Consider the following 57,671-nt stretch of genomic DNA (forward strand, 5'->3'; position numbering starts at 1 on the left):
CATAACCCGGATGCTGTTGCCATTATCATAGCCGCAGGAGAAGCCAAGGCTGGAATAGTGAAGCAATCATTGGAATTATCAATGACCAATGTGTACCCTGCCACTGTATTGCAGAAATTAAAAAACGGAAGATTTTTTATCACTAAAGGGGCTGCATCAAAATTAACAGACAGTACAGACCAATATTACTTTACTGGTGAATGGAACGATACAAAAACAGAACGTGCGGTTTTAGACCTATGCAAGAAACTACAGCGGTATGGTCATAGAATCACTCTTGAGGATCTCAAAGAGGACAAATACACCAGTCAAATCCCTGGACTTAACGAGCATACTGTAAAAAATGTAATTAAAAGTATTAGTGAGAAAATAGACAGGGGAATGAGTGAGGAGAAAAATGAAGTATTCCTTCATACAGGACCTCATCATGATGATATTTCTTTGGGAATATTGCCTCAAATTACCAAACAGCTACACGAAAACAGCAATGAAGCCCATTTTGCAGTCCTCACCTCTGGATTCACCGCTGTAACAAATACTTTTGTAATAGAGACACTTAGGAGCACCAAAAAATTTCTGGACAATGGAAGGATTCAAATGGTTAAATTTGAAGATTTCTATTCCTCAGGCTACAAGTTAAAGATGGACAAAGATGTGTATCATTATTTAACAAATGTCGCTTCTGACAATGCTGAAGAAAGGCTGAGAGGACTTTGCCATAGGTTGGTCAGAGCCATCGTCTTCACCTTCGGTATCAAGTCTACCTTACAGCTTAGGGAGCAAATTAATGAAATCATCACCGTTCTTAAGAATTCTTATGATGGTGAAAAAAACCCTAAGAACATTCAAACTTTGAAAGGAATGATCAGGGAGTTTGAAGAAGAATTGGTATGGGCCCATTTCGGTGTACAGGTAAAAAATGTCCACCACCTCAGACTAGGATTCTACACAGGTGATATTTTCACAGAGCAGCCGGACAAGAAAAGGGACGTAGAACCTATACTAAATATGCTAAGAGAAATTAAGCCTACGAAACTTAGTTTGACATTAGACCCTGAAGGCAGTGGCCCTGATACGCATTATAAAGTATTACAAGCAACAGCAGAAGCTATAAGGCAGTGGAGCTTGGAAGAAGACTTGAGTAATTTCAAGGTAATAGGCTACAGAAATGTATGGTTTAAATTTGATGCTGCTGAATCAAATGTAATTGTACCTGTTTCTTTAGGAGACATGTCAGTAATGGAAGATTCGTTCTCAAACTGTTACATGAGCCAGGTAAATGCTTCATTCCCAAGCTACGCCCATAATGGGAAATTTAGTACGCTAGCCAAAAATACTTGGGTAGACCAGCTTAGTGATGTTCAACTTCTACTAGGTAAAAATTATTTCTACCAGCATCAATCTGCCAAAGTAAGATCAAGCCATGGCCTGATCTTTTTCAGAGAAATGGAAGTTGAAGATTTCTTGATTGAGGCAAGAGAGTTAGAGAAGTCTACGGAAGGTATGCTTTAATTAAATAAATATTTATCAAGTACACCTGTGATAAATTCATCACAGGTGTGCTTGATATTTCAATATGCCTCAGGCAGGCTGATCGCCTGAAAAGTCCTATCCAAGTATTTGGACAGGATACATTAAAATTAATCAGGGTAAACCTGGGATTTGGGAGTAAAATGAAAGGTAACAATATGGTTCTTGGATTGGATATAGGGGGTACAAAAATTAGTTCAGGATTATTTAGCAATGGAGGCTTAATAGAAAGCTTAGAAGTAAAAACGCCTGCAAATGCTCCTAAAGAGGAAATCTTGGAAACCATTTCTCAACAGATTGCTGCATACAAACATTTCGACCTAAAAGCCATTGGAATAGGTATCCCCGGATTGGTTGATCCCATTCATGGAATAATATATAATTTAGCCAATATCCCTTCTTTCGACTATGTTAACCTTAAGGAATATTTAGAGGAAAGATTCGGAATTCCCGTTGCCATTAATAATGATGCCAATTGCTTTGCCTTGGGAGAGTATAAATTCGGAGAAGCCAAAATACACAAACATGTTATTGGTATCACGCTCGGAACTGGTATCGGAACTGGAATAATTGCCAATGGTCACCTGTACACAGGAAGGCTATGCGGGGCTGGAGAATGGGGAGCAATACCATACCTCGACGGTACCTTTGAAGACTATTGTGGAAGTAAATTTTTTAAAGAAAGGTATAAAATAAGTGCTAAAAAACTCTCCATAAAAGCAAGCGCTGGGGACGATGAGGCCATTGCTATCTTTTACGAATTCGGAAAACATATCGGGGCTCTAATTTACCGTTTATTATTAACTTTTGCACCCGAGGCCATTGTGATTGGGGGCTCTATTAGAAAAGCCTTCCCCTACTTTGAAAAAGGGGTTCAGGAAGTCATCGGTGCATTTCCTTACCTACCTATTTCTGGAAACTTAAAAATCTATGTTTCCTCAACAAATGATTCAGCTATTTTAGGTGCCATATCCCTTGTAGAGGAGAATAAGTACCTGATCAACAGCGAAGAAAATTTAAATATTCCAAATCCACTGGTTTAAAAAAGGCTAAAGCTAGGCTGATATAAAAGAATTATTTCCTGGTAACCTTTATCCAAATACCCTTCAATCTGCTTTCTTAGAGGGAATTGCAAATCCCCATTGATTGGAAGGTGTTGATCAACCTACACTTGGAAAACATATCAATTAAAATCCATAGGTGGCTTTTATCCTCCTATTGGGCCTTTCGATGTTGAGCTTTATTCATTTTTTGAATATATTTAAAAACACAACTGTAACAAATATGTCAAAAGGCAAAAACCCATATATTCTAACTTTTCTATTCCTAGTATTAACCACCCCCCTTTTTGCGCAAATATCCACTACTGAAAAGGATTTTTTTGCTAGGGACAAAATGATTGAACATCTTTTTTCCATTACAGATGTCATGGTCACAGACGTCACAAGCCCTCCTGGAGCTGCCAGGTTTTATGGCTATTCTCTTCTGGCAGCCTATCTTGTGTACCATGATACTGAAAATCTTAACAATGCCACGCTAATCAAACACCTCCAAAGCCCAATTGCTAACCTAGAACCTACTTTAAAACTTGAAAAAGAAAATATAAATTTAGCCTTTGCGAGCACTTATGCGATGCTAGAGGTAGGCAAAAACATAATGCCTTCTGGAAAAAAACTAACTAGTGCTCAAGAAACCCTGATAAGTCAATATTCGAAAGAAAAGCTTATTAAAAAGAAAGAGATAAAACGGAGCATCATTTATGCCGAAAATATTGCGACAGTAGTATTGAATTATGCTAAAGAGGACGGTTACCTACAACTTAGTACTCTCAAGCGCTACAGCCCTACTAAAGGACAAGGCAAGTGGTATCCAACCCCTCCCGCTTACTTGGCGGCTATAGATCCGGACTGGCGTACAATCCGCCCTTTCTTTTTGGAAAACCTACCTTCTTTCAGCCCACCGGCACCTGCTGAATATTCAGAAGACAAAAACAGTTCTTTTTTTACCCAATTGACGGAAGTTTATGAAGTCACTACACAATTGACCGAGGAACAAAAACTTATCGCAAATTTTTGGGACTGCAACCCTTTTAATGTCTCTTATAGTGGACACATGGCCATAGGGCTTAAGAAAATTTCACCAGGGGGTCATTGGATGGGAATTACTGGGATAGCAAGTCAGAAAGCAGGACTGGGCTTTGAGGAAAGCCTATACATCCACACCCTGGTAGCCATGGGACTACATGATGCCTTTATCAGCTGCTGGGACGAGAAGTATAGGAGTGACCGCATAAGACCCCTAACAGCTATCAACCAGCTCATAGACGATACATGGCGCCCTATACTTCAAACACCTCCTTTTCCTGAATATACAAGTGGACATAGTGTGATATCAAAAACCTCTGCCGTTTTGCTGACTTCCTATTTTGGGGAAAATTTTAAATTCATAGATACTTCAGAGGTGTTCTTTGGCCTTCCGGAGCGAGCATTCGATTCTTTTCTCGAGGCATCAAGTGAGGCGGCAATATCAAGATTATATGGCGGCATACATTTCAGAGATGCCATAGAGGTAGGGATGCAACAAGGCGAAAAAATCGCCAATTATATTTTGGAAAGAACAAATACGCATCAAAACCACCTAATTGGAACTTCCTCAAAGACTGTAAAATAGCCTATTCCTGGATGATTTCTTTTATCTTAAAATGATCAAAATTGACCTCAAATCCTGCTCCTTTAGGCGAAGCAGCCATAAAGCCAACTTGTAGGGAAGGTGAAGGTGTGAAATATGCTTGTCTTAATAACTGAAAGGAGGAACCATCCAAACTGTAACTCACCTCTACATAATCTTTGCCACGTTTGGCTTTGATATAAAAGGTCTCAGGCATCCCCTCAATTGCTGCGACGGACCAGTCGGAACAATCTCTTGTTACGACGGCACTTGCATTCTGGACGCCCTCTACATATTCAACCCCTGCTTTAATCCAGTTCTCTTTGTCTAGAAAAAGCATAAGCCCCGCCTGATCATACAAGTCTGTATATTTCCCTGAAAATTGTAGTAAAAATTCAAAATCTCCAGATTGGACAGTATGTAAAAAATGGCCGCTTTCACTAATAAAACCATAATGGGTCTTTCTCCAGAAATCTGTTTCTGCATCTGTCTTTAAGTGCAGCTTCCCACTGTCTTCTGACCAGACATGAGGTGGGTTCATCCAATTGAATTCGCGTCCTTCAATATTTACCATAAATGATGTGGCTTTTTGTTTAATTGTTTGCTTTATTTAATAAATAGCTGCTATCCTCTCAATTTATTAAAAAGAGGCAATGCCTCGCTTTAATTTTCATCCCTTCCATTTGAAACCTCAAATTATTCATTAATAATCAATCCTTCCCATTTTTGGCTATAATTAATTGGGAAAGCAAATGAATTACAAACAATTTACCCTAACTGAAGATGGCTGTGGAAGGTTCCCCATCTTTTTCTTCGGAACATCCGCAATAAAATGGCATGATTTTAGCAAAATCATTTATTAAACTTAACAGCAAAACCATGAATTTAAGCCAGTCATTAATATCAAGCATACCAACCCATCTCTTATTTGGGAAAAAAAGAGATGACGTAGATAAAGGTACTAATCGATCTACACCAGGAACTTCTGGTGATGGCCCTCGCCCACCGAGAAAAGATGAATACCCTGACGATGAGGACGATAGAATTAAAAAAGAGGAAAACACTGAGGAATAGGTCAAAAAAGAGCACAAGAGCTTAGTAATACTTCAGCTTTTGTGCTCTTTTTTTCTATCTATATAAATACCTAAGGACGATTCTTAAATCCGGATGGATTAAACCCTATTTCCCAAGCTTCCCCAGAGAAATTACTGGAATATGTTGGAGACTTTACCAGTATAGGTAAAATTAGAATTTAATTAACGTCAATCACCATCTTACCTAAAGAAACCACTATTTTCAAAAGGCGGTCATTGATTCCTTTTCTAGCAGATGCGAATGAATCTTTATTGTAACAATCTGTATAGTCACTTAGGTGCAAAAAGAGTTTAGTTCCCCCTTCTGTAAGCTCAGCGCTAATCTTAAGACCACTGCTGTAATCCAACTGAACCATGTCCATTTGTCTTAATTCTGGCTCGCTTTTTCGTCCTGTAAGCTTGTTGAAAAACAGTTGTTTTTTATAGTCAGAAACACTTACCAACTCCTCATGCATGGCATCGGATGGTGGTTTGTTTCGGAACCTGTCAAAGATTTTTTTATTTTCTCCTTCTGAGGTGATATTGAAGGTTTTCTCTCCATATAATTTATACCTGATCTGTAAATCAACATGGAAATCGTAAAGGCCTTTTTCTTTACCTTTCAAATCTTTCACCAACTCTTCAAGCAATGAAAGCTGCAATTGAATGTTTTTTTCTTTCTCAAGATCAAGGATAACATGATTTCGCTCATCAAAAGCCAAGTAAGCTTCAAATCCTTCTTCCATGCTTAGAATTCTTTCTTTCAAGTCTTCATAACCAGCATGCGATTCCTTATAGGCACCATTGTTTTTTGTAACTATTTTGTCAATTTGCTGTGAGAGGACCACACCTTTAATCACCAATTTGGTCTTTTCTTCGTCCATCGATGGGAAGGAATTCCCTGCCAAGAACGTGTGGGTGAAAATCGCAGCTTGTTGATGTGCATTAAAGACCAAAAATCTACCTTCAGCATTTGGGTAGCCGATTACTGTTCTGCTAAGATCTGGGTCGAAACCTAGGACATAATCATAATCTTGCCCCTTGATTTTATCTAATGCCGGTAATAAAAACTTATAATTAAGATTTTCAATAGGGCTATCGTCAGGAGTATAGAACAAGGTTTCAACTTCACTTTCTGAGACAAATTTTAACCCTTTTGCAGTCTCTGGCAAATAGATTAACCCCTTGGGCGTAATATTTACTTCTACAGGCTGGTCGTTTTCCATTTGTATACTTATTTCAATTTTGTAAGATGTACCTAATTTGTATAAACTATTGATATGCTAGCCCGGAGAATTTTATTTATCACTCAAAATCCCAGGCGGAAGGAATAAGTATCAAAATTATGTTTTAATACACGACAAAGCAAGAAAGCAACCCAACGTTTCTAAAATATTCTTATTTAGCACAGTTTATTTTTCGGTATTTTAAAGAATCTTTTAAATAAATCTCCAAATTATCCATAATCAACTCCCCTTAAAAAAATCAAATTTTTAAACACCTTCCTCCAGTATGCTTTGTTCTAAAAATTCCATTATCAAATAATTAATACCTCAGGAAACATTCATCTAATATCAAAATGTTGAAGGATTTATTGTTAAATAAGAAGGTTAATCCTCTCTTCAATAAATACATTGTTTCGAATGGATTCGCTATGTATTAAGCAGCAGAAAATGCTAAAGTGCATGCTTTACCAGTCTATCATAAATGGGTTGGCACTCACGCAATAATGGAAGTAATTGCTTAGGAAAGACCATTTCTTTCTTTTCATACCGCTGAAATCCAGTCGAAAGATGGACATTATTGTACCAGTATTTTGCCCAAACTCCATCTTCGGGTATTGGGCCTTTATCCCAATTCAGCATATCTTCCTTAAAAGGGAGACTTAAAAAATCACATAATTTCCGTAACTGACCTTCAGGATTAAGTAAAACCTTTTTGGCATCAATTACCACAAAAGGCAATTGCATGGTTTGTAAATATTCCATCAACTTCCATTGCATGGCATAGCCTACATCATCCATGCCTGGCTGGCCAATAACTTTAGAAAATGACAGCAGCATTTCTTCAGGATTCCTAGTCAATATAATGTTGGCTCCAGCCGTCATGAATTGCCAGTCAAGCTGTATTAAATGGTGACTCATGTTCTTAAAGAAAGCAACAGGTTTTTGCTGTGGCCCTATCATTCCTTCAACGACCTTCTTTCCATCTGTTTCCATTTTTGAGAGAATTTCTTCAGCACCTGGGTGAAATGGCTTGGCAGAGGAATGGCTAAGATAATGTCCATACAGCGGTTCATCGACTACAAAAGTATCGCTTCGCTGGGCAAAACTGTACATTAAAGCGGTGGATATATTTCGGGGTCCTGACCACAGAAAAATCTTTTTATTATTCTCTTTTGCCATCACTATTGTAATTGTTGCGCCACAAGGTTTTCGTACAATTGACGTAAATTGGCAGTAACAGGCCCACAACCTCCACCTGAACCTATAGGTTTCCCATCTATTTTGACCACTGGCGTGAGCCCACCAAAAGTCCCGGTTACAAAGGCTTCATCGGCACCATAAACATCAAATAAGGAGAAGTTTTTTTGATGGCAAACTATTCCATTTTGAGCACAAACTTTTATCACATTTCCTCGGGTAATTCCATTCATACAGTAGGCCCCTGTTGAAGTCCATACTTCATCCCCTTTAACCATAAAAAAGTTCGTTGCATTGCAGGTAGAGACAAATCCATTGATATCCAGCATAAGTGCTTCATCGGCACCTGCCTCAATGGCCTGAATCAACGCTTGCACCTCATGAAGCTTACTGTGGCAATTTAGCCTTGGATCAAGGTAATCTGGAGATCCTCTTCGAATGGCACTAGTGTAAAGACTAATCCCTTGATCTTTGCTTTCTCCGTCTGCTTGTTTGTATTCTGCAATGATCACAAGATTTGGTCCTGAAATGGTGAGTCTTGGGTCTTGAGAAGGTGTTTTCTTAATACCCCTGGTAATCATGACCCGAACATGAATATGGTCTTTCATGCCGTTAATTTCAAGGGTATTGTAAACATTGGCTATCAGCTCATCGCGAGAAAATGGAAGCTTAATTCCTATTACTTTTGCAGATTGCCACAGTCGGTCCAGGTGCTGATCTATAAATATCAGTTTTCCGTTGTGTACCCTGAAAGCCTCCCAAACACCATCGCCAACTAAATAGCCACTATCAAAGACGGATAATTTCGCTTCCTCCCGAACAAAAAAAACACCATTGATGAAGATTTTGACAGTTTCATTCCTGGCATCATGTAATGCCTGATGTGTTCCTTTTACCATTGGGCGTATTTTAGATTGACCGGTTTATCTTGAGTACTTATTGACAACAACAAAGACCGCTAGTTATTTAATGACAAGTTTTTCTATGCTATCCAACTCAGGGTTGCCTCCTCTATTACCACAACCTGCTGCAAGGTATAGGGCGTCTTTGATAAACACAGCAGGAAATCCATGCCTCCCTCTGTTTAAGTGATTCAGTAAACTCCACCCCTTTACCGGATGGTAGTATTCTACCTCACTGTGAGCTTTTACTTGAACATCACTTTCACCTCCTATGACCAAGAAACCTCCTTTGTATGGAACAGTGGTGCTGCCTGCCCTTTCAGTAGGTAGAGGATGTTCTGATAATGTATTCCAGGAATCCGTCTTAAAATCATAAACATCCAATTCTGGATAGGTCAACTCAAAACCGTGTCCTTCTTTGGCAAAAGAACGCCTGCCCCCAACTGCATACAACTTATCATCGACCACTACAGCTTGAAAATGATCCCTCAGCCTAGGCATAGAAGCCAGTGTTTTCCATTCACCTGTCAAAGGATCATACTCATCTAAATAATCCCTATTGTCTGCCCAATGTCCATCTTGAGCACCTCCCAAGAGGTAAAATTTATCGTTGTGAACTACCAACCCAGCAGCCCCTCTTCTTCTATCCTCTGGGATTTCATGGCTTTGCGTCCAGGAATCTCTTAAAGGATTGTATATATAAACATTTGAAACAGGGATTTCGTGAGGATACCCTCCGGTGAATGCTCCTATCACATAAATATTATTTTTATAGGTTACGGCTTGAAAATGGTGCATTTCAAAAGGGGCATTTCCTAATTTTGTCCAGTTTCCACTGACAGGATCAAATACTTCAACAGGCTTTTCGCCCCTACCACCCATTAAATAAAATTTACCGTTGACAGCTGCACCGGAACATTCATGTCGGTTTGTACAACTCGTCTGAGGAGCTAGCGTTTCCCAGGTTTGGGCTTGGATACCAGCCCCAAAAATGGCTAGTACGAATGTTAAAAATATCTTTGCCATAACTGTTTTATTCAGGTTTAAAGGTTTGTTTTCATGAATTTATTCGGTACCTAAAATTACAAATTTAAATTAGCCTATTGTAATTCTATAAAAAATAATCCTGAGGACTAAGAAAAAGAGCTGTCGTGATCACACAAAGCAAACAATCAACACAATTAACAAATTTGTACAACCTTATATATTGTTAAAAAACAGGTTAACAAGTGTTAATTACTGTTTTCATTGAATTTACAGCACTATATTCATCAGATCTTTCCCTGATAACCTAAAGTTAGTCATGTCTATAATTTACCTTGTCTCCATGCTTTTCACATCAAACCCATCCATTTCCGAAAAGGCACAAAATGAATATTTTGAACTTCGGGGCAAGCTATTAGACGCAAGTACCATGCTACCCATAGCAAATGCACACCTATATTGGTCTGAAAACAAAACGATAAGTAATGAAAAAGGTGCGTTTTCAATTTGGGTAAAAAAAGGAACACTTATCCAGATTTCACATATTGGATACAATAAAAAAACCTTCCTAAGCGAAAGTGATACAGACCAAATGGTAACGATCACACTTATACCTTCATCTGTTGAACTGGAGGAAGTGGTGGTTAGTACTTTACCAGATGAGCAAACCTTTAAACAGCAAATTATCTCAGCCACCCCTGCTAACCACCTACAGCAGGAGCTACTAAAGAGCAACCTGAATTTTATAAAGAATATTCATCATTTGGGCTATCAATACGACATGAATAGCTATGACAAACTCCTGTCTAGCTTGAGCGATAATGGCTCAGCTGTACTATTTTCCAGCAACCCTTCAATGGGTATACTTGGATTAATCAGGAAGTTGAAAAAAAGGCGTAGTCTTCCCGCAAAAGGGAAGGTTTTAAATGCGAACCCACTTCCTTTGTATCCTTATATGCGTAAAAAAGGGTCAATTCAAAAGTACTTCGAATGATCAATTATTTACTTTAACAAATACTCTCTGAACTGAAGGTAATCGTTTTCCATGGTATCCACTTGCTTGTTTCCTTGCATAAAAGCAGCTAGCCTTTCCGGCAGTACTAATTTCTCTCCAAGCACTTCTTCCACTGTACTTCTAAATTTACCTGGATGGGCTGTTTCCAAAAATATGCCTTGGTAGGCCGAAGGATCCTCTTCCATAAAAGCTTTTAAACCCAGATAAGCCACAGCCCCATGGGGGTCCATTGTATATCCTGTTTCTTTTTTAACTGCTATCATCGCATCCTTTGTGCTTTCATCTGAATAGTAACAGCCTTTTACTTTTTCTTTAAGTTTCTCTTCATCCCCCCCGAACAAAGCTAGCAATCGGAAAAAATTACTTGGATTCCCAACGTCCATGCTATTACTTATGGTTTGCTTAGAAGGTTTCGCTAGGAATGCGGATCCATTTAAAAAGTCAGGAACCACTTTATTGACATTGGTGGCAGCGATGAACATGTCAATTGGTAGGCCCATTCTTTCTGCCAGAATACCTGCAGCAAGGTTACCAAAGTTCCCACTAGGAACAGCGAATGCCAATTTTTTATTTACTTTTGGCAGTCTAGAATAAGCGTAAAAATAATACAAACACTGGGGAATCCATCGCGCAATATTAATTGAATTGGCTGAAGTAAGTAACAATTTACTGTTTAATTCAGGATCCAAAAATGCTTCTTTCACCAATTTCTGGCAATCATCAAATACACCATTTATCTCTATGGCCTGAATATTTTCACCAAGGGTAGTAAACTGTTTCTCTTGAAGTTCGCTTACTTTTCCAGATGGATATAAGATTACAACTTCCACACCTTCTACACCCAAAAAGCCATTCGCTACTGCACTTCCAGTATCTCCCGAGGTTGCAACCAAAACCTTAATCCCATGTTTATCTTGAAGCATGCTCATCAGTTTGGAACAGAACCTCGCCCCAAAATCTTTAAAAGCCAATGTAGGACCATGAAATAGCTCAAGAGCAAAAACATCCTTTTCTACAGGCACCAGCGGCGCATCAAAATCCAAGGTATGGTCTACAAGGGTTTTGATTTGCTCAGGAGATAAATCTTCTGAGAACAAAGCACCTATTACCTTATAACCAATTTTCTTAAATGTAAGCGTGTGTAAAGTAGTATAAAATTCCTCAGGGAAAACCGGGATTTTTTCAGGCATGTAAAGCCCTTGATCAGGTGCAAGCCCCTTTATAACGGCCTCTTTTAAACCTACTTTATGATTCGGATTGTTGGTACTGTAGTATTTCATTAGAAAGTGACAGATTTGTCAGCGAATTAAATTTCTTCTTCAATGATGTATGCTCCTCGGGTGTTTATGGCCGATACATATAAATCTATAGGCAATTGGATCTTATCAAATACCTGTTGGGAAATTCTACTTACTTCCCAAGCGATCTCCTCAGTAGGAGACAATATGAACATGGTTGGTCCAGAACCTGAGATACCACAACCTAGAGCCCCTGCAGGTACAATACCTGCTTTTACTTCATCATATCCTGGGATCAAAATAGACCTTGAAGGTTCCGCAATTACATCATTTAGAGACCGACTGATTAAAGCCATGTCCTCTTGAAACAAACCTGCTACCAAACCGGCAATGTTTCCTGATTGTGTGGTGGCATCCTGTAAAGTCACATTTCTTCTCAATACACTTCTGGAGTCTGAAGTATTCAATTCCAAATGAGGGTGAACCAAGGTACAATACAGTCCCCTTGGCACGTGCAATGGAATTACGTCTAAAGGTTGGTATTCACGAATCAATACAAATCCTCCAAGCAATGAAGGGGAGATATTGTCTGCATGACCCGCACCACAAGCAATTCTTTCAGATTCAATTCCAAAGGGAAGCAAATCCTTTTTTTCGTATGGATTACCCAACAGGGCATTTGTCGCCATAAGGGCAGCCACTGCACTTGCAGCGCTTGATCCCATACCACTCCCTAAAGGAAGACCTTTGTATAGCTCTATCTCCAAGCCTCCAGTATAACCAAGATCGTCTACCATAGCTTTAACAGCTACGCTACACGTGTTTTTGTCAGTCTCATAGGGCAACTTTCCTTTGTCTCCTTCAATTTTCACTACCCTAACTCCCGGCGTTTCGGAAAGGGATACACTTACTTTGTCCCCTAAGTCTTCTATCGCAAAACCCAAAATATCAAAGCCACATGAAACATTGGCTACAGTGGCGGGCGCAAATGCGGTAACTTTTTGCTTCTCCATATTACCTTGAATAATTTCCTAACCTGATTATGTCTGCGAATACTCCTGCAGCAGTCACATCCGCTCCAGCTCCCGGACCTCTTATGATCATAGGGAACTCATGGTACCTTTCGGTAGTAAACAAAATCATATTATCACTCCCTTCTAAAGAATAAAACGGATGCTTTTTGTCCACAGATTTTAATCCTACAGTGGCTTTGCCATTTTCTAAAACAGCCATAAACCTAAGCGTTTCTTCCCTTTCGTTGGCTTCATCTACCAAGCCTTTAAAATAAGCGTCGTGTTCTTTTAACTTTTCAAGAAATGCATCTACTGAGTCTATGTCTTTGCAGTCATCAGGAACCATAGTTTGAATAGAGACATCTTCAAAGTGCAAATCCTGCTCTGCCTCCCTACCTAAAATTAAGATTTTTCTAGCGACATCCATTCCACTTAGGTCATCCCTTGGGTCCGGTTCTGTAAATCCTTTCTCTTTTGCTTGCTCTACTACTTTACTGAAGGGTATGCCTTTACTCAATTCACTGAATATAAAATTCATAGAACCACTCAATACTCCTTCTACTTTTAACACCTTGTCACCACTCAAAATCAAATCCTGTAGTGTGCTTATCACAGGCAAACCTGCCGCTACATTGGTTTCGTAGAGGAATTTAATATTTCTTTGACCTGAAAGTTTTTTCAAAGATTTATAATTTTCCAAAGAGCTTGAATTGGCCTTCTTATTAGGGGTTACAATCGCCACTTTAGATGAAAGTATTCTCTCATAAGTATCTGCAACTTCCTGACTTGCTGTACAATCTACCAATACTGAATTGGAGAAATTCATACTGTTCATCGTATTTAAAAATACGCTGAGATCCATAGGCAAATCTGATTTAGATGGCACAGGAACAGAAGAAAGGTCGAACCCATCCTCATCAAATGCCATGTAGCGAGAATTCGCAAGGCCATGAATTTTGATATCCAGCATATAATCCTCCTGCAACTTATTCAACTGGTTTTGAATCATTGAAACCAAAGTTTTACCAATCAGGCCAACTCCAATAAGGAATACGTGCAACACTTTGTTATCAGAAAGGAAAAACGCTTCATGCAGAGCATTCAATCCCTTTTGAAGGTCTGACTGTTTGATAACAGCAGATATATTCAATTCTGAGCTGCCCTGAGCAACTGCAGATACATTTATATTGTTTCTGCCAAGCGCCTGGAAGAGCCTTCCACTTGCTCCGGGATGATGCTTCATATTTTCACCCACAACAGCGATAACAGACATGTTGGGCATAACCTGAATCTTGTCCATCTCCCCAGCAAGAATTTCATAATGAAATTCATCTTCCAGCGCCTCACGGGCAAGGGTAGCATTTTCACTTTTGATGGCAATACAGATACTATGTTCGGAAGATGCTTGGCTTATGAGTACCACATTGACATCTGCTTTCGCTAGGGTGCCAAATACCCTGCTGCTCACTCCTACTACTTCCACTAAACCAGAACCCTGAACGTTTAAAAGGGTAATGTGATTTAAAGAGGATATGCCTTTAATTAATTTATTGTTCTCTGGCTTCTCACAAATGAGGGTTCCTTCCTCTTCAGGTTTAAAAGTATTTTTTATATAAACAGGAATCTTCCGCTTCATAGCCGGTTGCATGGTAGCTGGAAAAACTACCTTGGCACCAAAATGAGACAGCTCCATCGCCTCATTATAACTTAATTGAGGGATAGTGATCGCAGAATAGACCAACCTAGGATCTGCCGTCATCACTCCGGTCACATCTGTCCATATCTCCAGGCTATCTGCTTTCAAAGCAGCAGCAAAAATGGCGGCAGTGTAATCAGATCCACTTCTTCCTATAGTAGTTGTTTCTCCCTTCTCGGTAGAGGCTACAAAACCAGTAATGACAAGAACCCCTGCATTTTTGGAATAATAATCACTGATCAATTGATTTGTTGTTGGGAAGTTGACTTTGGCATTGCCAAAGCGATCGTTTGTTCGGACAAGGTCTCTGGCATCTACGAAATGGGTATCCATTTCATTTTCTCGCATCCCTTCCGCCATAATGTAAGTGGAAATTCGTTCACCAAAACTCACCACATAATCAGAAGTTCTAGGCGAAAATTCTTTTATTAAAAAAATGCCATGATACAAATCCTCAAGCTCATTGAATCTGACCTTAACATAAGTCAAAACAGAGGATTGCTTTCTTACGGGGATTAGTTGTTTTACAAGCTGGAGATGGCGCTTTTCCATGGAGAGTAAAAGTGCTTGGTATTCCATATCGTTTTGCTTGGCGAGATGGGCACATTTTAACAAATCCTCGGTTACTCCACCAAATGCTGAAAACACTACTGCTATTCGATCTGTTAAGGATGCTTTCTTGACAATGGAAAGAACATTATTAATTCTTTCCAAATCAGCGATGGATGAACCTCCAAATTTTAATATTTTCATTGCTATTCTTTATCAGTTAATAAGGTTAACAAAAGGCGGTAAAAGACCTTTTGAGTCAGGGGCTATATGTAGGAAAGCACGGGATTACCCCGTAATACCTGTAATTGTGGTGGTATTGCCACTAAAAAATAGACTGCAGTTGAATGTCCGAAAAGATTCGGTTATTGAAATTTCTAGAATTTTTTTTACTGCGAAAACCATGATTGATCGTTTGAAGGGACAATTCTAATGACAAATTTTATATATCACAAGTTTTTTAGATTAGAAATCCCTTATTACCTTAAGATTAAAAAACTGAATGCCTGCCAAACAAGTTCCTTATCACTTTTCAAAGGTAACCTAATGCGAAATTTGGCTACTGTTATAAAGAGGTATATCTAATTTTTGCGGCCTTGATAAAAGAACTTCCTTAAAATGAACACAGCTTCCTTTTCGTTTATAGCTAAACCAATCATAGCTCCTACTCTAGGATGTCCGCACAAGGTTGGCCATTGTGTTTAATGCTACTTTTTAAGTGAAATTTTAAACGGCTCAAAGCCGTAAAACACCGTTTTTTATTAATTAATCCACAAAGCAAGTCAAGTAAACTTCAATTGAACTTTTCAAAAACAGGTTGGAGTTTAAGCCAACCTGTTTTGAAAACTGCTATCGCAAAAATTAAAATTGCTCTATCGTCCCGCCAATATTTTCTTTTACGTCTATAATATTAGGATTACCCTTATACCTCACTCTTCCTCTCGTCGCTGCAGTTCCTTTAAGTGATTCTAAAACTTCAAAACTTCCACTTGCATTGGTATTGGTTCTGATTTCAACATTTTTCACCACCAAGCCTTCTCCATCAATTTCCGCATTGGTAAATGCATTGTAATCCAGGTGGTCAGCAGATCCTTTAATAAACATCTTCGCATTGGTTTCTGCTGCTAACACTAATCTCTCAGCCTTCACTTCTACTTCCAGGTATGCATTGCTAGCAACTTTCAAATCAATGGTCTTGTTTTCAATTAGATCCTTAACAAAAACTTTAGCACCGGAAGAAACTTCAATTTCGTTTAATTGGACATAAGTAATGACTGCTTTAATAGAACTAGACTTAGGGTTATTTCCTGACACCTCAATTTCTAATTCTCTTTTGTTAATTTTGGTTGATAACTGACTGATATCAATTCCAGAGGCAGTAATGGTGATTTCGTGATTTTCTCCTTTTATAAGTTCTACCTCTATGTCATCACTCACAGCTATTTGATCAAAAGCATTTAATGCTCTTGTTTCGGTAGTGGTTTGTGCTTTAACAGCAACAACCAATAGCAACATGAATAGGGTTAAAATAGTGTTTTTCATAATTCTAAATGATTAATAATTCACTTCACGCCACCGTACAATTTGAATGTCATGTTCCTTAAGGCTGCATTGGTGGCAGCATAATGCATTGCCTCAGCTATTTCATCTGTTTTGACCCAATCACCAAAGTCAGCATCCGGCATAGACGCTCTGTTTGGAGGAGTATCGATGATACTGGGAACAAATACGTGAGACCTTACTTTTAGGTTCACTGTTTCACTGGCAATAAATTCAGCAAGGTCTATCACCATGCTTTTACTCAAAGCATATGCCAACACATTTTTCCCTTCATTAGGATCCAAAGCTGGTTTCGCACCTACGAAGAGGAAAGTACCATTATTCGCTTTTCTCATTAAGGGTATAAAGTGTTTTACCATATTGAAAGCACTGAAAAAATTCAACCGAATCATTTTTTCTATGTCTTTGCTAGATGTGTCGTCAATACCTCCCATTGCAAAGCCACCTACCAATAAAGCCATGCATTCAAGGCTCCCATATTGTATTTGGTATTCCTTACTAAAATCCATTACAGATTGCTCGTCTGTAACATCGAATTGGTAGACATCATCAGCTTCTTCCACTTCATGATCACTTCCCGGAGAAATAACGGCAATCACCTTGAAACCTTCCCTCTTAAATTTACTAACAACTGCACTTCCCAAATTCCCTGCACTTCCTGTGATGATAATATTTCTATTCATGCTATTATTTTGTTTGGTTATTATGCGGTATTTTTGTCAGCTGAACAGACAAAACATAAAAGTAAGCTTTATTTTTAAAATAGTAATGGAAACGCGGAAAAGCAATATTGAGGTTAATGAGCGAAGAAAACGAATAGTCTTTGTCTTAAAGGTGCTTGCCTATTTTACTTTTCTTGTGCTTCAAGAAACCATAGAGCCAGATAAAAACATATTATTTTCTAAGCTATACAACATCGTAGATGCATTGGCATTCCTTCTTTCAGGAAATATCCTGGTTTCTCTCGGAAGAATATTTTTAGTCAGGTTTTATTTGAGAAAAAAGAAAATCAACTCTCTCCACAGTAATTTTGTATTGGGGATCAATAGAATTGCGAGTTTATTGAATGTGATTATTTTTTTAATCGCTATAATGGTTTTCTTCGACATTGACCCAAAAGAATTTCTTTCCAGTATAACTATTGTAGCTGCTGCCATTGCACTCCTGTCCAGAGATTACATCATCAATATGCTCAATGGACTGATCATTATGTTTTCAGATCAAATTACGCTTGGTGATTATATTAAAGTTGCAGAGCATCAAGGGAAAATACAGGATATCACTTTACTTAACATCGTACTTTTAAATGATGACTATGACCTGGTGATGGTTCCCAACAGTCTGATTCTCACCGCCAATGTGGTAAATTACAGTCGGCAAAACATTAGAAAACTTACTTTTGACTTTGAAACCACCAATCACTCACGATTAAATGTGGATGAAATGGAGAATAAATTAAGGAAAATTATCGCACCTTATAAAGAGGAAGTCCACAGTGATAGCCTTTCTTTAAAAGCCCTTGATATTCGAAAAGACCTAGTACGGATGAAACTTCAAGTTCAACTTAACAGCCAATCACGAGCGTCCGAAAAGAAAATTCAACGAATAATTAACCAATCAATAATTAACCTTACAGGTGAAGAAAACAAATGAAAACTTCTTTTCGAAAGTTTACCAAGTAGTAAAACTCATTCCCGATGGCAGAGTAACTACCTATGGGGCCATTGCTTCTTACCTGGGAAGCAAAGGAAGCGCGAGAATGGTTGGCTGGGCAATGAATGCTGCACATGGGTTGGAAGATGTTCCAGCACATAGAGTTGTCAATCGAATGGGACAACTAACGGGTAAGAATCATTTCCCAACACCTGATTTAATGCAACAGCTTCTTGAAAAAGAAGGGGTGAGTGTCATAGACGATTCAATCAGAGATTTTGACAAAATATTCTGGGATCCAGAAGTAACATTGGACCTTTAAAAGCACTGAAAAATAACGTATCCCCTCCTTATTTTGAACATAATCAACCCGCTCATGCCAAACAACCGCTATAAATACAGATATTGATTCAATTAAATTCATTTTTCATAATTTTTTAGCCTAAAAATTATGAAAAGGTTAATAAATAATTAATTAACCCGCTTAAAACAAAATCGATAAGAATTAAATTAGGAAATTAAAGTCCTTTATTTTAGATTTGAACTTCATTTTTAAGAAGACAAAATTTAATCAACTACTATTGTGGCACGATATTGGTTAATTGATGCCTAACCTTTGGAATGATTTAAACAAAATCACTAATATGCCCTCCACTATTACCGAGCGAAAACAAGTCGTCAAATCAATCAATACGAAAGAGAAATATCTCAAGATCTTTCCTGTAGCGATGTTTGATGAATCTCAACAAATGATCAAAAGAATTTTTGATGTAACGCTGAGCTTAGGTCTTACGGTATTCGTTTTCTCATGGCTATTCCCTTTAATTGGCATCATAATAAAATTAACGTCAACGGGACCAGTATTTTTCCAACAACTTAGGCATGGTAAAGACAATGTACCTTTTTTTTGTTACAAGTTTCGGACCATGTATATCAATGATCAGGCAGACACCAAACAAGCCACTAAAGATGATCCAAGAATTACCTGGATTGGAAAATTCTTGAGAAAATCTAGTATGGATGAATTGCCTCAGTTTTTGAACGTTATTAAAGGTGAAATGTCAATTGTTGGTCCCCGACCGCATGCAATGCCAATGAACTATAAATTCTCTGCTGAAATTGACAACTTTATGTTTAGGCACACCGTCAAACCCGGAATTACAGGCTTGGCCCAAGCCAAGGGTTTTAGAGGCGAGACCAAAGACTTTTACGACATCTATTCAAGATGCAAACTAGATATCTTCTATGTAAACAACTGGTCCCCTATGCTAGACATTAAAATCATAGTATGGACAGTTTTTTCCATGCTATTGGATAAAGGCAAAGCTTATTAACAACCCCCGGCAATTCAACATAGAATGGGCTAAGAGACACCTCAGTATACAATTTCTTAAGTATTGCTTAACCAGAATTCCTTAATTGGTTACGTTGAAGAAACAAAGGGGCTATATTCAGTATTCTGTAATTTTTTCCTTACCAACCATAATCCGAAGAACATTAGCAAACCATTCAGTATCAGCAACTCAAAGCCGAATTTATATCCCCAGAACCATGTCTCTGAATTCGATGAAACGAAAAAAGTGATCAATGGTGCCAATACAGCTAAAAGTGGGACCCACTTGTCCTTGATTTTATGTTTGGTAAATAACCCAAAGGAATAGAGTCCAAGTAATGGGCCGTACGTGTATCCAGCAATAAGAAACACAGCATTAATTACACTCTGATCGTTTAACCATCGAAAGGTAAGGATGACTAGAAAAATCAAAAAGGTAAAGCCAAGATGAACCATTTTTCGGGTGGAAAGTGCCTTTACTTTATCTGGGTTTTTATCAATTTTCAAAAAATCATAACAAAAAGAAGTAGTTAAAGCAGTGAGGGTGGAATCAGCGCTACTGTAAGCTGCCGCCGTAATTCCCAAAACAAAAACAATTCCAGTAAAAGTGGAAAAATAAGAGGTTGCCAATAATGGGTATAAATCATCAGAACGTTCAGGAAGGGCAATTTGATTTGTTTCAGCATACATGTATAGTAGAACGCCCAAGGCTAAGAAAATTAAATTGACGGTTACCAGGATATTGGTAAACCAAAACATGTTTTTCTGTGCATCTTTTAGATTTCTACAAGTCAGGTTTTTCTGCATCATGTCCTGATCCAACCCCGTCATTACAATGACTATAAACATCCCTGAGAAAAATTGTTTAAAAAAATTAGTTCCACTCTTCCAATCCCAATTGAATATTTTTGAATAGGGTTGATCGGAGACTTTGACCATTAAATCCCCAATCCCTGAGATGCCAAGTTCTCTGGAAACCAGAAAGATGCTGACAAATACTGCTAAAAGCATAAAAAACGTTTGCAAAGTATCCGTCCAAACGACTGTCTTAATACCTCCTCTGAAAGTGTAAAGCCAAATTAAAGAAACAGTGATCAAGACGGAAACCCAGAAAGGAACTCCCCATTTGTCAAACAAGATTACTTGTAACACACCGGCCACTAAAAACACCCTTATTGAAGATCCCAGTACCCGAGAAAGTATAAAAAAAAAGGCTCCAGTCTTATACGACCAAAACCCAAACCTTCCTTCCAGATAAGAATAAATTGACACCAAATTTAGCCTATAATAGAGCGGGAGTAAAACCTTTGCAATCACAGCATAACCTACTGTGTAACCCAGTACCAATTGAAAATAATAGAAACTACTGTTACCTACTTCACCAGGGACTGAAATAAAAGTCACCCCCGAAAGGGATGCTCCAATCATCCCGAATGCCACTAAAAACCAAGGAGATTGCCTATCCCCTGTGAAAAACGTATCAGATTTTAAATTTCTTGAAGTAAACCATGAAATTAGGAACAACAATAAAAAATAAGATGTTATGACAATTAATACAAGATTTGAGTTCATAATGCTTTTGGCTAAAGGGCATTAAAATTGGGATAAATTATTAACTTTGCAAAATGAAACCTTTAGAACATTTATTTGAATCCGAAGAAGAATTATTAGTAGAAGAACTGGTTGACCAGGAAGAGCATGATTTGGTGGTTTTTAATGACGACGTCAACACGTTTGATCATGTATCCAAGGTTTTAATTAAGGTTTGCAAACATTCTCAAGAACAAGCAGAACAATGCACGATGATCATTCATTATAAAGGCAAGTGCTCTGTAAAAAAGGGCAGTGTTAGTAAACTTAAACCTATGTGTGAGTCCATACTCGATGCTGGCATACAGGCTTCAATTTTATAAAAAAAACCTTAATTGAATTTCCCTTCCAAATTAATCGAAGATGCTGTATCGGAGATAAGCCGACTTCCAGGTATAGGAAAAAAAACAGCATTAAGACTTACTTTGCATCTGCTCAAACAAAAAGAGCCAGTAACAATAGCGCTTACAGATGCACTTATAAACCTTCGGAAAAACATTCAATATTGTGTGATATGTCATAATATTTCAGACAAACCAGTTTGCAGTATTTGTGAAAGTCATAAACGAGATAGAAGTGTTATTTGCGTTGTCGAGGACCTCCCTGATGTATTGGCAATAGAAAACACCAATCAGTATTCAGGGCTTTACCATGTATTGGGAGGCGTGATATCCCCTATTCAAGGAATTGGACCGGACGAATTAAAAATAGAAACTTTGTTTAATCGGATAAATTCTCCTTCCAATGAGGTAGAGGTAAAAGAAATCATACTAGCCTTACCAGCCACTATGGAAGGTGACACTACGTCCTTTTTTATCACTAGAAAATTGAAAGACAAGGGATTAAACATTAGTTCAATTGCCCGGGGAATACCCGTAGGAAGTGAATTGGAATATACTGATGAGATTACACTTGGAAGAAGTATTTTAACACGCATAAAATATTCTGCGGAATAATTTGATGAATTAAAATACCTACCTATATTTGCACTCCGTTTTGGGGGATTAGCTCAGTTGGCTAGAGCGCTACACTGGCAGTGTAGAGGTCATCGGTTCGAATCCGTTATCCTCCACAATAGGTTTACGACCTCAGTTGTGAACCTATTTTTTTTTATTTTTGGAACTTTTTCAAGCCTTATATAATTATTACAAGATATTCCACCATATTTACGTATGGATACAAACGCATCAATTTTGTTGTTATCAGCTATTTGATGTAGTACTCTTTTTAAATCTAAAATATTTCTCATTCCAATGGTAATATTTTTTGAGACTCCTGTTTTTTATTGGAAATTTAAATGAAAGATCATGCCTTCTTATCTTAAATACCAGTTCATTCTAATTATAGTTTTCTTTTGCACCACGCTTGCCTTACGTGCGCAAGATGAAATCCACCAGCTAATTGGAAACATCACAGCAAGCTCTATAGCTCCCCAATCTGATATAAACAATGCAATCGATGGGTTACAAAACACCTCATGGGTGTCTAACAATCCTTTACCAACAAATTATTATAGAAATGCTTACCAGAATTTATTACTTCAGCCAAGCCGTATTGAACTAAGTAATATTTACCCAGAGGCCACCAACTCCTACTCACCTACCATCACATTACCTGCCGAAGCCTTTATTAATTTTTCCTCTCCTGAAGACATTTATTTGCTAGGACTAAAAATCAATGGGCTTCAGGAAAAAGTTACTATATCTTTTTACGATAGTTTGGGAATCGTGAGTAGCGAAGAATTTTTACCTTCTCAGAATTACAACAATATTCGGTTTGTGGTTGACCTGGTTAATATTGAGAAAATAAAACTCAGCAGCATTACTGCTTTTACCCTAGTGAATATTGCCATATTAGAGGACCTACCCAAGGAATTTATCACTCTCGACTTAGGTGACAACTTCGCGGTGAGTGAACTTAGAACCAAACATTGGGCTGGAAACAATAACGCTATTGCTACACAGCTACTTGCTGGAAACCATCCAGACAGTCTCAATTTTCTAGCAGCCCTTCAACCAAATGAGATTGCCTTTATCAGTACCTCCTTCGTTGAGCCTATTGTAGCCAGGTATTTTCGAATTGAACATACGGTAATTCCTCAGGATTACAAAAAAGTAACTGTATTTGAGATGGAAGCCTATGGAGACAGTATCGCAGCACCAGACCCGGTAATCCCTGAACCAGCACCAACTTCCTGGGATCCAGATGCAGGATTGTATCCTGCCTTGTCTAAAGCGGCAACAGTAAATGCAAGTTCATCAGCCAGCAATTCTCAAAATAGGCCTGAGGCAATAATGGACGAAAACAATGCTACCGCTTGGCTTTCTTCCAATCCCCTTCCAGATGCTTATGTGAGTAATGCCCGCCAAAATATTTTACTTAATGAAAGCGGTATAGCCAACAATGGGGCAAACATGGTCAACGCTACTGATGGCAATCTAGGCAACAGTACACCTTCTCTTACATTAGTAAATGGAGAGGCAACCTTCACACTAAATTTAACCCCAATCTCGGTACATAGATTAGGGTTACGATTGGTCAACAATCATCCTGAGCTGGTAAACATTCTGGTAACCAACCTGCAGGGCGACACCTTAAGAACAACCTATACCAACACTACAGTAGGCCATGTGAGGTTCCCAATAGAGATGGAAGAAGTAAGCTACGTTTCCTTAACTTCAAGTGCACCTTTTGCCATTCAGGAAATCGCTGCTTATTCAGCCCCATTGTCAGAATTTGTGACCTTAGATCTGAATGAGGTCAAGCCAGTTTCACGAATAGCTGCAAAGCAATGGAATGGCAACAATACTGCCATATCTTCTAAACTATGGGTTGGACCAACGCTTGATAGCTTGTCCTTGCTAGCAGAGCTTAATCCCAATTCATTGGACATTCATAATATAGAACTTCCAGAAGGAAACCGAACCAGGTTCATTCGCTTAGAACAGCAATTGGTAGACATTAATTATAAAAAAGCCACTGTTCAAGAGTTAACTGTATATGACGAATTCGGAAGCTATGGCCCACCCCCTGCGCCAAAACCCCAATCGTCAAGTTTTGGGAAGCTCTTTGGCGTAAATACGGTATGGGCTTGGGGAACTAAGAAGGTTCCCAACTTACAGGGTCCAGATGAAGGGGCTCAGAAATTTATCCGTGCCGCCAACCAAGCACGAAATTACCATAACATTCATTGGGACACTGCTGATCCTGACATTACACCCACTTATGGAGGAGAAAACCCAGTAGTATTGCGCCCTTGGACACAATGGACGAGGGAATACAAAGACTGGATGGACAAAGGATTTGAAGTGGATGCCACTTTTACTTTTGATAGGTTTTTAGAATCTGTCTGGGACCAACCCTTTGCTTCAGGTTATGGACTTGGACATGCTTTTGCCAGCACATTTGGACCAAGTCACGAAAACCTTATCCGTACAGTGGAAGTAGGGAATGAGCCTTGGGATTACAGTGACTCCACTTACCGTAAAATTTTGGAAGGAACAGCGCAGGGATTAAAGACTGCAGATCCTATGATAAAAGTATTGCCGGCTGCTCTTCAGGCCTCACACCCTACAACCAATGAGGGACAGAAGAATTACATGGGCAGCAAGTTGAATGAAGCAGCGGCACCCTACCTTGATGGTGTCAATTTACACCTCTACAGTTATTATAGAAATACTGAAGGAGAAAGAATAGCTGTTCATCCAGAACATCCAGCATCAGAGATGAGGGCCTTGTTTTCAGGGTTGCGCTTTAGAGATGCCAATATGCCTGGCAAAGAAGTGCATGTAACTGAATGGGGATGGGACGCCTCAAGTAAAAATGAAACCGCTATAAATTCAGAAGCAGTAAGTCCTATATCACAAGCTGTTTATGCTTTACGTGGCTTGTTCTGGTTAAGCAGAATGGGAGTAGACAAAGCCCATTGGTACTTTTTCTCCAATGTGGACACCCTTGCAGGTATAGATCCTATAAACTATCAGCGATCTGGATTGACCGAATCAGGACACTTTGGTTTCCGGGAAAAGCGGGCATTTACAGCAGCTGAAGCGATGCAAAACAGGATGGGTAATCTTTATTTTGAGGACGTGATCAAAGAAGATGAACAGGCATATATTTATCAATTGCGAAATGAAGAAGGTGAATTGACACATCTTGTAGCTTGGAGGCCTGTCTCAGGAGATGATTCTTTGGCGGTTAATTATCAGCTTCCAGTTGATTTTCCAGCCCAGGATGCCTGGTATTTATCGGGCATTTCTCCAAATGGAGAAAATGTAACACTTTCCTATGCCAATGGAAAACTTACTTTACCCCTTTCATCTAAACCTTTATTGATACAATTGGGGGATTCCCTTCAAAATGGGGCAACCATTCCTATGGAAGGGAACTTAAAAGTTATAGAGAATGATGCCAAATTTGAATTAAGGCTAACCACAAATATCCCTTTAAAAAGCCCTGAGGAAATTACACTTATAAATGAACAAACACCCCTAATGGATCCTTCCATCAAATGGACTCAGGCGTCAGCACTACTATGGGAAGCCGATTTATCCACCCTTGACCCTGGAACTTACCATACGCGAGCTGAATTAGGTGCCAATAAAGTACAGACAAATAGGGTGTCGATGGACATCCCTGATAGATTTATGCTGTCACCAAATCCAACACAGGGTAAAAGTACCTTAAGGTTAATTCAAGAATTTACAGAAGTCACAAAATTAACTATCATCCGATTAGACGGCTTGCCAATTAGAAGCTTTATTCTACCTGCATATTCTTCTACCGAAGACCTGGATTTAAGTGGATTAAAGAATGGTACTTATTTAATTCGATTAGAAAACTCGAACTTCAAAGGGCAACAAAAATTCATTAAGCAATAAGCGTATAACACTATTTCGGAACTTCGAACCCTATTGGACAGCAGTTAAGGCGAAATAAATAGGATTGATTGTAATGGGGCCGATAGTAAAAATAGCTAAAGCAAAAAAGGGCTGGTCAGTTTTTAAACTCCCAGCCCTTTTAATGTACAACTGTATCATCTGCCCACAAATAGGGGAAAATGAACCTTTACATCACCTTATGTTTCTCGAAAGGAACAGTTCTGTCAAATATATAACGGTAAGTATGGTGTGTCTTAAAGATCGTTGCGTTTAACTGCTCACAGACCCGCATCATCTTAGGATTGAAGTCCCCTACCCAGTTCATTTCTATGGTCTTATAAGGCAGTTTTTTCTCCGCTATATTGTCTCTATAATCAGTAGCCATAGCACTTTCCACTCCTTTACCTTGAAACTCTGGCACTACACCAAACACCAAGCCCAACATTTTATTAGGTGGATTGAAAGTCTTGTGCCAAAGGAATTTTAGTTTACCTATCAAATCCATCTTACCATTGACATATTTAAAAAGCTGGTTGATTTCAGGGATACTAATAAAGAAACAAATCGGTTCTCCTTTATAAAACCCAAAATAGATGAGATAAGGATCAATGATTGGCTTCATTTTAGTAAGCATTAATTTCGCTTCTCTAACGGAAATTGTTTTCCCCAAATGTCCCGCCCAAGCTTTGTTATAAACAGTCATAAAGTATTCGGGAAATTTCTCCCATAGCTCATCACCTTTTAGACACCTGAATTCAAAGTCCTTGTTTTGTAGTATTTTCAATGACCGTTCCCTGATTCTTGGGTCCACAACCACCCCTCTTACGTTTCTACTATAGGTGAATTGTTTGAAATAAATTTGAAAGCCATAGGCTTCAAAAAGCGCTTGATAATAAGCGAAATTCCAATACATGTTGTAATTGGCCGGATAAAACCCATCTACCAATAAACCCCACCATTTGTCTCTTTCACCAAAATTGACCGGTCCATCCATTGCTTCCATGCCCTGAGCTTCCAGCCATTCTCGCGCTACATCAAATAACTTAAAAGCTGCTTTTTGGTCATTGATACATTCAAAAAAACCCATCCCTCCGGTTGGGATTTTTTCTTTCCATTTGGGATTGATAAAGGCAGCATTTCTGCCAATGGTTTTTCCCTGATCATCTATCAATAACCAACGAATGGCTTTCCCACCACTTTTATACAGTTTATTGGTCTCAGGATGAAAAAGATCCTCTATATCTTTGTCCAGGGGTCTGATCCAGTTTTTCTCATGCTGGTAGAGCCTCACTGCCATTTGAAAAAATTCTTTTTGGTGTGCTGAGGTGGTGACTTCCTGTAAATACATGGGTATAAAATCTGCTGTTTTTTATAAATAAATAGAATGGTATTAAAACATTAAGCTCTAAATGACTTCTCCGTAAAGGTCAAACTCTGTCGCTTCAGTAATCCTCACATTTACAAAGTCTCCTAGTCTGCAGTAATGCTTACTTGCATCTATTAACACTTCATTATCCACTTCTACAGAATCATAAGCTGTACGTCCTACAAACTTGCCATTTTCTTTCTTATCAATTAGCACCTTGTATTCCTTCCCTATTTTCTCTTGGTTGAGTTCAAAAGAAATCTGTTCTTGTATCTCCATCAAGCGATTGGCTCTCTCCTGCTTTACTTCTTGAGGAACACTGTCCTCCAATCCGTAGGCATGGGTATCCTCTTCATGAGAATAGGTAAAAACACCTAAACGTTCAAAACGCATGCGCTCTACGAAATCCACCATTTCTTCAAACTCCGCTTCTCCTTCGCCAGGATGCCCAGTAATAAGCGTTGTCCTTATCGCAATGTCAGGAATTTTGTTTCTGATTTCGTTGATAAGAGCCTCTTGTTTTTCACGGGTGGTGCCTCTTTTCATGGTTTTCAATACCTCTGAAGAACCGTGTTGCAAAGGAATATCCAGGTAATTGCAAATATTATCCCTTTCCGCCATCACTTCCAGCACATCCATTGGAAACCCTGTAGGATAAGCATAATGCAACCTTATCCACTCTAAACCCTCTACATCAGAAAGTGCGCGCAAAAGATCTGCAAGTCTTCTTTTTTTGTAAAGATCCAAACCATAATAGGTAGAATCCTGTGCAATCAATAGTATTTCTTTGGTTCCTCCAGCCACTTTGTGCTTGGCCTCTTTCACCAATTCCTCTATTGGACGGGAAACGTGTCCGCCTCTCATTAGCGGAATGGCGCAAAAAGCACAAGGTCTATCGCAACCTTCTGAGATCTTCATGTAGGCATAATGGGAGGCATGGCTTAATAGACGTTCACCTACCAGCTCATGTTTGTAATCCGCCTTAAATTTCTTCAATAGCGCGGGAAGCTCTCTAGTCCCAAAAAAGGCATCCACCTGAGGAATTTCAACTTCCAAATCATCCTTATACCTTTGGGAAAGGCATCCTGTGACATAAACTTTGTCCACCAAGCCTTGGTCCTTTGCGGTAGCATACTCTAAAATGGTATTGATAGATTCCTGCTTGGCATTGTCTATAAAGCCACAAGTATTGATAATTACTATATTATTGTCCTCAGCATTTGATTCATGCCGGGCATCAATACCATTTCCTTTTAGTTGGCTAAGCAACACTTCAGAATCCACAAGGTTTTTGGAACAACCCATGGTGATGATATTGACTTTATCTTTTTTTAAGGTTCGTGCTTTCATATCTTCCTGCAAAAGTACAAAATTACGCTGACAACCATTCTATACATCTCGCCTTTAGCGCAATGTTATTGAATTATTAAAGACTGAAATATTATGTAAAGAATCCTTAACCTCTTTTCGGCTCAATTAAAACGGGAATAACCTACATTTGAATAAGTAATACAGCGACAATTTTTTTATTACTCCTTGTATTTTTTGAAAAGGCCACGATCCATATCGAGGCCTTTTTCTTTTTGTGCCTATTGGTCGGCCAAGAAAACCAATTTACTAAAACCCGGATACCTTCCAGGTTTTGAAGATAACAAGAGACTGATGTTAAAATAAGTCGAATGTTACCTGGAAGGTTTTATTTCGACAAGAACCAATTGTTTAAAGAAAGAGGATGGGGATTTTTGGTACAATCCATCCAAGATATTGATTTAAATGCCCGATATTTACTGGATTACTATTAATCGAATACAATGGCTGGACAGGTAGAAAGAAAACAAACATTAAGGGAAGAGTTTGCCAACACGGTCACCCATCTAATTGGCATACTGTTTAGCATAGTTGCCCTATCTCTTTTGGTCGTTTTTTCTGTTTTAAATGGCACTGCCTTGCATGTAGTAAGTTGCTGCATCTTTGGCGCCACCATGTTATTGCTTTATACCTCCTCTACCCTCTATCATGCCATACAATCAAACGAACTAAAACCCCTATTGCGTAGCATTGATCATATAAGTATTTACTTTTTGATTTCCGGTACCTATACGCCTTTTCTATTAATAGGCTTGGGTGGCACCTTGGGATGGGTCTATTTCGGAATCGTTTGGACCATCACTCTATTGGGTTTGGTTTTTAAAATATTCTTTATCGGCAGGTTTGAAAAATTATCGCTTATTCTGTACCTGGGAATGGGTTGGATGGCCCTTCTACTTATTAAGCCATTGGTGGCCAACCTGAGCGCGGAAATCATTTACCTGATTGCAGCAGGGGGTTTGGCCTATACCATAGGCACTGTTTTTTATGCCAATAAAAAAATGCTTTACGCCCATGCGATTTGGCATGTTTTTGTCCTAGCTGGGACGGTTTTACATTTTATTGCCATACTGTTTTTGATAACCTAAATGCCTTCAGCAGCCAACTAAACCCTCCCAATTTCAAGACAATTACTGGGCAAAAGTAATCACTTCCCATCGTAGCTTGTTATTCAGTATAGATAATAACCTGAATGTGTAACAAAGGTCACTGTCTTTGGCCCAATCTATGTGTAGCTTTATAGTTGAACCAATAAATAAAACAGCTATGAAATATTATATGAATAAAACACTCGAAACACAATCTTTTTCAGGTGTAAAAGACAAGGTTACTGCAGCCTTAAAAGAGCAAGGGTTTGGTGTCCTTACGGAAATTGATATTCAGGCCACCATGAAAAAGAAATTGGACAAGGATTATTTACCGACAGTAATATTGGGCGCTTGCAACCCTGGTTTTGCAGACAAGGTGTTGACCATAGACCCAAATATGTCGGCCATGTTGCCTTGTAACGTAACAATAAGGGAACTTGAAAACGGTAAAATAGAAGTTTCCGCCATCGATCCTGAGGCCGCTATGGTGCCAGTAGGAAAAGAGGAAATCAAACCCTTGGCAAAAGAAGTAAAAGAAAAACTGGCTAAAGCGATTGAAGCTATAAAATAAAAATAAAGGAGATTTCTATTATTAGAAATCTCCTTCTCTTTCTCTATATACGGTCATTTACTTTTCAAAAACCAAAGCTTCGGGACTTGCTCCTAATTCTTTTAGGGCCCCATTGACGGCTTTTATAAATCCTTCAGGACCACATACGTAGAAGTTCTGATGCTTGAAATCGTTGATATTTTCTTTAAGGTATTCCTTATCGATTCTTCCGCGATCATATGCAGTATCTTTCTGATTCTCGATAATATTTTGAAATTTATGCCCTAGAATGGACTTCAATTCTTCAAAAAGAATAATATCATCATTGGTTTTATTGGCAAATATCAATTGGCTTTTCCCAATCTCATTTTTTTGTCGTAAGTCTCTAAAAATGGAAATAAATGGAGTAATTCCTGCACCCCCAGCCAAAAATACTCCGTCGCCTTTGAAAGAAATAGCACCCCAAGCATCCCCTATTTCCACTTTATCTCCCACCTGAGCATTTCCTAACCTTTTAGTTACTCCTTCGTGGTCATCGTAAGTTTTAATGGTAAACTCTAAAAAATCATCTTTGGGAAGGCTTGTAAATGAAAATGGCCTTTTTACATCCTCCCAACCTTCTTTTAACAAACTCAATTCTGTTGCTTGTCCAGGTACAAAAGAATAACCTTTGGGTTTTTCTATTTTGAAAGCAAAGGTGTCATGTGTAACTATACTTTTATCTAAAATTCTTAATTGATAAGGCTCCATAGGAATTTAGGTTTTATGGTTTAAAAACTATACTGTTACCACAAACATTAATCCAGAATCTATTTTTGCATTAATTTTATTAAAAATTAGCTTTATTTAATTATTCAACCTAATGCTTTAATAATTTAAATCATACAATTCTATGGCATCTGCTCCGGACTTAAAAGCAAAAAATTCCTTTAACCCTTCTAAATTAGGGTCTTTTGCAACCTCCTTTTGCTGTGCTGAGAAAGGCTGAAATTCGAATGGCTCGACCCCTCTTTCCGCCTCTTGAAAAGTGAAATCCTGAGTGGTCAAATCGTTTACCAAAAGCAAATATACAAATGGGAGAAGCCAGCATTTTTTCCAATTCATGATTCCTAAAATTTAACCTTGTTGAATTTCATTCCAATTTTTCTTAAAAATTGACCCCAAAGAACTGGTTTACCTTTCTATCTCATTTTAAGTTCAAACTATATACGAACCGTTATTCCTTTACGGATTGATAAAATAGTCTTTAAATTAAATTTTTTAAAATATTCTTAAAGTATTGATTGTGATTGTCTTTTCTAGCCCTTACTTTAACCCGAAATATCCAATAAACCTTCTATTAGGTGATGATCCATCGCGGCGGACAAAATCAATCACTTCGTTGCTATTTTCTACTTCACCATAGCGATGCTATGACTCAGTCTTCAGATAGCCTGTTGTTATTGTGATTACATCACCCCCTGAGAAGGTCATCAGGTACTACGAATCCTATTGCAAAATCCGGGTTTAAACCAAAATAAAAATCTCAAATGACCCTTTTGTTCCCCTCTCTTCTACATTGCTTTATGGTTCTGTCCGTGCTTGTTTCAAAGGCCCCGATCGATGTCTTTAAAATTTCAGATTTCACAAAAGCATTTGAAGAATTAAATACCCTTCCAGCATCCTTTTTGGTAACCAATGACATTACTTTTAATTCAGAAGGAGGTCACCTTCAAGGCATTCAATTGTATAAAGACCATACTGCATACCTAAGCGGAAGTTCAGAAGGCCTGAGTTATATGGTAAAAATGGATTTGGGAGATCAATCCAGGGTAGTAACAATCGATACATTGATGCATGCGCCACTCCGCCACGCTGGTGGATTCCAAATTTTTGATCAGTACCTGGCTGTTGGCATTGAAGACAATAAGGAAAGGAACCTTGCCTACCTTCAGGTCTATAATTTAGAAGCTAATAAGCCATTTGGCAAACCCATCTACACCATAGAACGAAAAGGGGATTTTGAGCGGGTCACTGCTGGAGCAGTAGGCATTACCGCTTTCCGAGGTGAAATATTGATTTTGGTTGCCAATTGGGACAGCCGAATACTGGACTTTTATTCCTGTCCTAGGCATGAATTTTATGCTGGAAAAGGAAAATTTGTTTTCAAAAGTGCTATAGAAGTAAAGGGACAAATTAGAAATAAATGGTCCGATCCCAATTGGTTATCTTATCAAAACCTAAATTTATTTTCTGACCAGAAAGACCAGCTCTACATGGTTGGCACCGCAAGGAATGATGCAGGAGAACAAGTAGCTGATTTATTTCACCTACAACTGGCATCCTCCTCAGCCAAAATCACAAAACTAAATTCTAAAAAATTTGATACCAGCACCTCGGTAGACTTTAAAGCGGCAGCAGGAGTTAATATTTCAAGTACAGGTGATCTGATAGTGGTAGCAGCCCCCTACCAATTGGAACAGAATACCCCCATCAATTTATTTACAAACAACACTAAAAAGGAACCAGGGTGGAAAACAATAAAAGAATGGCCATCTTCCGATGCCCGACAAGCTGCTGCTGCCACGAAACAGCATATTTTTGCAATTAACAACCATTCTATTAGTAAATACGACAGGAAATCAGGAAGTTTTATTGCTTCGAAAGACTATCCAAACACCAAACATTTGAACAGTGGATTTTTGAGCGAAGGGCTACTCTATTGTGCCCATTCAAACTATCCAAATCAACCAGACAGCAGTAGTATTCGCCTAATTGACCCCAAAACACTCGCTTTAACACAAACGATAAATCTGAGAAAGAGTGAAGGCAGTCTTACCTGGATAGTCAAATCCAACGGATTTTGGTATGCCCTTTTCGCTTATTATGGTGAAGACAATCACCTCAGCTATTTGGCTAGGATGAATGAGAATTGGGAGGTTTTACAAAAATGGACCTTTCCGGATTCATTAATTAAAGAGATGGGAAAAATGAGTATTTCCGGTGGTGTGGCTTGGGACAAGGGCTTTTTGGTAACAGGTCATGATGAAAAATTATTGTACTATATTAAACTACCTGAAACCGGTGATAATTTAAACTTTATAAAACAATATGAAGCACCATTTACAGGCCAGGGAATTGCTTTGGACCCATGGACTGGTGGGCTTATTGGAATAAATAGGGCTGACAAGAAAGTGGTTGCTGCTAAGTTTAACCGCTAAATTATTCCCCAACTGATTTGACAAAATTAGTAACCCATCTAAATCCTCTACCAGGTGTGTATACCATTTGCAGTATCATAGGAATATGCCTTTTGTTCTTCTGCACTTTAAAATTGGGTTCCGGCTCAAATCTTTTGTACTCTTTCATAAACCGATCGGTGCCTTCAAGAATACTTTCGTAAGTTTTCCCTCCCATCATGAAAAGCATTGGTGGCATATTGTCATGTAGAAAATAAATTGGAGAGGTATCTTTCCAAACCTCAGGTGAATTGGTAAAAGTCTTCAAATGAGAAGTCCCTGGTGCATTGTTTTTCTCTTTAAGGTAATGGTACATGTCTAAGCCAGCAGCATCGATTAAAACGGCCGCTGCAATTGGATTTTCAACTCCCAAGCTGTCGAAATACTCACCCCGAATCGCAACGAGGCTCGCCAAATGACCTCCTGCAGAATGTCCTGACACCACTATTCTTGAAGGATCTCCACCATAGTCAGCAATATTTTCATCCACCCAATTCAATGCCTTAGCAGAAGCTTTGGCCATGCTATGAATTTTATACTCAGGGCTTAAGGGATAATCTATTATGACCGTTACGATATTTCTTCTGGCCCACCTTCGCGCTATAAGGCTGTATTTTTCTTTGGATCCTGACCGCCAGCTACCCCCATGTATGAACACCAATACTGGAAGGGCTTCTTTAATTTTTTTAGGTCTAAAAATATTTAACCTTTTTTCAGGCATTTCGCCCAAAAAGCCATCTTCCATATAAGTAATGTTCTCCGAAACAGTAATCCCTCTCAATGAACAGGACCCACACAAAAACAAGAGGAAACCGTAAACAAGTATTCGCATTTTAGTACACTTTTAACCTAATATACGTGAAATCTTCCAATGCAGACCATTCTATTAAATTCCAAAAAGCAAATATGAATTGTTTTTTTGGTTAGTTTATTTGAATAATTAGTATCAATCCTTTCTAGTTAATTATTTTCGTGTTCAAATTCAAGTTGTAAATAAATGAAGGAATATCCTGCTATAAAGTTTCTGGATTTAAAAGCTATAAATCAGGGATTTGAACCTGAACTCACTAGAATGCTTTTAAAGATCAGTCAGAGCGGTCAATTTGTCAATGGGGAAATTTCTGAGAAATTTGAAAAGAACTTTGCGAATTATATTGGCACGGAACACTGTATCAGTTTAGGGAATGGTACCAATGCGCTTGAGCTGATTCTAAAGGCCTATATGGTAATGGGGATTTTGGGAAAAAAGGATGAAATTCTCGTCCCCGCCAATACTTTTTTCGCTACTTTTTTAGCCATTTCCAATCAAGGTTTGGTTCCAGTTCCTGTTGAACCAGACCCTTCCACTTTCAACATCTGCGTCTCTTCTCTAGAACAAAAGATCAATAAAAAAACCCGAGGACTTTTGTTGGTTCATCTTTTTGGCAGAAATGCTTATAGCGACAAAATTAAACATCTTGTAGAAAAGCATGGCCTCAAACTAATTGAGGACAATGCGCAAGCAGTAGGAAGCATTTACAATGAAACTAGAACTGGAGCACTAGGACATGCAGCCGCACATAGTTTTTATCCTACAAAAAACCTGGGGGCTTTAGGGGATGCAGGAGCGGTCACCACAAATGACCTTGAGCTGGCCACCACCGTCAGGGCCTTGGGAAATTATGGAGGCAAAGAGAAATATGTTTTCGAGTGCTTGGGTACGCATTCAAAAATGGATGAAATTCAGGCAGGGGTGCTTAATGTAAAGCTTCCCTATTTGGATGAAAGCAATCGCTTAAGAAATGAAATAGCTAGGACTTACCTCACTGAGATTGACTCCATTTACCTGACGCTACCTAAGACTCCTGAGCAAAACCAATCTTTGTCTCATACCTGGCATTTGTTTACCATATTGGTTTCAAGAAGGGAAAACCTAATTCGACACCTCTCCAAAATGGGGATTGAAACAACCATTCATTACCCCATCCCACCGCATCTTCAGCCCGTTTATAGCCATACGAATTTTGGCCCCTTGCCAATAACAGAGAAAATTCATAACGAAACGTTAAGCATCCCTCTTAACCCTATCTTAACGAAAGCAGAAATTAAATACATTATCGATACCATCAACAATTGGAACGGAAAGTAACAACCCTGTTTTAAAGCCCAAACCAATGCCCTTCTATTTCGAAAAAATTTCATACAAGCGAATTTAAAAACCAATTCCTGCCTCACTGGTGAACAGTTCAGGCAGGAATTGGCAATGAATTTAGCATTGAATAGTCAATAGCACCCTATTAATTGTCTAGGTTAATCTTTTCGTAAACCTTTAAAAGCATTGATCAATCCATTTGTAGAAGAATCATGAGAGGCTATCACCTCTTCAGAATTCAACTCAGGCAAAATTGATTTTGCCATGACTTTTCCCAACTCTACTCCCCATTGGTCAAAACTAAAAATGTTCCATATCACACCTTGCACAAATATCTTATGTTCGTACATGGCAATCAAGGCACCTAAAGTAGAAGGATTAATCTTTTTCACCAAAATAGAATTAGTAGGTCTATTCCCTTCAAACACTCTATGTGGTGCGATTTTTTCTATGATTTCAGGAGATTTCCCTTCCTTTTTCATTTCGTCTTTTACCTCTTCAAGGGACTTACCATTCATTAAAGCTTCTGTTTGTGCAAAAAAGTTTGACATTAATTTGGAATGATGATCACCTACTGGGTTATGTGTTTGAGCAGGGGCAATAAAGTCGCAAGGTATCAATTGAGTTCCTTGATGGATCAATTGGTAAAAGGCATGTTGTCCATTGGTTCCAGGCTCTCCCCAAATGACAGGACCTGTTGAATAGTTGACTTTGTTTCCTTCTCTGTCTGTATACTTTCCATTACTTTCCATATTCCCTTGCTGAAAATAGGCTGGGAATCTATGCATGTATTGATCGTAAGGAAGAATAGTTTCCGAAGTAGCACCTAGAAAATTGGTGTTCCAAATTCCAATTAAGGCAAGCAGTACAGGTAAATTTTTATCATATGCTTCCGTTCTAAAATGCTTGTCCATGTCGTGCGCACCTTCAAGCAGTTTTTTGAAATTATCAAATCCTACAGCGCAAGCGATAGTCAAGCCTATAGCAGACCATAAGGAATACCTTCCTCCTACCCAATCCCAGAATCCAAACATATTGTCCAGGTCAATACCAAATTCACTGACGGCATTTCCATTCGTTGAAAGGGCAACAAAATGTTTGGCTACTTCCACTTCATTATGGGCATGTTCTAAAAACCAATCTCTTGCGGTGTGTGCATTGGTCATGGTTTCCTGAGTAGTGAAAGTCTTAGACGCAATAAAAAACAAGGTAGTCTCCGGATTTACTTGTTTTAGTACTTCGGTAATATGAGATCCATCTACATTGGAAACAAAATGTGTGGTTATATGCGAATGTTGGTAAGGCTTAAGTGCTTCTGTCACCATAACGGGTCCAAGATCACTCCCTCCAATACCTATATTCACAAGTGATTTTATAGGTTTACCTGTATAACCTTTCCAAACACCTTTGGAAACTTTCTCAGAAAAAACCTTCATTTTATCCAACACTTCATTGACCTCTGGCATCACATCTTTGCCTTCTACATAAACAGGGTCATTGGACCTGTTTCTCAATGCGGTATGCAATACTGATCTACCTTCTGTTCCATTGATAGGTTTCCCTACAAACATGTCTTCAATCGCTTCATTCAGGTGGGTCTGATTTGCCAAATCCAGGAGAGAAGTAAGGATATTATCATCTATTCTGTTTTTAGAAAAATCAAGCAAAATATCTTTGAAACGAACACTGAATTTTTCAAATCTAAGAGGGTCCTCTTCAAACAAGGTTTTCATTTCCAAAGAATTTGCGTCGATGGCGGATAGCTTTTTCCAGGCTTCAGTCGATGTGGGGTTGGTATTTTTCATTGTGCTTATAAATTCAATTTTGAACCTTAAAGCTAAAAATAAATTTCAAGCATTTAAAAAAGTAATTCACTTACCTACTTTTAATTTCGTAGAAAAATTCGGCCATTTTGCAGGATTTATTAAATAGATGCTTAATTCTAAAAAATCCTACCTTCCTTTTATACCCTGCTAGGATTATTTCACTTGAGGGGAAAAAATCAATCTTGGATCAATTGATCAAGGTTACAATTTCAAATGTGTTACTACTTACTAGAAAAACAACACTTCTTTCTAACTCTTTCGTTTTATGATATTGAAATATTTAGCTTTGATTCAAAATTAGAACGGTTTATAACCCCACTAGTTTAGCCCCTACAAAATCCATCAAATATTATTCGATAATTAACATTTAAGCGATAACTTTGTAATTCTTCTAAAGATCTGAAAACCCTCTTAACCTACGGAAGGAAAACATAAGATTTGAAGGGGATATTTATACTAAAAACAGATAAAGTCGAAATATGCAATTGCTATTTTACTACTCGAAGCAATCATTAATCAAGTAGTCAACAATAGCTCGAATTGGAGATTCCAACACTTCACAAAAATAACTGGAATAGTTCATGTGAATTCTATCCGATAAACGTAATCAGAACGTTATAATTATTTAAATGTAAAATATTGAATGGGTTAGGTACTGAGCAAGGCAGTTCACCTTTTCCGTTATTGAAATTATTGAGAGAGAGAGAGAATAAAAGAACTGAAAACCATTAATTTAAGTATAAATCTGTTATATTAATACAATTGGTTTAATGGGTCTTTTCTTTCCCAATTGACATTGAAAAAGAATAATTTAAAAAAAGCAATATCCTTTACCGTATTGATTCTAAAGATTACACCGAGTCATATCGAGACTATTAAACATTAAAACTACCAAAAACCTTTGACTGCGTTTTTAAATTTAAAATTATTTTTTTCTACTTCTGTCACTTTTACAGTAGTGTTTGCTACGCATATTTTGTTGGCTCAATCAGATACCATACAAAGCCAGATTGAGCAATTACAGGCCATTGAAAACCAAGAGAATTTCATACCTACTTTTGAATACATTGATCAACTTAACCGATTAGGCGAACGGTATTACAACCGGAATCCAGACAGCACCTTTTTATTGGCAATGAAAAGTCTAGAAGCAAGTGAGCAAATAGACTATAAAAAAGGCTTGGTAGATTCCTACAGGAATATTGGTGCTTATCACAATATCAAAAGTGAATACTCTCAGGCAATGAGCTTTTTTAGAGAAGGCTTAACTATTGCGGAGAAAGAGCAATACTGGTTAGGGCTAGCAAACATACACAACAGCATGGGATTAAATGCCTACGAAAGGGGGGATTACACAAATGCTGTCAATTATTACTTGAAGGCTCTTGACATAAAAGAAAAACATCTTTCTAAACTAGACCAAAGTAAAACACTCAACAATCTTGGCTTGGTGTACATGGACTTTGGTGATTTGGACAAGGCTTTAAAATACCATAGTAGGGCATTGAAAATCCGGGAAGAATTCAATGATAAAACAGGCATCGCCTCTTCAAGGATTAACATCGCGCTTGTCAATAAAGAAAGAGGGCAATTGGATGAGGCCTTTAATCAATTCAATGCAGCGCTCAAGTTAGGGCTTGACCTTAATAATCGGCAACTTATTTCCGTAAGTTATTTCAATATCGGAGAAATCTTATTGACTAAAAAAAGTTTTAAAGAAGCCCTTGAATATTTTGAAAAAGCATTGGTCGTCGACAAAGAAAGAGGAGACCGTGTTGGTATAGGATTTGACTTACTTGGAATCGGAGAAGCCCAATTGAATTTAAATAGCCCAAGGCAGGCAAAGAAAAACATCATTGAAAGCCTAAATATCTTTGTAGAAAGCGACATCAAGAGCAACATAGATAAAAGTCATTTACTATTGAGCAAAGCTTATGAAATGGAAAACAATGGCATGAAGGCGCTGCTCCATTTCAAATTGCACAAATTATACCAGGACAGTGTAATCAATTTGGAAACTGAAAAACAAATTCAAGAGATTAGCTCAAAGTATGAATTTGACAAAAAAGAAGCAGAACTACTTCAAAGTCAAAAGGAAAAAGAACTTTTTAACGAAAAAAAGATGGAGCGTAACATCCGAAATGGAGTTACCGTCATTCTTGTTATTTTATTGATTGCATTTTTACTGGCTATAAGGTCTGTTAAAACCCAAATTAAAGCAAAGGCACTTGTGACCCGACAGAAAAATGAATTTGAGAACTTAAACAAAAAATTATTACAGCAAAAAAGTGAAAATGAAAAAATAACAAATCAGCTATTTCAAGTCAATGAAACCAAAGACAAGTTATTTAGTATTGTTGGTCACGACCTGAAAAGCCCAATAAATAGTTTAAAGGGGCTCATGCAATATGTAGTTGATGAAAAGCTAAATCAAGAGGAGTTCCTATTGGTCTCTACTCAATTGAGAAATGAGGTGGAGCAAGTTCATTTCACCCTCACCAATTTATTGAACTGGGCAAAAGGACAAATGAGAGGGATAGTAACTGATCCTATCGCATTTTCAATGCATAAGTTATTAAAAGAGAACATCAACTTAAACCTTCCTATTTCTGAAGGCAAAAACATAAAAATAATTGATCGATTGGAAGAGAACACCGTGTGTTTTGCAGACAAGGATCAAATCAATCTCGTAATGAGAAATATACTGAATAACGCCTTGAAGTTTACCCCAAAAGGTGGAGAAATTATCGTCTCAAGTAGGAAAAGTAATCCTGATTTTTGGAAAATTTCTATTATAGACAACGGCATTGGCATGACTGATGAAGCACTAAACAACCTTTTCACCAATGATCTTGGTGGGAAGCGACAATATGGTACAGAAGGAGAGAAAGGGACAGGTTTGGGGCTTCAACTTTCAAAAGATTTTATCACTAAAAACGGAGGAGAAATAAAGGTTTTTAGTGCCTTTGGGAAAGGCACAGATGTCAGCTTCACGCTCCCTTCCGCTTATTTCTAAAGGACAATAATAATTTTCTCTTTGGTTGGTTAATTAGAATTTAATACCTTATTTAATAGTCTAAACTTTAATTGATAAAGTAGGTTTACTTGTCAACTTAAAAAATAAAAAATTTGGTCATTGTTTAATGTGAAATTTATTTAAGGAAATATGAAAGGAAAAACCTTCTTCTCGTTCAAAACAAAAATAGCCATAGCCTTAATTCTCATTTTGTTTCTCATATTTGCGAAAAGCCTCGTAGATAAAAGCAACGTGGACGAGTTAGAAGCTTCTTTTGTAACAGTGTATGAAGACAGGTTGGTCGTTCAAGACTATATTTTCAATATCACAGAACTTCTTTTTAGAATGCGATTGTTGGTGGCCAATACCGAATCCATAGAACAGTATTTGGCTGTCAAAAATCAAGTGATAGACTATCATGAACAAATTTTAGCCATTATTACAGGTTTTGAACGAACCTACCTTACGCCTAAAGAGGAGCAATACCTCAACGATTTTAAGCATTTGGTTTCAGAAAAGCTTGAAATTCAAAGTTATTTCAGCAATTTGGAGACCTCTGAAAAAAACTATGAAAACAGTGTCCTAAGGTTCAATTCGGATTTTGAGCGGGTATTCAACGATTTGCGGGAATTGTCTAAAATCCAATTATTGGAAGGTAAAAAACTTGCCAATCTAAGTTATAGAATCAAGGCAAGATCTGATATATGGTTACAATTTGAGTATGCGGTACTTTTTATTTTACTAATAATCATTAGCATGCTTATTTATTCCTCAAGGGGAGCAAATGATGGAGATAAAATTAAGTCTTAATCACAAAATAGAGACCTAGATAAATTTTTGAGTCAAGGAAGTTGATTGTCTTCCTTTTAGGCGGCATACCGCTATGAAACTAATTCCTTAATTATGGATTAAAAACATATCATAATTAAAAATTTAGCTTAATTTATTGTCAAATGACCTGATTCCTTTTTTACTCTTAGCATTGGTAAAAAATAGCGATCAGTCCTTAGAAAAGTAGGACAACATAAATAAAATGGCGGCATTGCTGCTTTATTTCTGCAACAATACCGCCAAATAAATATTAGTAATACAATTTTTTCAAATATGGAACCGTCCAATATTACTAGGTCACTTGCTTTTTTTATTGGCAATAGCTGAAAGCAAAAACCCTACTAAAAAGATGACAACAGTACCAAATACAATGGTTAGGTTAGCATGAAAAGTACTTCTAAAACGCATACCTTCTTCTAGAATTACCGGAGACAAACTCATCCAGCCAATGACCAATACGCCAAGGGCAACGCCAATGGCGGCATATTTCTGTTTGATGTTTTTCCCAATGAAACCAAGCAAAAATAAACCCAAAATACCACCACTAAATATAGCAGATAAGGCCCACCATGCTTCCAATGCACTTTGAACACCATTGAATGCTATGGCTACTACAATGGCCAATAACCCCATTACAAAAGAAGAAGAAAGCAATACCCTCATCTCTCCTTTCCCACTAATATCCGGGGAAATATACTTCTTGTAATGATCAGTAAGAATAATTGTAGCAGAGCTATTGATGCTAGTAGAAATCGTACTCATGCCTGCAGCGAAAATGGAAGCGATAAGCAACCCTGTCATTCCCACAGGCAATCCACTGACTATAAAATAAGGGAAAACTTTGTCTGCCTGATCTACACCTTGAAATGCTTCCGGCAACAATTCAGGCATTGCCTGATAATAAGCAAAAAGGGCTGTACCAATAAAGAAAAACAGTAGTGATACAGGCACGTACAAAAGACTACCCAATAAGGTAGATTTAACAGCTTCTTTATCTGATTTGGCACTTAAATAGCGTTGCACATAGTTTTGATCTACCCCGAAATTCTGAAGGTTAATAAAAAGTCCATATATCAATATTACCCAAAAAGTACCCTCAGACAAGCTGAATCCAAAACTCCCTAAGCTAAACTTATCGTACTCAGCTCCTATGGTAAATACCTGTCCAGGGCCTTCTGGCATTGAAAACATAATGATCAGCAGACAAGCCAGCGCACCAGTGATCAGAACAATGCCTTGAATGGCATCCGTCCAGATAACGGCCTCAAACCCACCCATAATTGAATAAATCAATACACTTATCCCCGTAATTATGATAATAACAGGAATGCTCCATCCGAACATGACATTCATCGGCAAAGCCAACAAATACATAATGGCACCCATCCTGGCCAATTGTGTTAACAAGTAACAGATAGAGGCATAGGTCCTTGCCCATGGCCCAAATTTAGTTTCTAGGTAATAGTATGCCGAAGGGTTTTTGATTCCTCTATAAAGGGGGACAAAAAACTTGACTGCTAAAACTGCCGCGATTGGTATGGACAAACTAAATACAAATCCACTCCAATTGGACAAATAGGCATTCCCTGGAAGGGCCAAAAAACTAATACTACTGACGAAGGTGGCAAAAATAGACATCCCTATAGCCCAAGAAGGCAATCGTCCCCCTCCAGTTATATAATCATCTGCAGATCGCTTTTTAAAGTAAAAGGAGGCTCCAAAAAGGATAATGGCCAACATATATGACAAAAATACAACGAGATCAATAAGGGGTAAATCCATTCTTCAAACTTTTTTATGATTATTTTTGGGGTATACATTGATTATGCCATAGGATTTGCACTTATTGGTAAATTGATCGGAGAATAAAAAGTTAAAGAAATCATTCTTAAACCATTGATCGATATCAATTTTCACCAAAAGATTAAATCACTATGGCATATTTGGGCTATACGTATTGTTTATAAGCTGCAAGCCCAATCAATTTTTTTCTAATTACTTCAATTTCCTCTTTTTCAAAAGCAGATAGCGGCGTAGCCAAATAACCTGTGCCTATACCCAAGATAAACATAGACGCTTTCAATCCTTTTAGGAAACTTGATCCATAAGATCCCATGGCATAAATTTCATCCGCCAATTCCATCGCCATTTCCTGAAGTCTTCCAACCTCTTTCAAATCACCTTTATCAGCAGCGTTGTAAAGATCCACAAAAAGCTTAGGGAAAACATTGGCCCCTCCACTTACACCTCCATGCCCGCCCAGAAGGACAGTAGCAGCCATCATTTCTTCAGGGCCTACAAGCAAGGTGAAATCAGGTCTATTCCTGAAAGCATAAATCATGGCATTGAAAAATACGGCTTGTCCTGAGCTGTCCTTGAGCCCATAAACATTTGGATGATTAGACAATTCCAAAACAGCTTTTTGTGTCATCATTGTTTTTGTATGCGAAGGCATGTTGTACAAATACAATGGCAAGGTCAAGTTATCCGCAAGTTTATTGAAATAGGTGATCAATTCACTTTCCCCTAAACCATAATAATAAGGTGGTGCTGCCACTACTGCAGTAGCTCCGGCTTCCTTTGACAAACGACTTAAAGCCAAGCTTTCCTCTAGAGAGGTATCCGTGATACCAACCAACACAGGGACTCTTCCATTGACTAGTTTGCAAGACAATGTAATAAGCTCTTTCCTTAATTTATAGGAAATATTGGTACATTCTCCAGTAGTACCAAGAATGAAAATACCATGTACCCCCCCAGCTATCAGGTGTTCAATAAGTTGGCCAGTTCCTTCTTTGTCAAGATGATCATCGTCCAACAAAAGGGTAGCCATAGGAGGTATTATACCTTTTAACGGTTCTTTTTTTAAATCTCTATGCATTTCTTATTCGTATAAATAGGCATTGTAAACACCTACAATAATCTGGTTATAATTGTCTTTATTTAATTTTACTCGGATCTACTACTGCATATTTAACCGTTTTCCTGTCATAGGTGTAGGTCATATGAACCAATCCATCTTTGCTTTGAATGATCGCAGGATAACTATATCCTGATTCATTGGGCTCGTTTTCAAGGGTCATAAAAGGGTTCCAGGTTTTGCCATCTTCAGAAATCGCAAGGTTAAGAATGTTCCTTCCTTTTGGTTCCTCTCCTTCTTTGGTGCTATGATTATAAATCAATAGTTGTCTACCATCCGCCAAAGTCACAGCATCTGTACCTGAATTTGGGTTAGGCAGTGAGGTAGCTACCATAGGTGACCAGGTTTGACCATTGTCTATAGACCAGCTTTCTGAAATTACACCCTGACGGGTACGGCATAAAATCTGAAGTGAACCATCTTTATGGAATAAAATACTAGGCTGAATCGCATCAAACTCAACTCCGTCATTGATAGGACCTACAACTTCCCAAGTCTTTCCATTGTCTTTACTGATTTCAAAATGAACCATCCAAAAGGTATCGTCATCTTTCTTGACTTCTGTACTTGTTGGAGCGATTATAGTTCCATCTTCAAGTTGAACAGCCTTGTTTTTAACTGGGCCTAAAAGTGGACCAATGGCTGGGTCTTCTCCAAGTTTTTTAGGCTCAGACCAAGTTTTACCATCATCATCCGAAGTAATCAACATGCCCCACCAGGTTCTAGGGTCTGGACCTACCTTATAAAAAAGCATTAAGGGACCATCTTTCGGTTGGAAAAGAACCGGATTCCATGTTGGGTACCTCAACTCATCATTCTGAACCCCATTGACCACTTCTACAGGCCTAGTCCACTCACCATCTCCCAGATGACTTACCCAAATACCTACATCAGGGTTTTTCTCGTGAGTTCCAGCAAAAAAGGCTGCTACGATTCCCGAAGGAGTTTCTACTAAAGTGGAAGCGTGTACTTGAGGAGTAGGACGATCGTCCAAAGAATAAATCAACTCCGCATGTACCAAAGCTCCTTCTCCTACCTTTTGTTTTTCAGGTAAATGAAAATTACCGGTAATGTCATTGGATGCTAATTGAACATTTTCTTCCGCTTCTGCCTTATTTTCATTGGCTCCTCCGCCACAGGAATTAAGCATCAATCCGGCAGTAATTGCGAGTATTGTAAGTGTTGTTTTTTTCATTTTAAAGACCACAAAGTGACGTTTTAATTCCGAGTTCATTCATTGCTGCAGCTTTGGCATGACAAGCTTCCAAGGCACTTGCTTTATCTTCAGCATATACCACGTGAATATGGTTTGCCTTGTGTCTAGCCATCATTTGATCGCGATTAACACCATCCAAAACCCCGTGCATGATTGGCCATTCAGGTGTTGTCATTTCCCATCTTCTTTTAGTTTCCTCTTCAGGTAATTCAACCACTTTCCCAGTACCTAAATCACAATGTAACTGGTCATCCATCACAAACACCCGACTCCATACAATATGTCCTGGTTTGCTAACTCCTTTCAAACTTCCACCACCCTGAGGAAAATACATTGGGGGCTGTCTGTCACTTGTGGCTCCTTTGAATCCACCAATAAAATGAGAGGGAGGAGCTGCTCCAGAAATTAAGAAAACCCATACAAATTCTTCTTTACCCTCAATGGTGAAATTTTCACCGTACCTTAAATCATGAAGCGTATTGTCACCAACCAATCCTAACTTGTCCCAAAGCTTATAGGTAATCAAGCTATCTAAGCCGGCACATTCATCCACTTCATTGAAGTGAGGCAAGGCCTTGCCTGGCATAATTTCGTCCCCTTGTTCATCAACCACAGGCGGTCTCTCTGTATTGTTTAACAGACCTTCCACCAAATCACTTGCGGGACATAGTTCATTCAGCCCTTGCTGGTACTGAATACCAATGGTATCACAGCCAAATTTATTAGCTAACCTTAAGGCAGCCACATACATTTTACACTGCTCTAGGGTTTGCTCTCTGGTTAGTTCTGTTTCTGGTTTAGTTCCCCAGTTAAAAGTCAATCCTCTATCCAATAACCATTGCAAAACTTCTTCAGCTTCTTCTGAAGAAACATTTCGCATGGCCGCATACAAGGTGGATTGACTTAATCTTTCTTTAAACAGACCCGTTTTGTGCAATAAATGATCAGGAATAATGGCATTAAACATACCCATACATCCTTCATCAAACACGCCCATTATGGCTTTATTTTTCCTGAATTCTTTGGCAAGCTCAGTCCCCGTTTCTAAAGCTTTAGCAGGGATACTGCTTGAATCAAAGGCCTTTACATGGCTTAAATCATGAGTGATTTTCCCTGATTCCAACCACTCTTTAAAACCTTTTAAAAAGAAGCTGTCCTTAAAATCCTGGCTCCAAAGTGTAGAATAAGGCACACCTGCTTTGGTCAAAGAGCCATTAAGGTTTAGCATCCCTACCAACCCAGGCCATTGGCCACTCCAATTGGCGATGGTCAAAATAGGTCCTTTATGCGTGGTCAATCCTGCCAATACATGGTGAGAAAACTGCCATACACTTTCCGCAACGATCAAAGGCTTCTCAGGATCTATATCTCTAAATACATCCATTCCCATTTTCTGGGAATCTATAAATCCATGCCCTTTTTTCTCATCATATTTATGTGCCCTGATGACCTTAACACCCAAGTCATTAAAAACTCCCTGGAGGCCGTCTTCCATATCTTTTTGTGCTTGCCAACAGGTTTGATTGGCTGGAAGTCTTAAATCGCCACTTGCAATCAGGTATATTTCTTTGCTCATTCTCAGTCAGTATTTTAGTTATTTGGTTTTTTATATTTCATTACATTAAACTAACTATTGGGAGTATTACTCGAATCTCCTATAATCAGGCCTATATTACTCAAAAAAAAACAGGATTGTTAAACATTTTATTTGATCGGATTTTCGTACCAAATCACTCCCAGTCCTTTCTTCGATCCGTCAGCTGCGGTCTCCTCTGATGTTATAATATCCAAATCACCATCTGAATCTACATCCTTCAATAGAATAAAGTCATATTTAACACCTTCCTTACCGCTGATATCTATAAAATAAGGAGTGTCCGTTTGGAAACCCATCATCGCAATTACTCCGGACTTGCCTAAAGATTCTGAAAAAGTGGCGGTCAAATCTGGAATACCATCATTGTCAATGTCTCCTACCTTTACAGATTTAGCTCTGTCACCAACAAAAGTTGGAAATTGAATGGTTTGGCTTTCCCAAATGCCTTCCTTTTTGGTAAAGTGCTTCCATCCATCCTGAAAAACCGGCACAATGAAATCAATCTCTTTTTTCCCCTTACCCGTTTCGAAGTAATCCATGAACATGGGTTCTCCATCTCTGATACCCAAAAAATGATTTTCCCAGACTTTGGTTAAAGATTTTTTCCCTGGATTTTCCAGCCATCTCAATCCACGTAAATCTCCTTTTCGATCTGTAATTACGACATCAACCTCACCATCAGCATTCATGTCTAACAGCTCTATAGACATTACCCAACCAAGGTTACAAATTTCATGGTATTTCCAATCTTCCATTATTAGGGGATTTTCAGGCGCCTCAAGCCAACCCAAAGTTCCATTCGGATCCTTCGATCCCACAATTAAATCCAGGCCATTTTTTCCATCCAAATTATAGGGTCGTCCAAACATCCATTTCGTTTTCCCTACAGTAACTGGAATGTCTTTCGATATCCAATTTTGGGCATCCAAATAATCCGCTGCATTCGCAGGTGCCCAGTGAATGGTTATCCTTTGGTGATGCCCTTCAGAGAAGGTGATCAAATCCATGAACCCATCCCCATTCAAATCTGCTACAAATGCATCCTCAACATCAGGGGAAGGCAACTCTATAAATGGCCATTTTTCTTTGGGATTGTCTGGCTGCAAATAGATACGGGAAACGCCCCCTTCTTCCCACCCTGTGATCAGATCAAACTTTCCGTCATTATTGACATCCGAAAACTTAGTCCCATCTGAGCCCAAAGAAGAGTCATCTATTGTATGTCGATTCCAAGGAGAATCCGTGTACGACTTAAAGCTTTCTTGTCCCCAACCTATATGAGGTTCTAAAAACACCAAAGAAAATACACCTAGCAATAAACATTTACAAATATCCATTGATCAATTAATCAACCTTCTTACTAATGATTTTTCTATTATTGAAAACTTTTACCATTTGCTCATCATAGGAAGCATACAGTATGTCATCTTCAGTAAAGTGGGTCATCAATATTTCTTGATCCCCGGTTCGATTGCGATCATAGGTGATATAATTGGTGCCATCTGAAGTTTGTTGTCCATCCGGATAAGAGACACTATTTCTTTGATCTAGCAATAGTCCTCTTGACCAAGTTACCCCATCATCTTTAGAGATAAAGGCCATCAAGTGACTTCTGCCTGTCTTGATAGCTATAGGGCCATGCTTTACCAAAAGTAAATTTCCTGATTGTAAGCGACGAATAAAAAATCTTGCACTAGGGTGTGCAATTGTGGATTCTTCTAAGTCTGACCAAGTTTTCCCTGAATCACTGGAAAAACTTTCTCCAATCCCATCTTTGGTCCTTAATAATGCCCATAATTTACCATCATTTTTTTCAACAAAGTGATGTTCATCAAAAGACCTCAATGCTTTAGGAACGTGTACCCCACCTCTGACTTCCCAGGTCCTCCCTTTGTCACTTGAGACCACCATTTTGGCGCTATAATCAGTTTCTCGCCAAGTTGAGGCAGGCAGCACCCAATCCCCATTGTTTAACACAAGGGGCTTACACATCATTACACCGTTCGTTAATCGTCTTGGTGCAGACCATGTGGTGGTTCCATTGGCTGATTTTTCTCCAATAATGGCCCAGACCCCTCCAATTTTTGCATCTTTATCAACCGCTTGGGCCCAAAAAACCCAAACCTTTCCTAAAGGATCAACCCAAACCTCAGGGTCAAAAGCCCTCACCATACCGCCCCCGTCAGGGTCAATCACCAACGTCTCATTCCACGTCTCCCCTTTATCTGGACTGGAAGAAAGTACGACATAATTGTTTTCATCTTCATGGGGACTGATGCCGGCATACCACACCGCCCAAAACTCCTCATTTTTCTCGTCTATTGCCAAACTGGAAATTCCCGAAAATTTTCGATTTTCTATCTTGTGGCTTGGTTCATATTCAGCAAATTTAACAACTTTTGGGGAGTCCATAAAAGAGATATTTCCCTGACTGTATACGGATTGTGAAAGCAAAGAAAATTTCACAATAGCAAGAAAAACAATTGTTTTTTGTTTCATTAAAACCTGGTTTTATTGGAGTTTATACTGTTAATCCTGAAATTACCACAAGTAAGTGCCCTATAAAAGAAAATTTACTAAAATTTCATTTTTCAAGTACGAAAGCCACTCCCTCATGGATAATTTTTATATATTGAATTTTTAATGTAGACAAACTCCATATACCTAAATGAGCCCAATAAAATTAGACCGTAGAAAATTTATAAAAGGAAGCACTGCTTTGGCCACCTTGGCGAGTGTCGGAGTGCCCACAATGGCCTTTCCTTCCAAAGACAAAAAATATAAAGTTGGCTTAATTGGTACAGGATGGTACGGAAAAAGTGATTTATTCAGACTCATTCAGGTAGCAGACATTGAAGTAATAGGCATAGCGGATCCAGATGCTCACCAATTGGATGAAGCGGGTGAATTAATAAGCCAAAGGCAAAAATCTGGAAAAGTACCTAAAAAGTACGCCCATTACCGTCAAATGCTGGACGAAAACAAGCTTGACATCGTACTGATAGGAAGTCCTGATCATTGGCACGCCCTTCAGGCGATCGACGCCATCCAATCTGGCGCAAATGTATACCTCCAAAAACCCATCAGCGTGGATGTTATGGAAGGTGAAGCAATTTTAGCTGCGGCTAGAAAGCACAAAAAAGTTGTGCAGATAGGTACCCAGAGAAGAAGTACGCCTCACTTAGTAGAAGCGAAAAAGAACATAATAGACAAGGGTTTATTGGGCAAAATAGCTCATGTTGAAATGTGCTGCTATTACCATATGAGGGCCAATGGCAGTCCAGAAATTCAGCCAGTTCCGGATTTTTTCGATTATGACTTATGGGTAGGCCCTGGTCCTATGAGGCCTTTTGATGGCCTTCCTCACAGAAGATGGTGGCGCACCATGATGGAATACAGCAATGGCATCACGGGTGACATGTGTGTACACATGTTTGACGCGGTCCGATGGTCGCTGGGATTGGGTTGGCCAAAAAGTGTATTTGCTACCGGAGGAATATACGTTCAAAAGGGTAGTAAATCCACCATTGCAGATACCCAAACGGCCACCTTTCATTATGATGACCTAGACTGTGTCTGGAACCATCGTTCTTGGGGTACGCCTCAAGACCCAGAATATCCTTGGGCCTATACCATTTATGGAGACAAGGGCACTCTTAAAGCTTCTGTCATGAAATATGAGTTTATTCCACAAGGCAAAGGCGAAACCATAAAAAGGGATGTCGTTTTTGAAAAAGAGGAATACCCAGAAGACCTTACAGAAAAGGACATTGAACTACAGGCAGCCCCTGCTACCAGGGCCCACATGAAGGACTTTATTCAAGCCATAGAAAAAGGAGGAAGGCCTGTGGCAGATATTGAAGAAGGGCACATTTCTACAGCCAGCTGTATCATGGCCAATATGTCAATGAAATTAGGCAGACCATTGGCTTATGATCCTGTGAAGCGCATCGTTATTGATGATGAGGAAGCTACCAGCCTATTGACTAGAAAATACAGGGCTCCATATATACATCCAAACCCAAATGAGGTATGATAAATAACATGTTTTTTACCTTTTGGTTAAAAATAACAAGCACTTTGGTGGCCATGGTAATTATATTATCCATTACCCCAAGTTTTGGGCAAACCAAGGTTAAAATTAAGGGAGAGAAATTCTATATCAATGGTAAAGTTACCTATTCAGGACAAAAGTGGAAAGGCCATAAAATTGAAGGCCTACTTATGAATTCAAGAATGGTTCAAGGCGTTTTCGATGACCTAAATTCAGAAACCATTGAAAAGTGGGAGTATCCAGACACAGGCAAATGGGATGCAGACAGGAATACGGCTGAATTTGTGAAAAACATGGCTGATTGGAAAGCCCATGGTTTGCTATCTTTCACAATCAACCTTCAGGGGGGAAGTCCGGAAGGATACAGTAAAAACCAACCCTGGCACAATTCTGCTTTCACAGCCCAAGGTGAACTGAGACCCGCTTACATGAATCGATTGAAGAAAATTCTTGATGAGGCAAATAGGTTGGATATGGTACCGATTTTAGGCTTGTTTTATTTCGGACAAGACCAGAGACTTGAAGACGAGGCCGCAGTGATAAGAGCAGTTGACCTTGCAATCAATTGGCTTCATGATCACAATTATAAAAACGTGCTCATAGAAATCAACAATGAATGCAATGTGAGGTACAGCCATGAAATCCTTAAACCTGAAAGGGTGCACGAATTGATTTCTAAAGCAAAAGCAATAGAAAGAGATGGGTTCAGGTATTATATCAGTACCAGTTATGGCGGAGGGTTTATCCCTTTACCTAATGTGGTAGCGGTTGCCGATTTCATTTTATTACATGGGAATGGCGTATCCGAACCTGAAAAAATCGGTGAAATGGTGGCGGAAACAAAGAAGGTCAAGGGCTACCATAAAATGCCTATCCTATTTAATGAAGACGATCATTTTGATTTCGACAAAGACATTAATAACCTGACCGCATCAGTTGCTGCTTACGCGTCCTGGGGATATTTTGATTTCCGTAAAAAGGGAGAAGCATTTGAAGTGGGTTACCAGAGTGTTCCGGTAGATTGGTCCATCTCTTCGGATAGAAAAAAAGCTTTTTTTAATTTATTAAAGGATATTACTGGCTATTGAATCGGTAAAACACAAAGAATTTAGCCAGCCCTTTTTTTCCTAGGTTCAAGAAGAATAAATCTAACATTCACCCACAAAAAAAACTCCGCCTTTTTGTAAAAAGGGCGGAGTTTTTTTTTATTATTAACTAATTACCTAAATCAAATTTTAAATCCTTCTCTGTGGTTTCTGCCTACAAATTGGTTGGCTTCTTCTAGATTAGTGATTCGCATGTTTTCACCATCCCACAATAGTTTTTTCCTACCGAAGAATTCAGCTTTTCCTGCGCTATTTTCTCTTTGCAACATATAACTTCTGGTGGCAAGGTTCCCCATCAAAACCGTTTCGGTCATTGGACCTGCATAGTCAAAAGAGGAGGTCAAAGCCTTGTGCTCTGCGCTATTGAAACCTGCTTTACAAGCATCTACCCATTTCCTTTGGTGACCATATTCTGGCTCATCAGATTTTTCAACTTCAGGACCGAAGTCAGTTGTACCATCATTTAAGTACAATTTAGGCATCAAAGGAGAGCTATCATTAATATTGGTAGAGATGATTCCTTTTTCTCCTATGATCAGTACACCATTGGCACTGTCTCTTCCTCCGATGTCACTGTCCGCAGGAATGATATCTGGATGAGAAGGTTTAATACCTCCATCACTCCATGTCATTTCTATAGGTGACCTACTCTTGGTAGTTTCATCAAAATGAAGGGTTATGAATGAAGCTGGAGGACAACTTTTTGGATAATAATCCGCAGTCCACATATCGGTATAGATCGAAGCCACACTTGCTTCAGCATCAGTCGGATACTTTAATCCTAAAGTCCTAAATGGTATATCAATCAAATGACAGCCTACATCTCCAAGTGCACCTGTCCCATAATCCCACCAACCTCTCCAATTGAATGGGTGAAGATTTGGGGTAAAAGGAATATGCTCTGCTGGACCTAGCCATAGGTCCCAATTTAAATCATCTGGTTTTTTTGAAGGTTCTGGTTTAGGGAAAGGAATTCCCTGAGGCCAAACAGGTCTATTGGTCCAAACTTGAACCTTAGACACCTTACCGATTTTATCACTATCTATCCATCCCTGAACCATGTTCAATAGTGGGTTGGAACCTCCCTGATTACCCATTTGGGTGACAATCTTCTTGTCCCTTGCCATTTCAGTAAGCAATCTAGCCTCCTGAATATTATGGGTCATGGGCTTTTGTACATATACATGTACTCCTCTGTGCATGGCATAAGAAGCAGCTGGACCATGAACATGATCAGGCGTAGAAATGGTCACCGCATCAATGTCTTTTTCTTTGTCGAGCATTTCTCTATAATCAGCATACAGCTTGGCTTTAGGAAAATTTTCTACGGAGCGTTTTGCAGATCCATTGAAGTCCACATCACATAAGGCAATTATCCGCTCTCTACCATTTACGGAAGCATTTTTAATATCGCTGGCACCTTTTCCTCCAGCGCCAATAGCGGCTATATTCAACTGGTCACTTGGAGCCGTAAATCCTACGCCACCCAAAACATGCCTGGGAACGAATGCTATGGAGGAAACTATCGCAGCATTCTTTATAAAAGAACGTCTGGAATTTTCCTGATTTTCATTTTTTGGTGATTTCATGGTCATCTTTTATGAATTGATCTATTTTAGGTTTAAAATTTTGAACTTCACTATTAATAAAGAGGTAAAAGACTTTCATAGTATACTGATTTTTAATGGTATTTGACCACTTTACCAGCAATTATTTCCATAATTGGTCAATGCCAGTGATAAAAACAAAATATTCCTTTTTTAAAATGAAGGAAATATTGCCCTTATTCTCTATTCTTAGTCTTTATATAAAGCTCCTCCACCTTTTCTCTCGCCCAAGGCGTTTTCCTTAAAAAAGTCAAAGAAGATTTGAGTGTTGGATTGTTTGTAAAGCAACGAATTTTAATCCGCTCCCCCAATTCTTTAAAACCGTACTTCTGTACTAAATAATCCAAGACGTCCACTAGCCGGACTCCGTGCAAGGGATTATTTGGCTGTTTTTCTTTTTCATCTGTCATTGAACCAAAAATAAAGATAAAAACCTTTTTCTCCTATTTATACCTAAAATATGCCTTTAGGCTAAACTCAAATTAGCCAACAGACTACCTATTTGCATACTGGTTACGTATAAAGAGCAAAATCGGCAATTGCATTCTCAAGTGAGATTGTTAAGAACATAAAATATAACGAAAAAAGCCGGTAAAGAAACACCTCCTATTGGAACGGTCAATTATTTGATTTATATTCATTATTCAAAATACTCACAAATCCTTAACAATTTTAGTATTTTAAGGAATGCCACTGCTTATAGCCATGAAGGTTGTTTAAAATTTGAACCTATAATGAAAGCATTTTTATTCTTCTATAAGCAAATAAGCAGCATCAATATCCTGTTCTCAGGCTTAATAGGTTTATGGTATTACAGTAATGGAATGAATTTTTTCAAAGGTTTTTTTATCTGCCTACCAACTGCCGGCCTAGTGCTATCCGTTTATTCCTTTCAACTGCACAATGCAAATCAATGGGGATTTTATTACAACCTTGGTTTATCAAGATTGAAATTAATTGGCAGTTCTTTCGTTATCAATATACTACTTTCATTCTTTTATTTTCTACTCTTTTGATTGTGACCGAACGAACCTTAGAAGTAGACAGCATAATCAAGACCTATGGTTTTAACCATCTACTTTCCGATGTTTATTTAAAGTGTAAAACAAACGAGGTTATAGGTATTTTGGGACGAAATGGAACAGGAAAATCAACTTTGTTAAAAATTATCTTTGGATCTACTCATGCCGATAATAAAAGCATAAGGTTTGATAATAAGGTTGTTGAAACCCCCTTTAAAGTGGGAAATCTGGTTGCTTACCTACCCCAAAATCAGTTCCTTCCTAAGTATCAAACAGTAACTCAAATAATCAGAATTTATTTTTTCGACAGTGAGATTCGCAAAAGGATCTTCTCAAATAATAAAATCAAATCCCTTTTAACTAAAAAAGTAATAACATTATCTAGCGGTGAAAGACGGTATTTTGAAGCACTATTAATACTGAATTTACCTGTACCCTTTATTTTACTAGACGAACCATTTTCGGCACTGGAGCCACTCTATAAAACTGAGATTAAAGTCCTAATCAATACGTACAGAAAAGAGAAGGGCATAATTCTAACTGATCATGATTACAAAAATTTACTGGAAGTAAGCGATCAAATATTGCTAATTGATCAAGGCGTGTGCAGGCACATTAAAGACAAGACTCAACTAATAGAATACAATTATCTGCCAACTGAAAAACCTTCTGGAAATGAGGAAGAGATTGAACCCTTCCTAGCTGATAAACAAACCTTGAAAGACCTTGATCTTAATGATGTTCAAGGCCACAATAGCTTCTTTTCAATATTCGGAAATCCTGAAACAAAAGGCGGAAAAGCACAACTTGAAAAGTTGTTTCATTCTCCAACATGCCACACACTGACGTTGAAAAACAGACAGCAGACCATAAGGTTTTTTCAAGAACATGCTAAAATACTTACCGTTGATAAGAAGCAGTTAGATTTTATCAGTTTTTATTATGAATCAAATGTTATCATTTCTTCAGCGACCCTTATTGACTCTTTTATCTCGTTTCTCAAAAACAAATGGCGCGATTCCAATGATTACTATATTAAGGAAACAGGAGTTCGATTTGTCCACGCTTTCTTGAAAGAGATGGATAAGCTCTCAAATGAAATACAAAAATTAAAACCTCCACCCTACCTTACCTCAATTGCATATGGTATTCAAAGAGCATTAAATAAGAAAAACGTTCGTGAGTTTGTTGATGGGTTTGAACATTATTCCTATTTCTTACCTGTATCTTCTTATGATTTTCTTCTTCGGAAAACGCTGAAACAAGATATAACCATGCTTCTTGAAGTTTTTTATCAATTAGAGGCCTTTTATACGGTAGGGAAAGAAAATAAGCAATTAAATTTCAATTTCCCAGAGTATACAAACGGTACCAAAACGCATATTGAATTAGACGGATTAATTCACCCTAAAATCCAAAATGCAGTTCCTAACAATTTTTACCTTTCTGAAAAAGAAAATGTATGTTTTCTTACTGGTGCAAACATGGCAGGAAAATCCAGCTTTCTCAAGGCCTTTGGAATAGCTATATATCTGGCTCATTTGGGTTTTCCAGTACCAGCATCAAAAATGAAAATATCTCAATTTGATGGCTTATTTACGACAATAAATCTGTCGGATGATTTAAATCTTGGTTTGAGTCATTTTTACAGTGAAGTCATGAGAGTAAAGGAAGTTGCAAAGCAATTAAAAAACAACAAAAGGCTGGTTGTTATTTTTGATGAATTGTTTAGAGGAACCAATGTGAAAGATGCAGCCAGCGCATCCTCCCTAATTATTAATGCATTAGCAAATCTCGAAGGAAATACCTACATTATATCTTCCCACATCTTAGAAATAGCAGAGGAATTGAAAGTCAACCGTAACGTTTTCTTCAAGTGCTTTGAAACCAGTTTAGTAAACAGGGAACCAAAATACACTTATAAATTGAAGGATGGCGTGTCTACTGAAAGCCTTGGAATTAATATTGTACTCAAAGAACAGATCCTGGAACTATTAGAAAGAAAGCTACCACCCAAAGATTGAGGTGTTGAAAAGGATTATGGCTGAGCTATAGCCTGAACAATGATTTCGTACATAGGATCAGTTAAATTTTTATTTTACCTTCATTTCATTGCGCCTTTAGACTGTTTATTTTCAAAGCTTAAGTTCTTATCAGAAGATCATTCTTTAATTTGCAATCTCTGACCACCACAAAAGAAGCGCCATGGACATCCAAAAACTCAAATTCCCCATTGGAGAATATACACCCAATAAAAATCCAAATAGTGATTTAATCGCACTTTGGATCAAGCAAATCGAAGCTTTCCCAGCCCATATAGAAAATTTAACCAAGAATATTTCGGTTGAAACACTTAACTGGAGATACAGGCCAAACGGTTGGACAGTGAAACAGGTAGTACACCATTGCAGTGACAGTCATATGAACAGCCTTATTCGATTTAAACTGACGCTAACAGAAGAAAATCCAACAATAAAACCCTATTCTGAAGACAAATGGGCTGAATTGATAGATTCCCAAGACAACGACATCAGCTATTCACTCAGCCTATTAAATGGACTGCATAAAAAATGGGTGATTCTTCTTAAAAGCCTAACTGAAGAACAATTGGAACTGGAATTTATTCACCCCGAACATGGTGAGAAATTT

General features: G+C 38.3%; 46 protein-coding genes and 1 tRNA gene (2 of these 47 cut by a window edge). 22 read left to right on the plus strand and 25 right to left on the minus strand.

Annotation, left to right across the window (positions count from 1 at the left end):
- From AAC073_RS04345 to AAC073_RS04355, 3 genes are all read left to right on the plus strand, one after another.
- Positions 1–1,512, plus strand: partial view of a glucosamine-6-phosphate isomerase gene (locus tag AAC073_RS04345; protein ID WP_339922620.1) — the 3' portion only. The gene continues 816 nt to the left of window position 1, outside the view; the window shows 1,512 of its 2,328 coding nt (coding positions 817–2,328); its start codon lies beyond the left edge, outside the window; its stop codon occupies positions 1,510–1,512.
- A 47-nt stretch (positions 1,513–1,559) separates the two neighbouring features.
- Positions 1,560–2,573: an ROK family protein gene (locus AAC073_RS04350; protein WP_339922621.1), complete on the plus strand. Its 1,014-nt coding sequence runs from the start codon at positions 1,560–1,562 to the stop codon at positions 2,571–2,573.
- A gap of 241 nt (positions 2,574–2,814) precedes the next feature.
- Positions 2,815–4,200: a vanadium-dependent haloperoxidase gene (locus tag AAC073_RS04355; protein ID WP_339922622.1), complete on the plus strand. Its 1,386-nt coding sequence runs from the start codon at positions 2,815–2,817 to the stop codon at positions 4,198–4,200.
- A 1-nt stretch (position 4,201) separates the two neighbouring features.
- Here the strand turns inward: AAC073_RS04355 and AAC073_RS04360 are convergent, their stop codons facing one another.
- Positions 4,202–4,771: a DUF1349 domain-containing protein gene (locus AAC073_RS04360; protein ID WP_339922623.1), complete on the minus strand. Its 570-nt coding sequence runs from the start codon at positions 4,769–4,771 to the stop codon at positions 4,202–4,204.
- A gap of 305 nt (positions 4,772–5,076) precedes the next feature.
- On the opposite strand from AAC073_RS04360, the gene AAC073_RS04365 reads away from it, so the two are divergent.
- Positions 5,077–5,271, plus strand: coding sequence for a hypothetical protein (locus AAC073_RS04365; protein WP_339922624.1), 195 nt, complete (start codon positions 5,077–5,079; stop codon positions 5,269–5,271).
- 178 nt (positions 5,272–5,449) lie between these two features.
- Here the strand turns inward: AAC073_RS04365 and AAC073_RS04370 are convergent, their stop codons facing one another.
- The 4 genes from AAC073_RS04370 to AAC073_RS04385 form a co-directional block, all read right to left on the minus strand.
- Entirely contained in the window at positions 5,450–6,496 is a 1,047-nt protein-coding gene (locus AAC073_RS04370) for a hypothetical protein (protein WP_339922625.1), read from the minus strand.
- A 450-nt stretch (positions 6,497–6,946) separates the two neighbouring features.
- Complete coding sequence (locus tag AAC073_RS04375) at positions 6,947–7,675, minus strand: sulfotransferase family protein (RefSeq protein ID WP_339922626.1); 729 nt, start codon at positions 7,673–7,675, stop codon at positions 6,947–6,949.
- Between the two features lie 2 nt (positions 7,676–7,677).
- Positions 7,678–8,592 (minus strand): aminotransferase class IV, encoded by a 915-nt coding sequence (locus AAC073_RS04380; protein WP_339922627.1) that lies wholly within the window; start codon positions 8,590–8,592, stop codon positions 7,678–7,680.
- Positions 8,593–8,655: 63 nt separating this feature from the next.
- Positions 8,656–9,621, minus strand: a complete 966-nt coding sequence (locus AAC073_RS04385; protein ID WP_339922628.1) for a galactose oxidase — start codon at positions 9,619–9,621, stop codon at positions 8,656–8,658.
- 277 nt (positions 9,622–9,898) lie between these two features.
- On the opposite strand from AAC073_RS04385, the gene AAC073_RS04390 reads away from it, so the two are divergent.
- Positions 9,899–10,573 (plus strand): carboxypeptidase-like regulatory domain-containing protein, encoded by a 675-nt coding sequence (locus AAC073_RS04390; RefSeq protein WP_339922629.1) that lies wholly within the window; start codon positions 9,899–9,901, stop codon positions 10,571–10,573.
- A gap of 8 nt (positions 10,574–10,581) precedes the next feature.
- On the opposite strand, the gene thrC is transcribed toward AAC073_RS04390, so the two are convergent.
- The 5 genes from thrC to AAC073_RS04415 form a co-directional block, all read right to left on the minus strand.
- Positions 10,582–11,874, minus strand: a complete 1,293-nt coding sequence (gene thrC, locus AAC073_RS04395) for a threonine synthase (RefSeq protein WP_339922630.1) — start codon at positions 11,872–11,874, stop codon at positions 10,582–10,584.
- A 26-nt stretch (positions 11,875–11,900) separates the two neighbouring features.
- The gene (locus tag AAC073_RS04400) at positions 11,901–12,845 is read right to left on the minus strand and encodes a homoserine kinase (RefSeq protein WP_339922631.1); all 945 of its coding nucleotides are present in this window, start codon (positions 12,843–12,845) and stop codon (positions 11,901–11,903) included.
- 1 nt (position 12,846) lies between these two features.
- On the minus strand, positions 12,847–15,294 hold the full coding sequence (gene thrA / locus AAC073_RS04405; RefSeq protein WP_339922632.1) for a bifunctional aspartate kinase/homoserine dehydrogenase I: 2,448 nt from the start codon (positions 15,292–15,294) through the stop codon (positions 12,847–12,849).
- Between the two features lie 657 nt (positions 15,295–15,951).
- Positions 15,952–16,632, minus strand: a complete 681-nt coding sequence (locus AAC073_RS04410; RefSeq protein WP_339922633.1) for a head GIN domain-containing protein — start codon at positions 16,630–16,632, stop codon at positions 15,952–15,954.
- Positions 16,633–16,652: 20 nt separating this feature from the next.
- Positions 16,653–17,333 (minus strand): SDR family NAD(P)-dependent oxidoreductase, encoded by a 681-nt coding sequence (locus AAC073_RS04415; protein ID WP_339922634.1) that lies wholly within the window; start codon positions 17,331–17,333, stop codon positions 16,653–16,655.
- Positions 17,334–17,418: 85 nt separating this feature from the next.
- Between AAC073_RS04415 and AAC073_RS04420 the strand changes: the two genes are divergently transcribed.
- The 3 genes from AAC073_RS04420 to AAC073_RS04430 all read left to right on the plus strand — a co-directional run bounded on the left by AAC073_RS04420 (position 17,419) and on the right by AAC073_RS04430 (position 19,637).
- Positions 17,419–18,303 carry a mechanosensitive ion channel domain-containing protein gene (locus AAC073_RS04420; RefSeq protein WP_339922635.1) on the plus strand — a complete coding sequence of 295 codons (885 nt, stop codon included), beginning with the start codon at positions 17,419–17,421 and terminating at the stop codon, positions 18,301–18,303.
- Entirely contained in the window at positions 18,287–18,625 is a 339-nt protein-coding gene (locus tag AAC073_RS04425; RefSeq protein ID WP_339922636.1) for an MGMT family protein, read from the plus strand. The genes AAC073_RS04420 and AAC073_RS04425 overlap by 17 nt, the downstream gene beginning before the upstream one ends.
- 322 nt (positions 18,626–18,947) lie before the next feature.
- Positions 18,948–19,637: a sugar transferase gene (locus AAC073_RS04430; protein WP_339922637.1), complete on the plus strand. Its 690-nt coding sequence runs from the start codon at positions 18,948–18,950 to the stop codon at positions 19,635–19,637.
- 89 nt (positions 19,638–19,726) lie between these two features.
- Here AAC073_RS04430 and AAC073_RS04435 read toward each other — a convergent pair whose 3' ends face one another.
- Complete coding sequence (locus tag AAC073_RS04435) at positions 19,727–21,208, minus strand: sodium:solute symporter (RefSeq protein ID WP_339922638.1); 1,482 nt, start codon at positions 21,206–21,208, stop codon at positions 19,727–19,729.
- A 53-nt stretch (positions 21,209–21,261) separates the two neighbouring features.
- On the opposite strand from AAC073_RS04435, the gene AAC073_RS04440 reads away from it, so the two are divergent.
- The 4 genes from AAC073_RS04440 (at position 21,262) to AAC073_RS04455 (ending at position 26,106) form a co-directional block, all read left to right on the plus strand.
- Positions 21,262–21,549, plus strand: a complete 288-nt coding sequence (locus tag AAC073_RS04440; protein ID WP_020891117.1) for an ATP-dependent Clp protease adaptor ClpS — start codon at positions 21,262–21,264, stop codon at positions 21,547–21,549.
- Positions 21,550–21,561: 12 nt separating this feature from the next.
- Complete coding sequence (recR, locus tag AAC073_RS04445) at positions 21,562–22,182, plus strand: recombination mediator RecR (protein WP_339922639.1); 621 nt, start codon at positions 21,562–21,564, stop codon at positions 22,180–22,182.
- Between the two features lie 42 nt (positions 22,183–22,224).
- Positions 22,225–22,298, plus strand: a tRNA-Ala gene (locus AAC073_RS04450).
- Between the two features lie 235 nt (positions 22,299–22,533).
- Entirely contained in the window at positions 22,534–26,106 is a 3,573-nt protein-coding gene (locus AAC073_RS04455; RefSeq protein WP_339922640.1) for a T9SS type A sorting domain-containing protein, read from the plus strand.
- Between the two features lie 187 nt (positions 26,107–26,293).
- On the opposite strand, the gene AAC073_RS04460 is transcribed toward AAC073_RS04455, so the two are convergent.
- Both AAC073_RS04460 and rimO read right to left on the minus strand, forming a co-directional pair.
- Complete coding sequence (locus tag AAC073_RS04460) at positions 26,294–27,454, minus strand: hypothetical protein (RefSeq protein ID WP_339922641.1); 1,161 nt, start codon at positions 27,452–27,454, stop codon at positions 26,294–26,296.
- Between the two features lie 57 nt (positions 27,455–27,511).
- Positions 27,512–28,822, minus strand: a complete 1,311-nt coding sequence (gene rimO / locus AAC073_RS04465; protein WP_339922642.1) for a 30S ribosomal protein S12 methylthiotransferase RimO — start codon at positions 28,820–28,822, stop codon at positions 27,512–27,514.
- 461 nt (positions 28,823–29,283) lie between these two features.
- On the opposite strand from rimO, the gene AAC073_RS04470 reads away from it, so the two are divergent.
- On the plus strand, positions 29,284–29,928 hold the full coding sequence (locus AAC073_RS04470; RefSeq protein ID WP_339922643.1) for a hemolysin III family protein: 645 nt from the start codon (positions 29,284–29,286) through the stop codon (positions 29,926–29,928).
- A gap of 178 nt (positions 29,929–30,106) precedes the next feature.
- Complete coding sequence (locus AAC073_RS04475; RefSeq protein WP_339922644.1) at positions 30,107–30,499, plus strand: DUF302 domain-containing protein; 393 nt, start codon at positions 30,107–30,109, stop codon at positions 30,497–30,499.
- 57 nt (positions 30,500–30,556) lie between these two features.
- Here AAC073_RS04475 and AAC073_RS04480 read toward each other — a convergent pair whose 3' ends face one another.
- On the minus strand, positions 30,557–31,228 hold the full coding sequence (locus tag AAC073_RS04480) for an FAD-binding oxidoreductase (protein WP_339922645.1): 672 nt from the start codon (positions 31,226–31,228) through the stop codon (positions 30,557–30,559).
- A gap of 117 nt (positions 31,229–31,345) precedes the next feature.
- A complete protein-coding gene (locus AAC073_RS04485) occupies positions 31,346–31,582 on the minus strand; it encodes a hypothetical protein (protein WP_339922646.1) in 237 nt (78 codons plus the stop codon).
- Positions 31,583–32,007: 425 nt separating this feature from the next.
- On the opposite strand from AAC073_RS04485, the gene AAC073_RS04490 reads away from it, so the two are divergent.
- On the plus strand, positions 32,008–33,678 hold the full coding sequence (locus tag AAC073_RS04490; RefSeq protein WP_339922647.1) for a hypothetical protein: 1,671 nt from the start codon (positions 32,008–32,010) through the stop codon (positions 33,676–33,678).
- A 1-nt stretch (position 33,679) separates the two neighbouring features.
- Here AAC073_RS04490 and AAC073_RS04495 read toward each other — a convergent pair whose 3' ends face one another.
- Positions 33,680–34,528: an alpha/beta hydrolase gene (locus AAC073_RS04495; protein WP_339922648.1), complete on the minus strand. Its 849-nt coding sequence runs from the start codon at positions 34,526–34,528 to the stop codon at positions 33,680–33,682.
- A gap of 165 nt (positions 34,529–34,693) precedes the next feature.
- Between AAC073_RS04495 and AAC073_RS04500 the strand changes: the two genes are divergently transcribed.
- On the plus strand, positions 34,694–35,824 hold the full coding sequence (locus AAC073_RS04500) for a DegT/DnrJ/EryC1/StrS family aminotransferase (RefSeq protein ID WP_339922649.1): 1,131 nt from the start codon (positions 34,694–34,696) through the stop codon (positions 35,822–35,824).
- A 161-nt stretch (positions 35,825–35,985) separates the two neighbouring features.
- Here the strand turns inward: AAC073_RS04500 and pgi are convergent, their stop codons facing one another.
- Positions 35,986–37,632 (minus strand): glucose-6-phosphate isomerase, encoded by a 1,647-nt coding sequence (pgi, locus tag AAC073_RS04505; RefSeq protein WP_339922650.1) that lies wholly within the window; start codon positions 37,630–37,632, stop codon positions 35,986–35,988.
- A 922-nt stretch (positions 37,633–38,554) separates the two neighbouring features.
- Between pgi and AAC073_RS04510 the strand changes: the two genes are divergently transcribed.
- Positions 38,555–40,669, plus strand: a complete 2,115-nt coding sequence (locus AAC073_RS04510; protein WP_339922651.1) for a tetratricopeptide repeat protein — start codon at positions 38,555–38,557, stop codon at positions 40,667–40,669.
- Positions 40,670–40,819: 150 nt separating this feature from the next.
- Positions 40,820–41,479: an MCP four helix bundle domain-containing protein gene (locus tag AAC073_RS04515; RefSeq protein WP_339922652.1), complete on the plus strand. Its 660-nt coding sequence runs from the start codon at positions 40,820–40,822 to the stop codon at positions 41,477–41,479.
- Positions 41,480–41,797: 318 nt separating this feature from the next.
- Here AAC073_RS04515 and AAC073_RS04520 read toward each other — a convergent pair whose 3' ends face one another.
- From AAC073_RS04520 to AAC073_RS04545, 6 genes are all read right to left on the minus strand, one after another.
- Entirely contained in the window at positions 41,798–43,282 is a 1,485-nt protein-coding gene (locus AAC073_RS04520) for a sodium:solute symporter (RefSeq protein ID WP_339922653.1), read from the minus strand.
- A 166-nt stretch (positions 43,283–43,448) separates the two neighbouring features.
- On the minus strand, positions 43,449–44,381 hold the full coding sequence (locus AAC073_RS04525; protein ID WP_339922654.1) for a dihydrodipicolinate synthase family protein: 933 nt from the start codon (positions 44,379–44,381) through the stop codon (positions 43,449–43,451).
- 58 nt (positions 44,382–44,439) lie between these two features.
- Positions 44,440–45,615, minus strand: a complete 1,176-nt coding sequence (locus AAC073_RS04530) for a sialidase family protein (RefSeq protein WP_339922655.1) — start codon at positions 45,613–45,615, stop codon at positions 44,440–44,442.
- Between the two features lies 1 nt (position 45,616).
- Positions 45,617–47,212 carry a fucose isomerase gene (locus tag AAC073_RS04535; protein ID WP_339922656.1) on the minus strand — a complete coding sequence of 532 codons (1,596 nt, stop codon included), beginning with the start codon at positions 47,210–47,212 and terminating at the stop codon, positions 45,617–45,619.
- A gap of 128 nt (positions 47,213–47,340) precedes the next feature.
- The gene (locus AAC073_RS04540; RefSeq protein ID WP_339922657.1) at positions 47,341–48,570 is read right to left on the minus strand and encodes a VCBS repeat-containing protein; all 1,230 of its coding nucleotides are present in this window, start codon (positions 48,568–48,570) and stop codon (positions 47,341–47,343) included.
- Positions 48,571–48,577: 7 nt separating this feature from the next.
- Positions 48,578–49,732 carry a sialidase family protein gene (locus tag AAC073_RS04545; protein WP_339922658.1) on the minus strand — a complete coding sequence of 385 codons (1,155 nt, stop codon included), beginning with the start codon at positions 49,730–49,732 and terminating at the stop codon, positions 48,578–48,580.
- Between the two features lie 169 nt (positions 49,733–49,901).
- Between AAC073_RS04545 and AAC073_RS04550 the strand changes: the two genes are divergently transcribed.
- Positions 49,902–51,269, plus strand: a complete 1,368-nt coding sequence (locus AAC073_RS04550) for a Gfo/Idh/MocA family oxidoreductase (protein WP_339922659.1) — start codon at positions 49,902–49,904, stop codon at positions 51,267–51,269.
- Between the two features lie 53 nt (positions 51,270–51,322).
- Positions 51,323–52,375, plus strand: a complete 1,053-nt coding sequence (locus tag AAC073_RS04555) for a hypothetical protein (RefSeq protein ID WP_339922877.1) — start codon at positions 51,323–51,325, stop codon at positions 52,373–52,375.
- Positions 52,376–52,515: 140 nt separating this feature from the next.
- Here the strand turns inward: AAC073_RS04555 and AAC073_RS04560 are convergent, their stop codons facing one another.
- A complete protein-coding gene (locus AAC073_RS04560; RefSeq protein WP_339922660.1) occupies positions 52,516–53,982 on the minus strand; it encodes a Gfo/Idh/MocA family oxidoreductase in 1,467 nt (488 codons plus the stop codon).
- 194 nt (positions 53,983–54,176) lie between these two features.
- Positions 54,177–54,410: a VF530 family protein gene (locus AAC073_RS04565; protein WP_339922661.1), complete on the minus strand. Its 234-nt coding sequence runs from the start codon at positions 54,408–54,410 to the stop codon at positions 54,177–54,179.
- Positions 54,411–55,018: 608 nt separating this feature from the next.
- Here AAC073_RS04565 and AAC073_RS04570 point away from each other — a divergent pair.
- Positions 55,019–57,046, plus strand: coding sequence for an ATP-binding cassette domain-containing protein (locus AAC073_RS04570; protein ID WP_339922662.1), 2,028 nt, complete (start codon positions 55,019–55,021; stop codon positions 57,044–57,046).
- A gap of 181 nt (positions 57,047–57,227) precedes the next feature.
- Positions 57,228–57,671, plus strand: the 5' portion of a protein-coding gene (locus AAC073_RS04575) for a YfiT family bacillithiol transferase (RefSeq protein WP_339922663.1). The gene runs 96 nt beyond the window's last position; 444 of the gene's 540 nt are visible here — the first part of the coding sequence; its start codon is at positions 57,228–57,230; the stop codon falls past the right edge of the window.

Origin of the sequence: uncultured Cyclobacterium sp. (genome assembly GCF_963977555.1) — a bacterium.
GTDB lineage: Bacteria > Bacteroidota > Bacteroidia > Cytophagales > Cyclobacteriaceae > Cyclobacterium.

What these genes read in the sequence shown, in the direction of transcription:
- AAC073_RS04415 (WP_339922634.1), bottom strand. Translation starts at nt 17,333, where the DNA reads ATGAATAGAAATATTATCATCACAGGAAGTGCAGGGAATTTGGGAAGT.
- AAC073_RS04435 (WP_339922638.1), bottom strand. Translation starts at nt 21,208, where the DNA reads ATGAACTCAAATCTTGTATTAATTGTCATAACATCTTATTTTTTATTG.
- AAC073_RS04500 (WP_339922649.1), top strand. Translation starts at nt 34,694, where the DNA reads ATGAAGGAATATCCTGCTATAAAGTTTCTGGATTTAAAAGCTATAAAT.
- AAC073_RS04400 (WP_339922631.1), bottom strand. Translation starts at nt 12,845, where the DNA reads ATGGAGAAGCAAAAAGTTACCGCATTTGCGCCCGCCACTGTAGCCAAT.
- AAC073_RS04525 (WP_339922654.1), bottom strand. Translation starts at nt 44,381, where the DNA reads ATGCATAGAGATTTAAAAAAAGAACCGTTAAAAGGTATAATACCTCCT.
- AAC073_RS04550 (WP_339922659.1), top strand. Translation starts at nt 49,902, where the DNA reads ATGAGCCCAATAAAATTAGACCGTAGAAAATTTATAAAAGGAAGCACT.
- AAC073_RS04470 (WP_339922643.1), top strand. Translation starts at nt 29,284, where the DNA reads ATGGCTGGACAGGTAGAAAGAAAACAAACATTAAGGGAAGAGTTTGCC.
- thrC (WP_339922630.1), bottom strand. Translation starts at nt 11,874, where the DNA reads ATGAAATACTACAGTACCAACAATCCGAATCATAAAGTAGGTTTAAAA.
- AAC073_RS04370 (WP_339922625.1), bottom strand. Translation starts at nt 6,496, where the DNA reads ATGGAAAACGACCAGCCTGTAGAAGTAAATATTACGCCCAAGGGGTTA.
- AAC073_RS04540 (WP_339922657.1), bottom strand. Translation starts at nt 48,570, where the DNA reads ATGGATATTTGTAAATGTTTATTGCTAGGTGTATTTTCTTTGGTGTTT.
- AAC073_RS04390 (WP_339922629.1), top strand. Translation starts at nt 9,899, where the DNA reads ATGTCTATAATTTACCTTGTCTCCATGCTTTTCACATCAAACCCATCC.
- AAC073_RS04475 (WP_339922644.1), top strand. Translation starts at nt 30,107, where the DNA reads ATGAAATATTATATGAATAAAACACTCGAAACACAATCTTTTTCAGGT.
- AAC073_RS04495 (WP_339922648.1), bottom strand. Translation starts at nt 34,528, where the DNA reads ATGCGAATACTTGTTTACGGTTTCCTCTTGTTTTTGTGTGGGTCCTGT.
- AAC073_RS04530 (WP_339922655.1), bottom strand. Translation starts at nt 45,615, where the DNA reads ATGAAAAAAACAACACTTACAATACTCGCAATTACTGCCGGATTGATG.
- AAC073_RS04490 (WP_339922647.1), top strand. Translation starts at nt 32,008, where the DNA reads ATGACCCTTTTGTTCCCCTCTCTTCTACATTGCTTTATGGTTCTGTCC.
- AAC073_RS04565 (WP_339922661.1), bottom strand. Translation starts at nt 54,410, where the DNA reads ATGACAGATGAAAAAGAAAAACAGCCAAATAATCCCTTGCACGGAGTC.
- pgi (WP_339922650.1), bottom strand. Translation starts at nt 37,632, where the DNA reads ATGAAAAATACCAACCCCACATCGACTGAAGCCTGGAAAAAGCTATCC.
- AAC073_RS04485 (WP_339922646.1), bottom strand. Translation starts at nt 31,582, where the DNA reads ATGAATTGGAAAAAATGCTGGCTTCTCCCATTTGTATATTTGCTTTTG.
- AAC073_RS04360 (WP_339922623.1), bottom strand. Translation starts at nt 4,771, where the DNA reads ATGGTAAATATTGAAGGACGCGAATTCAATTGGATGAACCCACCTCAT.
- AAC073_RS04515 (WP_339922652.1), top strand. Translation starts at nt 40,820, where the DNA reads ATGAAAGGAAAAACCTTCTTCTCGTTCAAAACAAAAATAGCCATAGCC.
- AAC073_RS04520 (WP_339922653.1), bottom strand. Translation starts at nt 43,282, where the DNA reads ATGGATTTACCCCTTATTGATCTCGTTGTATTTTTGTCATATATGTTG.
- AAC073_RS04365 (WP_339922624.1), top strand. Translation starts at nt 5,077, where the DNA reads ATGAATTTAAGCCAGTCATTAATATCAAGCATACCAACCCATCTCTTA.
- AAC073_RS04545 (WP_339922658.1), bottom strand. Translation starts at nt 49,732, where the DNA reads ATGAAACAAAAAACAATTGTTTTTCTTGCTATTGTGAAATTTTCTTTG.
- AAC073_RS04410 (WP_339922633.1), bottom strand. Translation starts at nt 16,632, where the DNA reads ATGAAAAACACTATTTTAACCCTATTCATGTTGCTATTGGTTGTTGCT.
- AAC073_RS04420 (WP_339922635.1), top strand. Translation starts at nt 17,419, where the DNA reads ATGGAAACGCGGAAAAGCAATATTGAGGTTAATGAGCGAAGAAAACGA.
- AAC073_RS04555 (WP_339922877.1), top strand. Translation starts at nt 51,323, where the DNA reads ATGGTAATTATATTATCCATTACCCCAAGTTTTGGGCAAACCAAGGTT.
- AAC073_RS04455 (WP_339922640.1), top strand. Translation starts at nt 22,534, where the DNA reads ATGCCTTCTTATCTTAAATACCAGTTCATTCTAATTATAGTTTTCTTT.
- AAC073_RS04460 (WP_339922641.1), bottom strand. Translation starts at nt 27,454, where the DNA reads ATGTATTTACAGGAAGTCACCACCTCAGCACACCAAAAAGAATTTTTT.
- AAC073_RS04535 (WP_339922656.1), bottom strand. Translation starts at nt 47,212, where the DNA reads ATGAGCAAAGAAATATACCTGATTGCAAGTGGCGATTTAAGACTTCCA.
- AAC073_RS04355 (WP_339922622.1), top strand. Translation starts at nt 2,815, where the DNA reads ATGTCAAAAGGCAAAAACCCATATATTCTAACTTTTCTATTCCTAGTA.
- AAC073_RS04380 (WP_339922627.1), bottom strand. Translation starts at nt 8,592, where the DNA reads ATGGTAAAAGGAACACATCAGGCATTACATGATGCCAGGAATGAAACT.
- AAC073_RS04560 (WP_339922660.1), bottom strand. Translation starts at nt 53,982, where the DNA reads ATGAAATCACCAAAAAATGAAAATCAGGAAAATTCCAGACGTTCTTTT.
- AAC073_RS04440 (WP_020891117.1), top strand. Translation starts at nt 21,262, where the DNA reads ATGAAACCTTTAGAACATTTATTTGAATCCGAAGAAGAATTATTAGTA.
- rimO (WP_339922642.1), bottom strand. Translation starts at nt 28,822, where the DNA reads ATGAAAGCACGAACCTTAAAAAAAGATAAAGTCAATATCATCACCATG.
- thrA (WP_339922632.1), bottom strand. Translation starts at nt 15,294, where the DNA reads ATGAAAATATTAAAATTTGGAGGTTCATCCATCGCTGATTTGGAAAGA.
- AAC073_RS04430 (WP_339922637.1), top strand. Translation starts at nt 18,948, where the DNA reads ATGCCCTCCACTATTACCGAGCGAAAACAAGTCGTCAAATCAATCAAT.
- AAC073_RS04480 (WP_339922645.1), bottom strand. Translation starts at nt 31,228, where the DNA reads ATGGAGCCTTATCAATTAAGAATTTTAGATAAAAGTATAGTTACACAT.
- AAC073_RS04375 (WP_339922626.1), bottom strand. Translation starts at nt 7,675, where the DNA reads ATGGCAAAAGAGAATAATAAAAAGATTTTTCTGTGGTCAGGACCCCGA.
- AAC073_RS04385 (WP_339922628.1), bottom strand. Translation starts at nt 9,621, where the DNA reads ATGGCAAAGATATTTTTAACATTCGTACTAGCCATTTTTGGGGCTGGT.